The sequence below is a fragment of the Winogradskyella sp. PG-2 genome (assembly GCF_000828715.1).
GTDB lineage: Bacteria > Bacteroidota > Bacteroidia > Flavobacteriales > Flavobacteriaceae > Winogradskyella.
In genome coordinates, this window is sequence record NZ_AP014583.1 from 2,121,788 (window position 1) to 2,179,458 (window position 57,671).

The 57,671-nt window shown below is 32.4% G+C and carries 51 protein-coding genes and 1 tRNA gene (2 of these 52 running past the window's edge); 40 read left to right on the forward strand and 12 right to left on the reverse strand.

The annotated features are described in order from the left end of the window. Positions 1–1,542 carry the 3' portion of a peptide MFS transporter gene (locus tag WPG_RS09365; protein ID WP_045471711.1) on the forward strand. It extends 48 nt beyond the left edge of the window, so the window shows 1,542 of its 1,590 coding nt (coding positions 49–1,590); its start codon lies beyond the left edge, outside the window; its stop codon occupies positions 1,540–1,542. 148 nt (positions 1,543–1,690) lie between these two features. Continuing rightward, a complete protein-coding gene (locus tag WPG_RS09370; RefSeq protein WP_231850163.1) occupies positions 1,691–2,197 on the forward strand; it encodes a thioredoxin family protein in 507 nt (168 codons plus the stop codon). A 5-nt stretch (positions 2,198–2,202) separates the two neighbouring features. On the opposite strand, the gene WPG_RS09375 is transcribed toward WPG_RS09370, so the two are convergent. Genes WPG_RS09375 through surE form a run of 5 tightly spaced genes read right to left on the reverse strand, consistent with a single transcriptional unit; the run spans position 2,203 to position 6,936 of the window. Next, a complete protein-coding gene (locus WPG_RS09375) occupies positions 2,203–4,233 on the reverse strand; it encodes a ComEC/Rec2 family competence protein (RefSeq protein ID WP_045471718.1) in 2,031 nt (676 codons plus the stop codon). A gap of 29 nt (positions 4,234–4,262) precedes the next feature. Further along, positions 4,263–4,772, reverse strand: coding sequence for a C40 family peptidase (locus tag WPG_RS09380; protein ID WP_045475396.1), 510 nt, complete (start codon positions 4,770–4,772; stop codon positions 4,263–4,265). Position 4,773: 1 nt separating this feature from the next. Next, positions 4,774–5,883 (reverse strand): lipid-A-disaccharide synthase, encoded by a 1,110-nt coding sequence (gene lpxB, locus WPG_RS09385; RefSeq protein ID WP_045471720.1) that lies wholly within the window; start codon positions 5,881–5,883, stop codon positions 4,774–4,776. After that, positions 5,883–6,170, reverse strand: a complete 288-nt coding sequence (locus WPG_RS09390; protein ID WP_045471723.1) for a hypothetical protein — start codon at positions 6,168–6,170, stop codon at positions 5,883–5,885. The genes lpxB and WPG_RS09390 overlap by 1 nt, the downstream gene beginning before the upstream one ends. Next, complete coding sequence (surE, locus tag WPG_RS09395; protein WP_045471726.1) at positions 6,163–6,936, reverse strand: 5'/3'-nucleotidase SurE; 774 nt, start codon at positions 6,934–6,936, stop codon at positions 6,163–6,165. Before surE ends, WPG_RS09390 begins: the two co-directional genes overlap by 8 nt. Before the next feature lie 169 nt (positions 6,937–7,105). Between surE and WPG_RS09400 the strand changes: the two genes are divergently transcribed. Together WPG_RS09400 and WPG_RS09405 are read left to right on the forward strand one after the other, a co-directional pair. Then, positions 7,106–9,280 (forward strand): carboxy terminal-processing peptidase, encoded by a 2,175-nt coding sequence (locus tag WPG_RS09400; protein ID WP_045471729.1) that lies wholly within the window; start codon positions 7,106–7,108, stop codon positions 9,278–9,280. Between the two features lie 8 nt (positions 9,281–9,288). After that, the gene (locus WPG_RS09405) at positions 9,289–10,383 is read left to right on the forward strand and encodes an ABC transporter permease (RefSeq protein WP_045471732.1); all 1,095 of its coding nucleotides are present in this window, start codon (positions 9,289–9,291) and stop codon (positions 10,381–10,383) included. 5 nt (positions 10,384–10,388) lie between these two features. On the opposite strand, the gene yihA is transcribed toward WPG_RS09405, so the two are convergent. After that, a complete protein-coding gene (gene yihA, locus WPG_RS09410; protein ID WP_045471735.1) occupies positions 10,389–11,003 on the reverse strand; it encodes a ribosome biogenesis GTP-binding protein YihA/YsxC in 615 nt (204 codons plus the stop codon). Positions 11,004–11,074: 71 nt separating this feature from the next. After that, on the reverse strand, positions 11,075–11,839 hold the full coding sequence (locus WPG_RS09415; RefSeq protein ID WP_045471738.1) for an alpha/beta fold hydrolase: 765 nt from the start codon (positions 11,837–11,839) through the stop codon (positions 11,075–11,077). A 281-nt stretch (positions 11,840–12,120) separates the two neighbouring features. On the opposite strand from WPG_RS09415, the gene mraZ reads away from it, so the two are divergent. The 16 genes from mraZ (at position 12,121) to WPG_RS09495 (ending at position 29,297) form a co-directional block, all read left to right on the forward strand. Next, positions 12,121–12,591: a division/cell wall cluster transcriptional repressor MraZ gene (gene mraZ / locus WPG_RS09420; protein WP_045471740.1), complete on the forward strand. Its 471-nt coding sequence runs from the start codon at positions 12,121–12,123 to the stop codon at positions 12,589–12,591. Further along, on the forward strand, positions 12,578–13,474 hold the full coding sequence (gene rsmH, locus WPG_RS09425; protein ID WP_045475398.1) for a 16S rRNA (cytosine(1402)-N(4))-methyltransferase RsmH: 897 nt from the start codon (positions 12,578–12,580) through the stop codon (positions 13,472–13,474). The genes mraZ and rsmH overlap by 14 nt, the downstream gene beginning before the upstream one ends. After that, a complete protein-coding gene (locus WPG_RS09430) occupies positions 13,471–13,794 on the forward strand; it encodes an FtsL-like putative cell division protein (protein ID WP_045471742.1) in 324 nt (107 codons plus the stop codon). The genes rsmH and WPG_RS09430 overlap by 4 nt, the downstream gene beginning before the upstream one ends. 137 nt (positions 13,795–13,931) lie before the next feature. Beyond that, positions 13,932–15,890, forward strand: a complete 1,959-nt coding sequence (locus WPG_RS09435) for a penicillin-binding protein (protein ID WP_045471744.1) — start codon at positions 13,932–13,934, stop codon at positions 15,888–15,890. Then, positions 15,887–17,350 carry a UDP-N-acetylmuramoyl-L-alanyl-D-glutamate--2,6-diaminopimelate ligase gene (locus tag WPG_RS09440; RefSeq protein ID WP_045471747.1) on the forward strand — a complete coding sequence of 488 codons (1,464 nt, stop codon included), beginning with the start codon at positions 15,887–15,889 and terminating at the stop codon, positions 17,348–17,350. Before WPG_RS09435 ends, WPG_RS09440 begins: the two co-directional genes overlap by 4 nt. Continuing rightward, positions 17,351–18,592 carry a phospho-N-acetylmuramoyl-pentapeptide-transferase gene (gene mraY / locus WPG_RS09445; protein ID WP_045471750.1) on the forward strand — a complete coding sequence of 414 codons (1,242 nt, stop codon included), beginning with the start codon at positions 17,351–17,353 and terminating at the stop codon, positions 18,590–18,592. It begins immediately after the preceding gene. Then, complete coding sequence (gene murD, locus WPG_RS09450; RefSeq protein ID WP_045471753.1) at positions 18,592–19,923, forward strand: UDP-N-acetylmuramoyl-L-alanine--D-glutamate ligase; 1,332 nt, start codon at positions 18,592–18,594, stop codon at positions 19,921–19,923. Before mraY ends, murD begins: the two co-directional genes overlap by 1 nt. 55 nt (positions 19,924–19,978) lie before the next feature. Beyond that, positions 19,979–21,175, forward strand: coding sequence for an FtsW/RodA/SpoVE family cell cycle protein (locus WPG_RS09455; protein WP_045471755.1), 1,197 nt, complete (start codon positions 19,979–19,981; stop codon positions 21,173–21,175). Continuing rightward, positions 21,175–22,269 carry an undecaprenyldiphospho-muramoylpentapeptide beta-N-acetylglucosaminyltransferase gene (murG, locus tag WPG_RS09460; RefSeq protein ID WP_045471757.1) on the forward strand — a complete coding sequence of 365 codons (1,095 nt, stop codon included), beginning with the start codon at positions 21,175–21,177 and terminating at the stop codon, positions 22,267–22,269. Before WPG_RS09455 ends, murG begins: the two co-directional genes overlap by 1 nt. Then, positions 22,270–23,622: a UDP-N-acetylmuramate--L-alanine ligase gene (murC, locus tag WPG_RS09465; protein WP_045471759.1), complete on the forward strand. Its 1,353-nt coding sequence runs from the start codon at positions 22,270–22,272 to the stop codon at positions 23,620–23,622. It begins immediately after the preceding gene. A 37-nt stretch (positions 23,623–23,659) separates the two neighbouring features. Next, positions 23,660–24,331, forward strand: coding sequence for a cell division protein FtsQ/DivIB (locus tag WPG_RS09470; RefSeq protein ID WP_316929933.1), 672 nt, complete (start codon positions 23,660–23,662; stop codon positions 24,329–24,331). A 3-nt stretch (positions 24,332–24,334) separates the two neighbouring features. Continuing rightward, on the forward strand, positions 24,335–25,666 hold the full coding sequence (ftsA, locus tag WPG_RS09475) for a cell division protein FtsA (RefSeq protein WP_045471764.1): 1,332 nt from the start codon (positions 24,335–24,337) through the stop codon (positions 25,664–25,666). Between the two features lie 46 nt (positions 25,667–25,712). Beyond that, positions 25,713–27,656 carry a cell division protein FtsZ gene (ftsZ, locus tag WPG_RS09480; RefSeq protein ID WP_045471767.1) on the forward strand — a complete coding sequence of 648 codons (1,944 nt, stop codon included), beginning with the start codon at positions 25,713–25,715 and terminating at the stop codon, positions 27,654–27,656. 166 nt (positions 27,657–27,822) lie between these two features. Beyond that, positions 27,823–28,272, forward strand: a complete 450-nt coding sequence (locus WPG_RS09485; protein WP_045471771.1) for a GatB/YqeY domain-containing protein — start codon at positions 27,823–27,825, stop codon at positions 28,270–28,272. Positions 28,273–28,301: 29 nt separating this feature from the next. Next, positions 28,302–28,375: transfer RNA gene (locus WPG_RS09490), tRNA-Arg, on the forward strand. A gap of 55 nt (positions 28,376–28,430) precedes the next feature. Next, positions 28,431–29,297, forward strand: coding sequence for a zinc-dependent peptidase (locus WPG_RS09495; protein WP_231850164.1), 867 nt, complete (start codon positions 28,431–28,433; stop codon positions 29,295–29,297). Positions 29,298–29,357: 60 nt separating this feature from the next. Here the strand turns inward: WPG_RS09495 and WPG_RS09500 are convergent, their stop codons facing one another. From WPG_RS09500 to WPG_RS09515, 5 genes are all read right to left on the reverse strand, one after another. Next, positions 29,358–29,945, reverse strand: coding sequence for a hypothetical protein (locus WPG_RS09500; protein ID WP_045471774.1), 588 nt, complete (start codon positions 29,943–29,945; stop codon positions 29,358–29,360). A 68-nt stretch (positions 29,946–30,013) separates the two neighbouring features. After that, positions 30,014–31,048 (reverse strand): nucleotidyltransferase family protein, encoded by a 1,035-nt coding sequence (locus WPG_RS09505; protein WP_045471776.1) that lies wholly within the window; start codon positions 31,046–31,048, stop codon positions 30,014–30,016. 31 nt (positions 31,049–31,079) lie between these two features. Then, a complete protein-coding gene (locus WPG_RS17425) occupies positions 31,080–32,213 on the reverse strand; it encodes a hypothetical protein (RefSeq protein ID WP_052471206.1) in 1,134 nt (377 codons plus the stop codon). Between the two features lie 18 nt (positions 32,214–32,231). Beyond that, entirely contained in the window at positions 32,232–32,390 is a 159-nt protein-coding gene (locus WPG_RS18205) for a hypothetical protein (RefSeq protein ID WP_171817169.1), read from the reverse strand. A 286-nt stretch (positions 32,391–32,676) separates the two neighbouring features. Beyond that, positions 32,677–37,875, reverse strand: a complete 5,199-nt coding sequence (locus WPG_RS09515) for a T9SS-dependent choice-of-anchor J family protein (RefSeq protein WP_045471778.1) — start codon at positions 37,873–37,875, stop codon at positions 32,677–32,679. A 355-nt stretch (positions 37,876–38,230) separates the two neighbouring features. Here WPG_RS09515 and gmd point away from each other — a divergent pair, with 355 nt between their 5' ends. The 20 genes from gmd to WPG_RS09615 form a co-directional block, all read left to right on the forward strand. After that, on the forward strand, positions 38,231–39,346 hold the full coding sequence (gene gmd / locus WPG_RS09520; protein WP_045471781.1) for a GDP-mannose 4,6-dehydratase: 1,116 nt from the start codon (positions 38,231–38,233) through the stop codon (positions 39,344–39,346). A 1-nt stretch (position 39,347) separates the two neighbouring features. After that, positions 39,348–40,298 carry a GDP-L-fucose synthase family protein gene (locus tag WPG_RS09525; RefSeq protein ID WP_084221640.1) on the forward strand — a complete coding sequence of 317 codons (951 nt, stop codon included), beginning with the start codon at positions 39,348–39,350 and terminating at the stop codon, positions 40,296–40,298. Positions 40,299–40,361: 63 nt separating this feature from the next. Then, on the forward strand, positions 40,362–40,802 hold the full coding sequence (locus WPG_RS09530) for a DUF2061 domain-containing protein (protein WP_045471783.1): 441 nt from the start codon (positions 40,362–40,364) through the stop codon (positions 40,800–40,802). Then, a complete protein-coding gene (cysC, locus tag WPG_RS09535) occupies positions 40,799–41,389 on the forward strand; it encodes an adenylyl-sulfate kinase (protein WP_045471785.1) in 591 nt (196 codons plus the stop codon). The genes WPG_RS09530 and cysC overlap by 4 nt, the downstream gene beginning before the upstream one ends. A gap of 5 nt (positions 41,390–41,394) precedes the next feature. Continuing rightward, a complete protein-coding gene (gene cysD / locus WPG_RS09540; RefSeq protein WP_045471788.1) occupies positions 41,395–42,300 on the forward strand; it encodes a sulfate adenylyltransferase subunit CysD in 906 nt (301 codons plus the stop codon). Positions 42,301–42,315: 15 nt separating this feature from the next. Beyond that, a complete protein-coding gene (locus tag WPG_RS09545) occupies positions 42,316–43,572 on the forward strand; it encodes a sulfate adenylyltransferase subunit 1 (RefSeq protein ID WP_045471791.1) in 1,257 nt (418 codons plus the stop codon). Between the two features lie 9 nt (positions 43,573–43,581). Beyond that, complete coding sequence (cysQ, locus tag WPG_RS09550) at positions 43,582–44,373, forward strand: 3'(2'),5'-bisphosphate nucleotidase CysQ (protein WP_045471793.1); 792 nt, start codon at positions 43,582–43,584, stop codon at positions 44,371–44,373. A gap of 80 nt (positions 44,374–44,453) precedes the next feature. Beyond that, a complete protein-coding gene (locus WPG_RS17430) occupies positions 44,454–46,184 on the forward strand; it encodes an ABC transporter ATP-binding protein (RefSeq protein WP_052471207.1) in 1,731 nt (576 codons plus the stop codon). An 18-nt stretch (positions 46,185–46,202) separates the two neighbouring features. After that, on the forward strand, positions 46,203–46,946 hold the full coding sequence (locus WPG_RS17435; RefSeq protein ID WP_052471208.1) for a sulfotransferase family 2 domain-containing protein: 744 nt from the start codon (positions 46,203–46,205) through the stop codon (positions 46,944–46,946). A 64-nt stretch (positions 46,947–47,010) separates the two neighbouring features. After that, on the forward strand, positions 47,011–48,039 hold the full coding sequence (locus WPG_RS09565; protein WP_045471796.1) for a polysaccharide pyruvyl transferase family protein: 1,029 nt from the start codon (positions 47,011–47,013) through the stop codon (positions 48,037–48,039). Further along, positions 48,033–49,277 (forward strand): glycosyltransferase, encoded by a 1,245-nt coding sequence (locus WPG_RS09570; protein ID WP_045471799.1) that lies wholly within the window; start codon positions 48,033–48,035, stop codon positions 49,275–49,277. Before WPG_RS09565 ends, WPG_RS09570 begins: the two co-directional genes overlap by 7 nt. Continuing rightward, positions 49,267–50,142 carry a glycosyltransferase family 2 protein gene (locus WPG_RS17440; RefSeq protein ID WP_052471209.1) on the forward strand — a complete coding sequence of 292 codons (876 nt, stop codon included), beginning with the start codon at positions 49,267–49,269 and terminating at the stop codon, positions 50,140–50,142. The genes WPG_RS09570 and WPG_RS17440 overlap by 11 nt, the downstream gene beginning before the upstream one ends. A gap of 76 nt (positions 50,143–50,218) precedes the next feature. Next, positions 50,219–50,890: an acyltransferase gene (locus tag WPG_RS17445; RefSeq protein WP_052471210.1), complete on the forward strand. Its 672-nt coding sequence runs from the start codon at positions 50,219–50,221 to the stop codon at positions 50,888–50,890. Between the two features lie 59 nt (positions 50,891–50,949). Beyond that, positions 50,950–51,759: a sulfotransferase domain-containing protein gene (locus tag WPG_RS09585; RefSeq protein ID WP_045471802.1), complete on the forward strand. Its 810-nt coding sequence runs from the start codon at positions 50,950–50,952 to the stop codon at positions 51,757–51,759. 12 nt (positions 51,760–51,771) lie between these two features. After that, positions 51,772–52,740, forward strand: a complete 969-nt coding sequence (locus WPG_RS09590) for a glycosyltransferase family 2 protein (protein WP_052471211.1) — start codon at positions 51,772–51,774, stop codon at positions 52,738–52,740. 10 nt (positions 52,741–52,750) lie between these two features. After that, positions 52,751–53,674: a sulfotransferase domain-containing protein gene (locus WPG_RS09595; RefSeq protein ID WP_045471804.1), complete on the forward strand. Its 924-nt coding sequence runs from the start codon at positions 52,751–52,753 to the stop codon at positions 53,672–53,674. Positions 53,675–53,844: 170 nt separating this feature from the next. Next, positions 53,845–54,705 (forward strand): sulfotransferase domain-containing protein, encoded by an 861-nt coding sequence (locus tag WPG_RS09600; protein WP_045471806.1) that lies wholly within the window; start codon positions 53,845–53,847, stop codon positions 54,703–54,705. A 35-nt stretch (positions 54,706–54,740) separates the two neighbouring features. Next, positions 54,741–55,931, forward strand: coding sequence for a hypothetical protein (locus WPG_RS09605; RefSeq protein WP_045471808.1), 1,191 nt, complete (start codon positions 54,741–54,743; stop codon positions 55,929–55,931). Further along, complete coding sequence (locus tag WPG_RS09610; protein ID WP_045471810.1) at positions 55,928–57,175, forward strand: hypothetical protein; 1,248 nt, start codon at positions 55,928–55,930, stop codon at positions 57,173–57,175. The genes WPG_RS09605 and WPG_RS09610 overlap by 4 nt, the downstream gene beginning before the upstream one ends. A 17-nt stretch (positions 57,176–57,192) precedes the next feature. Then, a protein-coding gene (locus WPG_RS09615; RefSeq protein WP_045471812.1) for a glycosyltransferase family 4 protein crosses the window boundary here: on the forward strand, positions 57,193–57,671 show its 5' end (the start). It continues 685 nt past the right edge of the window; the window shows 479 of its 1,164 coding nt (coding positions 1–479); its start codon is at positions 57,193–57,195; the stop codon falls past the right edge of the window.

The following is a 57,671-nucleotide window of genomic DNA, read 5'->3' on the forward strand; positions in this document are numbered from 1 at the left end:
GGACATCCTTCTGGTCTATTTGTACTTTTCTTTACAGAGATGTGGGAGCGTTTTTCTTATTATGGAATGCGAGCTTTACTTGTTTTATTTCTCGTATCAACTGTACTTGATGGTGGTTGGGAATGGACTAGAGCTGACGCATTAGTGCTTTATGGATGGTATACAGGTTTAGTTTATATCACACCAATCATAGGTGGTTTCATTGCAGATAAATTTATGGGTTATCGAAGAGCAGTAGTAGTCGGTGCTTTTATTATGACGTTAGGACATGCGGCTATGGCCTTAGAAGGAATGACTTCGATTTTCTTTTATGCAGGACTTTCATTTTTGATTATTGGAAACGGATTCTTTAAACCGAACATCTCTTCTATGGTTGGTCAATTATATAAATCACAAGGAAAAGAAAAGGATGCAGGTTATACCATTTTTTATATGGGTATTAATGCTGGAGCCTTTTTGGGTATTCTTTTATGTGGTTATGTAGGAGAAAAAGTAGGTTGGCATTATGGTTTTGGACTTGCTGGAATTTTTATGTTTTTAGGAATGCTGCAGTTTTATTTTACTCAAAGTATTTTCGGGAAAATAGGATTGTCACCAAAACAAACTGAAGATTTTGATGATGTCATTGAAGATAGTATTGAGAAAATTGAAGACAACGTTGAAGATGTAATTGAAGAAGCTGAGAGTTCTAAGGTGGTAAGAGATAGATTATTCGTTATAGGTATATTCTCTCTTTTCGTAGTCTTCTTTTGGTGGGCATTTGAGCAAGCAGGTGGTTCTATGACAATTTTTGCGGCTGATTATACAGATAGAGCTTTAGAAGGTGGTGCAGCTACAACTTTTAAAATTGTAAATACAGTAATAACGATAGTGCCAATGATAGTTATAACATGGGTGTTGGCAATGTTATTTAAACAAACGTTTAAAAAGTATGCTTTAGCAAATATATTGTTGGCTTCTAGTTTTGTAATTATATGGGGAATCGTAATTTGGATGTTGAACAGAGAGTTTCAATCAGATACGACTGAAGTTCCTGCATCATGGTTTTCAGTTTTAAACTCATTATTTATTATTCTGTTTGCGCCATTATTTTCTAAAATATGGGAAAGCAAGCTCAACCCTTCAGGACCTATTAAATTTGCGATAGGCTTACTATTAGTTGGTTTAGGGTTTGCTGCACTTGCTTATGGATCTGCCGGCATTCCAGATGGAGCCAAGACAGCTTCCGTAAGTTTAATGTATTTAGTAGTTGCATATTTCTTACATACTATGGGCGAGCTTTGTGTATCTCCTGTTGGTTTATCTTATGTAAGTAAATTAGCTCCAGTGAAATTAGTAAGTATGATGTTTGGTATTTGGTTTACAGCCAATTTCTTCGCTAACTTACTAGGTGGATTTACAGGTAGTTATATGGATCCAATAATGGAAGAACATGGTTTATCCACATTCTTTTTAATATTTACTATTATTCCAATTGTTGCGGCTATAATAATGTTTTTATTAAACCCAATGTTAAAACGCAAAATGCACGGAATAAACTAAATAGAAGAGCGGTTAAACCGTTAAAATAACTTAAAATGCTCTTTAAAAGGAGCATTTTTTGTAAGTTCGAGATAATTTTTGCAACAAATCAGTCATGAGGAAATTAGGATATTTATTGTTAATAGTGTTGTTGGCTTCATTTAAACCAATGACAAAAGAAGTAGAAGGAAAAATTAATTGGTTGACTTTAGAAGAGGCTATAGAGCTTCAAAAAACAGCGCCTAAAAAAATTATGATGGATGTTTATACCAATTGGTGTGGGCCATGCAAAATGCTAGATAAAAATACCTTTCAGAACGAAGATGTAGCAAATTATGTCAACGAGCATTTCTATGCGGTTAAGTTTAATGGTGAAGGAAACCAATCAGTGACCTATAAGGATAAAACTTTTGCGAATCCAAATTACGATGCTACCAAAGCAAATCGTAGAAATAGTGCTCATGAGTTTACAAGAGTTCTTAAAATAAGAGCGTACCCAACTATGGCGTTTTTTGATGAAGAAGCAAATTTTATTACTCCAGTGACCGGGTATTTAAAACCACAACAACTAGAGTTGTATTTAAAATTGTTTAAAAGCGATAAATACAAAGAAATGACTACGCCAGAGCAATTCAACGAATACTACAAATCCTTTAAAGGTACATTTAAAGAATAAAGATTTTAATCTATAATAAAGGCTCCCTTTTCATAAGTATAATGAAAAGGGATTTTTTTATGCTCGCAAGTGGCTTTCCAACGTTTTACATAAGATTTATAATTACTTGCATCTGCTATAATAAGTTCTGGCTTTAGGCTGTCAATAACTCTATTGATGTTTAGCCTTGGGGAATTTCTCAGTAGAATATAGTTGGGCTGAAACGAAAGCCCTTTATAAACACCTAAACTATCAATAATTAAAATGTTTTTATTGTTAAACTGATAAATGGATTGTAGACTGTCTATTTCAATATTCTCAATAGATTCACCAACCTTATAATTAGTTATAACATTATCTGTATTTTGCCTTAGCGAATCTAGATTATGATGTATTTGTAACCCTTCATTATGCTTTTGCCCAATCATTGAGTACTTACTTTTATTAAAAACAACAAATGCATCACCTTGAACATTGTGTGCATTATAAAAAGTGATGCCTTGAAAACAAATAATTCCAATTAAACTCAAAGCAACCCATTTGAAGTTTTTGAATTTATAGACTTGTACCAAAGCAACAATTATAAAGTAAGAACATATCACTTGTAGTACCGTAAAAGGAATATCTCGAAATAGAAAACCTTCAAATTGCGCAACCCAAGCTATAAATGCATTTAGGCTTTCAATAATAAAACTGTATGCTGTAACTATAAAATCCGGAAGCATATTCGTAAGTGCTAATGCAATTACCAATAAACCAAAACCTAGGATTAGACCTAAAAAAGGAATTACAACAATATTAGAGATAAAGAATAATCCTGGAAACTGATGAAAATAAAACAAACTGATTGGAACAACTCCAGCTTGAGCAGCCAAAGTCACTGAAAAGATTTGCCATAATTTATCTGTGACAAGATATTTTGGTTTCCAGAGTTTATAAATAATAGGTTGAACACTAACGATACCTAAGACTGCCAAATAACTCATCTGAAAACCAACTTCGAATAGAAAAGTAGGTTTAAATAATAGAATTCCAAATGCAGAAATAATTAGAGTATTGTAAATATTTGTAGGACGTTTTAAGTGCATCGCAATGCTGATAATGCTAAACATAGCTACAGCTCTAGTCACAGAAGGAGATAAACCTGCAATTACGGCAAAAGACCAAAGAATAACAACTAAAATTAATGGTCTTAAATAATTTCCATACTTAAGACGGAGTAGTGGTTTAAATAGAAAGTTGAGAATCCAGAGTAGTATTCCGACATGCAACCCTGAAACTGCTAGAATATGAATCGTACCAGAATTCACATAATTATTATAAATCGTTTTATCTATGCTTTGTCGTTGACCAAGTAATAATGCATTCATAATACTAAGTACATCATTTTTAAAACCTGCAGTAATTAGTCCTTTGTTGATAGTTGTTCTTAATTGGTCAGCATAGCCATAAATTGTTTTTTTTGAATTTGATAATAGAAGTAAATCACTCTGTTTTAAATACAATTGATGATAAACTTGTTTCAATTCTAAATACTTTGAGTAATCAAACTGATGTGGATTTAAAGGTTTCTGAATGACCTGTAATTTAGAAGACACAAATAGTAAGTCATCTACAGCTAAAGGTTTATTCAAACTATCCTTATTGATGTTAATTAACAATCTACCAGAAGCTTCTTGGTCATTATATGAGCTTATAGAAACAATATATTTATCATTATAGTTATCTGGTTTTAGTCGCTCTTTAATTTTAAAAGTTATTGCATTATAAACATCATATGTATTGAGATTAGTATAATGATTTGTTTGCAACTTTTTATTCTGAATATTATATGAAGTCATTCCGACTCCAATCACACATAGATAAGTTAAGAGTCCAAATAAGGGTAGTCGATATATTTTATTTCGCAGATATATCCAATAAATGCCTAGTAAAATGGATGTACAAATTGTAGTGTATAAAACTGTTTTAAAATCAAGATTAGTATAGTGAGCTAATATGATTCCGATAACCAAACAAATGGTAAGTTTTATGATGGTAAAGTTTAGTAACTTCATGATTATGAGTCACTAATATAAGAAAAAGATTACAAAATACGTCTCGCCTGTACAAAAGCATAATACCAATAACGCTCAGCTAAAGAAGACACCATAACACCACGACTACTTGAGGCATGTATAAATTCAACATTGCCAGTCCCAATATTAGTAACTATACCTACATGATTCACTTTTCTACTATTTTTCTTAGTAGCAAAAAATACTAAGTCACCAACATTTACTTCTTTAATATCTATCCAAGAACCAGCACTTTTTAAATCGGCTGTTGTTCTTGGTACATTGATATTATGTTTGTTGAAGCTTGTGTAAATCAATCCAGAGCAATCCATACCACGTTTAGAAGTGCCACCATATTTATAGCGTGTACCATCGAAAGTTTTAGCATATTTTACTATGCTTTGTGCTTCTTTAGATGGTTTAGCTTTAGTGTTAACTTTTACTGTTTGAGTTTGCCTCTTTTTGCTTGAATACGCTTTTTTTGATTTACAACTACTTACAATTATCAGTAAAACAAGTATAGGTATAATTCGCTTCATATTATTTAATAGCATTGTAAATTAGCTTAGCAGTATTTTCACTAGCACCTCTACCACCAAGTTGTTGTTCTAATTCGTAATAGTCTAAAAAGAGCTGCTCACGTTTTTCAGTATCTAAAATAACTGTCAATTCTTTTTTTAGACGTTTTTTATTTAAATCTCCTTGGATTAATTCTGTCACCACCTCGCGATTCATTATTAAATTTACAAGCGAAATATATTTTAAAGTGATAATGCGTTTTGCAATCATATAAGAAATTGCATTAGCTTTATAGCAAACGACCTGTGGAACTTTAAATAGGGCAGTTTCTAATGTTGCCGTTCCAGAAGTCACCAAAGCTGCAGCAGAGATGCTCAGCAAATCATAGGTTTTATTTGAGATAAAACTTACATGATCTTGTTTTATAAAACTTTGGTAAAAACTAAAATCCTGACTAGGTGCTCCAGCAATTACAAACTGATAATCCTTAAAATCATTAACCAAGCTTAACATAACGCTAAGCATTTTTGTAATCTCCTGTTTCCGACTGCCTGGTAATAATGCAATAATGGGTTTATCAGATAGGTGATGTTCTTTTCTAAATATATGTTCTTCAACTTGTGGTCGATCAGCGATAGCATCAATTAATGGATGGCCAACAAAATGGACATCGTAATCATATGTTTTGTAGAAGTCCTTTTCAAAGGGAAGGATAACATACATAGCATCAACAACTTGCTTAATTTTTTCAACACGACCAGCTCTCGATGCCCAAACTTGTGGTGATATGTAATAATGTGTTCTAAAGTTTTTGGCTTTTGCCCATTTAGCTATACGAAGATTAAAACCAGAGTTGTCTATAAAAATAATGACATCTGGTTGAAAATTTTCAATATCAGATTTACAAAATTTTATATGTTTGGTGATTTTTCTAAGATTAAAAATCACTTCAGCAAAACCCATAAACTGACGCTCCTTGTAATGCATTACTAATTTACCACCAATAGTTTGCATTAAGTCTCCTCCCCAAAATCTAATATCAGCTTTGTTATCTTCTTTAATCAAGGCTTTCATTAGGTTAGAACCATGCAAATCTCCAGAGGCTTCGCCAGCAATGATATAGTACTTCATTAATTCATGAATTTGATAATCATCGTTGTTATAAACACAAGTATTGTAGCAATAAGCACACCTTTAGCTCTATTATCTTTATTTTTCTTTAGAAATAAGAAAAAGGCACCAAGATTTAATAAAGCTCCAATACTCATTAGTTTTGTTAAAAACCCTTGAGAAACAGCATTATTAATAACTTCAGCCCAATCATCAGATTTTCCAAAGATTTGAATCGCAAAAACTAATCCAAAAACTGTAGCAATGAGACCTACGGCAAATCCAATTAAAATATCTTTTTTATTCATTCAACTTCCAAGTATTTAAATTTTGTATGGCATGGTGTGCTGTTAGATCAAATTGTACAGGTACAACAGAGACATAACCGTTTTCTAAAGCCCATTCATCTGTGTCTTCCCCATTATCCATATTAACAAACTTACCAGTTAACCAATAATAATCACGTCCCATAGGATTGGTACGTTTATCAAACTCTTCTTTCCAATTAGCACGTGCTTGTCTACATATTTTTATGCCTTTTATAGCTTTCTTTTCAAGATTTGGAAGATTCACATTTAAGACAACTCCATCATGTAATCCGTGTTCTAAAACTTGTCTTGTAATAGTTTCTATAAAAGGTTTGCAGTGTTCAAAATTTGCGTTCCAGTTATAGTCTAATAGTGAAAATCCAACAGCAGGAATTCCTTCTATACCAGCTTCGAGTGCAGCACTCATGGTACCTGAGTAAATCACATTAATAGAAGAATTTGAACCATGGTTAATACCAGATACACAAATATCTGGTCTTCTTTCTAAAATTTCATTAACTGCTAATTTTACACAATCAGCTGGTGTGCCAGAGCAACTGTATTCGGGTTGATTACCATCTATGGTTACTTTTTCAATATGTAAAGTGGAGTTAATGGTAATAGCATGACCCATAGCACTTTGTGGGCTGTCAGGAGCAACTACGACAACATCTCCAATGGTATTCATTACCGAAATTAAGGTTCTTATACCTGGTGCTGTAATACCATCATCATTGGTAACTAAAATTAAAGGACGTTTAGACATTTAAAAAAATAGGTTTAAAAGTGATGTAAAAGTACTAAAAAGCTTACGATTTAGAGGTAATAACACCTTTAACATAAAATTAGTAGCTATGATTTTTTGTGGCACGGTTTTTTCTTCTATTTTAGTGAAATATTGAAAACCTACTTAATAAGAATTAAATATAAAGAATATGAGAGGGAATTATAAGTTCTTACTACTTGCATTGTTAATAGCATTTGCCTCATGTAGTTTTACAAATAAAACATTTGAAGATCCAGATAAAGATAAGCTTCTAATACAGCTAATTACTTATGTTTTGGATCAAGGTCATTATAATCCGCAAGATTTAAATGATGACTTTTCTGCTAATGTTTTCGAAGATTATTTAAATCAGTTAGATCCATTTAAACGTTATTTTTATGCTTCTGATATTAAGGAGTTTGAAGCCTATAAAAGTCAGTTAGATGATCAAATTAAGGCGTATGACTTAACGTTTTTCAATATAACGCATCAGCGTCTTTTAGAAAGAATAGCTGAATCAAAGAAGATTTACTCTGATATTTTAGAAAAGTCTTTCGATTTTTCTAAGGCTGAAAATTATTCTTCTGATTATGAAAAATTAACTTACGTGAAGAGTAAACGTGAAATGAGAGAGCGTTGGAGACAACAGCTTAAGTTTTCAACGATTGCTAATTATGATGATGCTTTAGCGCAACGCGATTCTGATTTAGAAGCAAATATTCTACCAGAAAGTGTATTTTCAGCTGAAAACGAAAAGCCAGTTGGTAATGTTAAAAAGTCTGTTAAGGAAGTTGAAAAAGAATCTAGAGAAGCAACTAAACGCTCATTAGACGAGCTTTATGATTTCATTGATGATAGACAACGCAAAGATTGGTTTGCTGTATATATTAATGCTATTGTAGAAGAGTTTGATCCACATACATTTTATTTCGCACCAGAAGATAAAGATAGGTTTGATGTAGCAATGTCTGGTAACTTTGAAGGTATTGGAGCAAGGTTACAAAAGAAAATGGATGCCATAATGGTTAACGAAATTATTAGTGGCGGACCAGCTTGGAGACAAAATAAATTAGAAGTTGGTGATCAAATTCTCAAGGTAAGACAAGAGAATGAAGAAGAAGGGGTTAATGTTGTTGGCATGCGTTTAGATGACGCTATTAAATTTATAAAAGGACCTAAGGGTACTATAGTTACATTAACGCTTAAGAAAGTTGATGGAACTGTTCAGGATATTAGTATTACACGTGATATTGTTGAATTAGAAGAAACTTATGCTAAATCATCAACGGTTATAAAAGATGATAAGAAATACGGTATTATTAATTTGCCTAAATTTTATATCAATTTTGAAGACTACAAGAAGCGAAATGCAGCTTCAGATATTAAGCAAGAAATTATTCGTTTGAAAGAAGCTGGTATGGAAGGTCTAGTCCTAGACTTAAGAAATAATGGAGGAGGGTCTTTACAAACTGTTGTAGATATTGCTGGATTATTTATCGAGGAAGGACCTGTAGTGCAAGTGAAAACAACAGGTGAGCCTAAAGAAGTGTTAAAAGATAAAGACAAATCAATTGTTTGGGATGGTCCATTAGTGATTATGGTGAATGAATTATCTGCTTCTGCTTCTGAAATTTTAGCTGCTGCAATGCAAGATTATAAACGAGCTATTGTTATTGGAAGTCAACAAACTTATGGTAAAGGGACAGTACAGAATGTATTAGATTTAAATCGTATGGTTCGTAATAATTCTAATGGAGATATGGGAGCGTTAAAATTTACTACTCAGAAATTCTATAGAATTAATGGTGGCTCTACGCAATTAGAAGGAGTAAAAAGTGATGTTGTAGTTCCGGACCGTTATAGCTACATCGATATTGGTGAGAAAGATCAAGAAAATCCATTGCCATGGGACAAGATAGATGCTGTAGATTATGAGCTTTGGGGAAATTATTTTGACTATGATGCTACTATCAGTAAGAGTAAAGCACGTATGGCAGCTAATGAGCAACTTAAACTCATCGACGCTAATGCTAAATGGATAAAAAAGATTAGAGACCGTGAGATTTATTCATTAAACTATGATGAATATAAAAAGGGAATGGAGCTTAATGAAGAAGAGGCAAAGCGTTTTGAGAAATTATCTGAATATAAAACTAATCTAACGTTTAATTCTTTGCAGTATGAGTTGGATTTAATGAAAAAAGATTCAGTACTTAAAGAAAAACGTAAACGTTGGCATATCGCTTTAGCAAAAGATGTATACATTGAAGAGGCATTAAATGTACTTAATGATTTAAAGATGACTTATGCTGTTAAAAATAAATTAGCCAACGTGAAGAATTAAAACATTTCATGGGAAACCAAAATAATTCACTAACAAGTTTAGCGCTTCAAAAGTTTAAAAAGAACTTTTGGGGCGTTTTAAGTTTAGGAATTATTGCTTGTATTGGTCTCATTTCAATTTTCGCGTACCTATTTGCTCCAGATGCTTCTAAAAATGCAAATCAAATGCATTTATCTATACATTCTAAATCACCAGGATTTGAAGTAAAAATGCTAACCATTCCATCTGATATAGAGTCTAATCAAAACTTTTTTTCAAAATTATTCTTTGGAAAAGAAAATACTGACACTGAAATTCCGATAGAGTCCTTCAGCGTAAAAGACAATATTTTTCATTATGTTGAATATGCTTCTGATGGATTAAAAGGTCTTGAGAAGCAGATTAATTTATCACAATTTCCTGATTTAGACTATAAGTCTTACATAGATAATAGAAGCTTTATTTTCGGAACAGATAAATATGGAAGAGATTATTTAAGTCGAATTTTAATAGGCTCTCGTATTTCATTTTTCATTGGTTTTGTTGCTGTTTTTATTTCGTTAATCGTAGGTTTACTTATGGGAAGTCTAGCTGGTTATTATGGTGGAAAAATAGACGCATTTATTATGTGGATTATAAATATGACATGGTCAATCCCAACACTACTATTGGTAATAGCAATTACATTAGCATTAGGAAAGGGATTTTGGCAAGTGTTTATTGCTGTAGGTCTAACAATGTGGGTGGAAGTGGCAAGAGTGGTTCGTGGACAGATTATAAGTGCCAAAGAAATGCAATATATTACTGCTGCAAGAGCTTTAGGTTATAATGATTACAGAATTGTTACTAAACATATTTTACCTAATATTTTTGGACCACTCATTGTAATTTCGGCAGCTAATTTTGCAGCTGCAATTTTAATAGAAAGTGGATTAAGTTTCTTAGGTATTGGTGCGCAACCACCTATGGCAAGTTGGGGAGCAATGATTAAAGATCATTACAATTATATTATATTAGGAAAACCATATTTAGCCTTAATTCCGGGACTTTGTATTATGCTTTTGGTAATGGCTTTTATGCTGGTGGGAAATGCATTGAGAGATGCTTTAGATGTAAAAACTTAAAGCATCTATTCAGCTTTAAGTTGTTCAATTTCTTTGTTTGTATCTTCTATAAAATTTAAAACATCTTCTTGTCCGATTTTCTTACTAGAAGATGTTACAAAATAAGGCGGTAGTTCTTCCCAAAACTTCAATAATTCTTGGCAATAATTTTCAACTTGTCTATCTATAGCTTGTGGTTTTAATTTATCAGCTTTAGTAAAAATAATTCCAAAAGGGATTCCGCTTTCACCCAAATACTGCATAAACTCTATATCTATGGGTTGCGGCTTATGTCTAATATCTACTAAAACAAATGCAGAAACCAGTTGTCGACGCTGTTCAAAATAGTTAGTTATAAATTTCTGAAATTTCTTTTTTGAGGACTTAGAAACTCTTGCGTAACCGTAACCAGGTAAATCTACTAGGTACCAACTGTCATTTATGATAAAGTGATTTATAAGTTGAGTTTTTCCTGGTCTTCCAGAAGTTTTTGCTAAACTTTTACGGTCAGTTAGCATGTTTATTAATGAAGATTTTCCAACATTACTTCTCCCTATAAAGGCGTATTCGGGTAAGTCTTTTTTAGGGCATTTAGCCACTTCAGAATTACTAATAACAAATTCAGCAGATTTTATTTTCATGTCACCTCCTGCGAAAGCAAGAATCTTATTAAGTTAAACGTATGTAATATTTGTATTGAGCTTTAAGAAAACTAGAATTCTCTTTTTTCTAACCAAGCATTTAAAATCTTATTAAATTCTTCTGGATGTTCCATCATAGCAGCATGTCCACATTTGTCAATCCAATACAAATCAGAATCTGGTAAAAGTTCGTGAAATTCAGTTGCTACTTCTGGTGGTGTGACATTATCATTTTTTCCCCAAATGATACAAGTTGGAGTATGCATTTTAGGTAAGTCTTTTGCCATATTATGCCTAATGGCACTTTTTGCAATAGCTAAGGTTTTTATTAGTTTATTACGGTCATTTACAGTCTCGTAAACTTCGTCTACAATTTCTTTTGTAGCGACTTCAGGGTCGTAAAAAACATCTTGCGCTTTCTTTTTTATAACCTCATAATCACTACGCTTAGTATAACCACCTCCCATAGCGCTTTCATATAATCCTGAGCTACCTGTAATAATTAAACCTTTAACCTTTTCGGGATATAATTTTGTGTGATATAAGCCTATGTGACCACCTAAAGAGTTTCCTAATAAAATAACATCATCTAAACCTTTAAATTCAATAAAAGCTTTCAGGTAATTAGCGAAACTTTTAACGTTAGTTTTAATTAATGACATGGTGTAAATAGGTAGCTCTGGTATGATAACCTTATATCCATTTGAGCTAAAAAAGTAAGTAACAGCATCAAAATTACTTAATCCACCCATAAGACCATGAAGTACAATGATTGGTGTGCCTTCTCCTACTTCAATATATCTGTAATCCTTTTCTTTTTTTAAAAGGTGTGCCATCTACAAGTTAATGCTTTTGTGTTAAAAACAAATATAACTAAATCCTTTTGAAAAAAAATATATCAATCAGTTTTCAAGAGATAAAAATTGATAATATAAAAATAGCTTTTGTTAATAATTACCACTTAGAAATTTCACTATTCACATTGATTTTATTGATGTTTTTAACAATATAAAAAATTGAAATTCAAAACTTATTAACAAAAGTGGGATTCTGTGGTAAAATGTGGTAAAATTTTCAATATATTTGAATCTTAATCGTTTAAGTGGGAAACCAATACGTGAATTCATTTATAGGAACATACGAGTGTAAAGCAGATGCCAAAGGAAGGCTGATGATTCCTGCTGTCTTAAAAAAGCAGTTATCGGCAGCATTGCAAGATGGTTTTGTTCTTAAACGTGCTGTTTTTCAGCCGTGTTTAGAGCTGTATCCAATGGCTGAGTGGAATACGTTAATGGCTAAAGTGAATACTTTAAATCGTTTCAAGAAAAAGAATAATGACTTCATAAGACGTTTCACGGCAGGTGTAAAAGTAGTAGAAGTTGATAATGCAGGACGATTATTAATTCCAAAGGATTTGATTGGTTTTTCAGGAATTACTAAAGCCGTGGTTTTGGCTTCTGCAGTAAATATTATTGAGATCTGGGATAAGACTAAATACGAGAAAGCGATTGATGATGCAGCTTCAGATTTTGCAGATCTGGCAGAAGAGGTAATGGGACAAGAGGATGATAATCATGGAATATCATAATGCAGTTTTACTCAAAGAAACAGTCGGTGGTTTAGATATAAAACCAGACGGTGTTTATGTAGATGTCACTTTTGGTGGTGGAGGTCATAGCCGAGAGATTTTATCGAGGCTAGGTCCAAATGGTAAACTATATGCTTTTGACCAGGATAAAGACGCTTTAGAAAATAAAATTGACGATGATCGTTTTGTTCTCATTAATGAGAATTTCAGATATATAAAAAGGTTCTTAAGATTTTATGGAGTAAAGGAAGTTGATGGTGTTTTAGCTGACTTTGGGGTATCGTCTCATCAATTTGATGTTGCGGAACGTGGTTTTTCAACACGTTTTGAAGCAAACTTGGACATGAGAATGAATCAAGATAGTGCGTTATCTGCATATGAGGTTATAAATAATTATGACGAAGAGCAATTAAGAGCCGTTTTTTATCAATATGGAGAATTGCGACAAGCACCAGCAATGGCGAGAGTAATAGTTGCTGAAAGATCCAAAGTTGAAATAAAAACAAGTGAGCAATTAAAAACAGTTTTAAAGCAGTTTTTAAATCATAAGAAAGAAAATAAGGTGTTAGCTCAAATTTATCAAGCTATTCGGATTGAGGTAAATCAGGAGATTGAAGTATTGAAAGAGTTGTTACAGCAAATGCCAGAAATTCTTAAAGTAAAAGGGCGATTGAGTTTTATCTCATACCACTCATTAGAGGATAGATTAGTAAAGCGATTTATAAGAAACGGATTATTTGAAGGTGAGCCAGAGCGTGATGTCTTTGGAAATTTTGAAGTTCCACTAAAAAAAGTAGGTGGACTTATAATACCATCTCAAGAAGAAATAAAAGTAAATAATAGAGCCCGAAGTGCTAAACTTCGAATTGCTGAAAAAATATGAAGAAAAGTATCTACAGCATATTACGTGGAAAGTTTCTAATCAGTGATGATTCATTCAAAAACTGGCGCATTATCCTTTTTATTTCTGGATTAGCTATTGTTATGATTGCTAGTTCTCATAGTGCTGATAAAAAAGTACATGAAATAGCACAACTGACTAATGAAGTTAAGGAGTTGAGGTCAGCATTTGTAGATGGTCGTTCAAAATTAATGCGATTAAAAATGGAGTCATCTATTATAAATAAAGTGGCGGAAAAGGATATTAAAATCTCTGAAATTCCGCCAACTAAAATTCGAGTAGTTAGCTCAGAAGACAAATAAAACTTTTTAAGAAAGGAAATTGAGTTAAAAAAATAGAAATAAGTAATCTCGATTATCGAGTGAAATTACATCAAGAGTAAGTTTTGGCAACAACAGAAACCAATATATTAAACAGATTGTACTTCGTGGCAGGTTGCATGTTTGTCTTTGCTTTAGCTGTAGTTTTTAAGTTGTGTAGTATTCAATTTATTCAAGGAGATGAATATAGGGAGCTTGCTGAAAAACGTACCGTAAAAGATTTTGATATTGAGCCAAATCGCGGAAATGTTTATTCTGCTGATGGTAGTTTGTTGGCGACATCTATTCCTAAGTATGATATTAGAATTGATGCTGTCCAGGCTAGTAATGTTGTTTTTAATGAGTATATCGGTGCATTGTCAGATTCGTTGTCAGCTTATAAAGGAAAATCAGCCTATTATTATAAGGATATAATTAGAAAGGCACGTAATAATAAAAATAGATATTTTCTTTTAGCAAGAAACATTAGTTATTCCGATTATTTAAGGATGCGAAATTTCCCTTTACTAAAACTAGGTGCTATAAAAGGTGGACTAATAGTGGAGCAAACAACACGTCGTGAGCATCCTATGGGAGAAATAGCTTCTCGTTCTATTGGTTATGAGCGTATTGATGAAAATAATTATGCAACAAGAGTTGGTATTGATGGTGCATTTGGGCAAAAGTATTTGCAAGGAAAAAAAGGAAAACGTTTAAAGCAAAAAATTGGGAATGGGCAATGGAAGCCCATTGCTGATTTTGATCAGGTTGAACCGCAAGACGGTTTAGATTTATACACTACAATAGATGTTAATATACAGGATATTGCACACCATTCACTTTTAGGGCAGCTTGAAAAGTATAAAGCAGAGCACGGTTGTGTTGTGGTTATGGATGTTAAAACAGGTGAAATTAAAGCGATAGCCAATTTGGCAAAAACATCGAAAGGTACATATTATGAGAAACTAAATTACGCTGTTGGTGAAAGCCATGAACCTGGTTCTACATTTAAGGTAATGGCAATGATGGCTGCTTTAGAAGATAAAGTTATAGATACATCTACAGTAATTGATGCCAAAAACGGTAGAAAAATGTTTTATGGTCGTCCAATAAATGATTCTGGTCAAGGACATGGAAAAATTTCTGCAGCAAGAGCTTTAGAAGTATCATCAAATATTGGGTTAGCGACTATTGTTGATGATCATTATTCAAAAAAACCTGAGAAATTTTTAGAAAGACTTAGTAAATGGAAATTGGATCGGCCTTTGGGTGTTTCAATTATTGGTGAAGGTAAGCCAGATATTCCACGTCCAGGTGCTTCAAATTGGAGTAGGAATGCATTACCATCAATGGCATATGGATATAACCTAACGATGACACCACTTCAGACGTTAGCTTTTTATAATGCTATTGCTAATGATGGTGAGTTAATTAAACCAAGGTTTATAAGAGCTGTAAAATCATTTGATAAAAATATTGAGGTTTTTGAAAAGGAGGTTTTAGTTGATGAAATATGTTCTGATAAAACCTTAGCTGAGATTAGAGATATTCTTAAAAATGTCGTGATTCGTGGCACCGGAAAGCGTATGTATTCCAAAACCTTTTCCATGGCAGGGAAAACAGGAACAGCACGTACAAACTATGCTGATTTTGAAGAATGGAAAAAGAAAAAAGAGTACATCTCCTCATTTGCGGGCTATTTTCCATCTGAGAAACCTAAATATTCATGTATTGTGGTTATTCATAAACCAATTGTAGAAGTTGGGTATTATGGTGTTGATGTGGCTGGCCCTGTTTTTAAGCGGATTGCTCAAAAAATCTATACAGATACTCCAATTATAGATGAGGTTAAGACTTTAGATTTTGACAACAGTCTAGTTAATCAAGATTTTGAAAGCTATTACGAAAATGCTCGTAAATACAAAGCGTTAATGCCAAGCGTAGTTGGTATGCCAGCAATGGATGCTATTGCTTTGCTTGAAAACCTTCAGGTTAATGTAAAAGTGAAGTTAAATGGTAATGGTATTATAAAAAAGCAATCTGTAGGTAGACATCAAAAATTACAACCAAACCAAACCATAGTCTTAGAGGCATCATGATGATACTAAAAGACATATTGTATAAGGTTACTATTAATGCTGTGGTTGGTAGCACGAGTGTTGCTATTAATAAGATGGAATTTGATTCTCGTAAGATTGGGTCTGATGATGTATTTGTGGCTATTTCAGGAACTATAACTGATGGTCATGAATATATAGCAAAGGTTATTGAAGCTGGTGCAACTGCTGTTGTGTGCGAAACACTTCCAGAGATTCTTAAGGATGGAATTGCCTATATAGAAGTTGCTAATTCTAATCAGGCGTTGGCTTATATGGCTGCTAATTATTTTGAGCATCCTTCAGAAAACTTAAAGCTTATTGGAGTTACTGGAACCAATGGAAAGACAACAGTAACAAGTTTGTTATATCAACTATTTAAGAAAGCAGGTTATAAAGTTGGATTGTTATCTACTGTGAAAATCATGGTAGATAATACAACTTATAAGGCTACACATACTACACCAGATTCTTTGACTATCAACGCTTATTTAAAACAAATGAACGATGAAGGAATTGAATTTTGTTTTATGGAGGTGAGTTCTCATGGTATTCATCAGAGTAGAACAGAAGGCTTGAAGTTTGCAGGCGGCATCTTTACAAATCTATCACATGATCATTTAGATTACCATGAAACCTTTGCGGAATATAGAGATGTCAAAAAAACATTCTTTGATCAGTTGTCAAAAGATGCGTTTACCCTTTCTAATATAGATGACAAGAATGGTTTAGTAATGCTTCAGAATACGAAGGCAAAAAAATATACTTATGCTTTAAAGAATTATGCAGATTATAGAGCGCAAATTTTAGAGAATGAGTTTAGCGGATTGCTATTAAAAGTTAATGATAGTGAATTATGGACACGCTTAATAGGAAGTTTTAATGCCTATAATATTTTGGCGATCTATGGAGCGGCAGAATTATTAGGATTAGAAAAAGATGAGGTCTTAAGGCTTATCAGTGAACTTGAAAATGTTTCAGGGAGATTTCAATATTTCATTTCAGATGAAAAAATCACAGCTATTGTAGACTACGCACACACACCTGATGCTTTAAAGAATGTCTTAGAAACCATCAACAGTATTCGCACTAAAAACGAAGAGTTAATTACGGTTGTAGGTTGTGGTGGAGATAGAGACAAAACCAAGCGCCCTAAAATGGCGCATATCGCTTCTGCCCTTAGTAGCAAGGTGATTTTTACTAGTGATAATCCGCGAAGTGAAGTGCCAGAAACCATAATAGAAGATATGGAAAAAGGTGTTGAGCCTCAGAATTTCAAAAAAACCTTATCAATTACAGATAGAAAGCAAGCGATTAAAACAGCTTGTCAAATGGCGGTCGGAAAAGATATTATTCTAATTGCAGGAAAAGGTCATGAGACTTATCAGGAGATTAAAGGAGAACGCTTTGATTTTGATGATTATAAAACAGTACAAGAATTTTTAAAACAATTACAAAAGTAGATGCTGTATTATTTATTTGAATATTTAGAACAACAGTTCCAGTTTCCAGGAGCATCACTCTTTGGTTTCTTAACCTTTAGAGCAGCTGTAGCTATTATTTTGTCGTTGTTGATTTCTACAATTTTTGGTAAACGTATTATCCGATTCTTACAAAAGCAACAAGTAGGAGAAACTATTAGAGATTTAGGTTTAGAAGGCCAAGTTGAGAAAGCAGGAACTCCAACAATGGGTGGAATAATAATCATTTTAGCCACACTTATTCCGGTATTGCTTTTAGCCAAGCTAGAAAACATATACATCATATTACTGATTATTACTACGCTTTGGATGGGAACTATCGGATTTATTGATGATTACATTAAAAAATTCAAAAATGATAAGGAGGGTCTAAAAGGGAAATTTAAAGTTCTTGGACAAGTTGGTCTTGGTCTTATTGTTGGGCTAACTCTTTACTTTCATGAAGATGTAACCATTAAAGAAGAATTACCAATTCAGGAACAGCGCGTTTTATTAGATGAAAATCCAAATTTACCAGAAGCACAACTATTCGATGTTGCTAAGAAATCTACTAAAACAACAATTCCTTTTGTGAAGAATAATGAGTTTGATTATTCAGATTTAATCACTTGGATCAGTCCGGATTTAGAAAAATATGCATGGATGATTTTCATCCTAGTAACCATAATTATTGTAACAGCGGTTTCAAATGGTGCAAACCTTACTGATGGAATAGATGGCTTAGCTGCTGGAACATCAGCTATTGTCGTCTTGACTTTAGGAATTTTTGCTTGGGTGTCTGGTAACATCATCTTCTCTCAATATCTAGATATAATGTATATCCCTCAAGTTGAAGAAATCACCATTTATATCGCTGCATTTGTTGGTGCTTTAATAGGATTCCTTTGGTACAATGCGTATCCAGCTCAAGTTTTTATGGGTGATACTGGAAGTTTAACCATCGGAGGAATAATAGCTGTAATAGCAATTGCAGTAAGGAAAGAATGGTTGATACCAATTTTATGTGGGATTTTCTTAGCAGAGAATCTATCGGTAATGATGCAGGTCAGCTATTTCAAATACACAAGAAAAAAATATGGTGAAGGTCGACGCATTTTTAAAATGTCGCCGTTACATCATCATTATCAGAAATCAGGATATCACGAGAGTAAAATTGTAACACGATTTTGGATTGTTGGAATACTTCTAGCAATTATATCGATTGTGACATTGAAGATTAGATAATGAAACGATTAGTCATTCTTGGTGGTGGAGAAAGTGGAGTTGGAACTGCACTTTTAGGAAATGCAAAGGGATACCAAGTGTTTGTTTCTGATAAAGGAAAGATCAAAGAAAAGTATAAAAACGTTCTTTTAAATAATGAGATTGAATTTGAAGATGAACAGCATACGGAATCAAAAATTCTGAATGCTGACATCATCATGAAAAGTCCTGGCATTCCTGATAGAGGGGCTTTGGTAAAACAAATTCGTGATTTAGGAATCAAAGTAGTTTCTGAGATTGAATTTGCTTCAAACTATACAGATGCAACTTTAGTTGCAATAACTGGTAGTAATGGTAAAACAACAACTGCAACTTTGACACATCATTTGCTTAAACGAGAATTGGATGTAGGATTAGCGGGTAATATAGGTGACAGTTTTGCAAAACAAATCCTTGAAGAAAATCATGATAACTATGTTCTTGAAGTGAGCAGTTTTCAGCTAGATGATATTTTAGATTTTCAACCAAAAATTGCAATCCTGACAAATATCACACCAGATCATTTAGATCGCTATGACTATAAGTTTGAAAACTATATTGCTTCAAAATTTAGAGTTGTAGAAAATCAAACAGAAGATGACTATTTCATCTACGATGCTGATGACGAAGTGATTTTAGAATGGCTTCAAAATCATAAAATTCAATCTAAACAACTGCCTTTTTCTTTGACTAAAGTCATTGAAGAAGGAGCCTATTTAGACAATAATAATATAATAATAACAATAGATAATAATCAAATAATTATGCCAACAGAAAACATAACATTAGAAGGTAAACATAACATTAAGAATGCAATGGCAGCCTCTACTGTGGCGCATTTACTCAAAATTAGAAAGCAAACTATACGTGAGAGCTTAGAGAATTTTCAAGGGGTTGAACATCGACTTGAGCATGTGTTGAAAATTAATAAAGTTCAGTACATTAATGATTCTAAAGCAACAAATGTTAATGCTACATATTTTGCTTTAGAGAGTATGGATGCACCAACGGTTTGGATTGTTGGTGGAGTGGATAAAGGAAATGATTACAAAGAGTTATTTCCATTTGTAAATGAAAAAGTAAAAGCAATAATCTGTCTTGGTGTTGATAATCATAAGTTGTTTGAGGCTTTCGGAAATATGGTAGATGTTATTATTGAAACTGAATTTATGAGCGAAGCTGTAAAAATTGCTTACAAAGTTGCTGATGGTGGTGATAATGTACTATTATCACCAGCTTGTGCGAGTTTCGATTTATTCGAAAACTATGAAGATCGTGGACGTCAATTTAAAAATGCAGTACGTAATTTATAGTACAGAAGTAATAATGATGAATTAGGGACTCATCTATAATAATGTAAGGTTAAGCATGCAGAACATATTTAAACAAATAAAAGGCGATAGAGCCATTTGGGCTATTGCTACGCTTTTGGCAATTTTTTCCTTTTTACCTGTTTATAGTGCAGCTAGTAATCTTGCTTATGTTGGCGGTATTGGTAACACATTTTCCTTTTTTCTAAAGCATTTTATGCATTTAGCACTCGGATTTGCTATTATGTTTGGGGTACATAAAGTACCATATAAATATTTCCGTGGACTATCTATGGTAATGGTTCCAATTGTATTTGTATTGTTATTGGTAACAATGCTCCAAGGCACAACTATAGAAGGTGCTAATGCAAGTCGTTGGATACAAATTCCTATTGTAAATATGTCATTTCAAACATCAACTTTAGCAGCTGTGGTGTTAATGGTTTATGTAGCCAGATATTTATCTAAAATAAGAGATAAGAGAATAAGCTTTAAGGATACTATACTGCCGCTTTGGGCACCAGTGTTCTTAATATTAGTACTTATTCTTCCTGCCAATTTCTCTACTACGGCTATCATTTTCACAATGATTATGATGTTGGCTTTTATTGGAGGTTATCCCATAAAATATCTTTTGATTGTTATTGGTACTGGTCTGGCTGCACTTACGATGTTCATTCTGGTGGCTAAAGCATTTCCTGAACAAATGCCAAACCGTGTAGATACATGGATTAGTCGTATTGAAAACTTTGCAAATGGGGAAGATACTGAAGCAGATTACCAAATAGAGAAAGCTAAAATAGCTATTGCTTCAGGCGGAATTCAAGGAGTTGGACCAGGAAAGAGTGTGCAAAAGAATTTTTTACCACAATCATCTTCAGATTTTATCTTCGCTATAATTATTGAAGAATACGGTTTAATTGGAGGATTGTTTTTATTGGTTTTATACTCATGGTTACTCTTTAGAATAGTGATCGTTTCACAAAAATCGGATACCATATTTGGAAAACTTTTAGTGTTAGGTGTTGGACTTCCTATTGTATTCCAGGCTTTAATTAATATGGCTGTTGCTGTAGAATTATTTCCTGTTACAGGACAAACTTTACCATTAATTAGTAGTGGAGGAACCTCAATTTGGATGACATGTTTAGCAGTAGGAATTATATTAAGTGTTAGTGCAAGAAGGGAAGAAATAAAAGATAAAGAAATTTTTGAAGGTGACAACCCTTTAGATATACTGAGTGAAACAATTTAATGAGTAACTATAAATTTATATTATCAGGAGGTGGTACAGGAGGACATATTTATCCAGCTGTTGCTATAGCTGACGAGTTAAAGTCGCGCTATCCAGATGCTGAATTTTTATTTGTTGGTGCTTCTGATCGAATGGAAATGGACAAAGTGCCACAGGCTGGTTATAAGATTGAAGGTTTATGGATTTCAGGTATTCAAAGAAAATTGACTTTAAAAAATTTGATGTTTCCATTTAAACTTATCACAAGTTTATTGCGTTCAAGAAAAATTATTGAAACCTTTTCTCCAAATGCTGTAATCGGCACTGGAGGTTTTGCAAGTGGGCCTTTACTAAAAGTGGCAACATCTAAAAAGATACCTAGCCTCATCCAAGAGCAAAACTCTTATCCAGGCATCACTAATAAGTTACTTAGTAAAAAAGTGAATACAATTTGTGTGGCCTATGAAGGTTTAGAGAAGTTCTTTCCAAAAGCGAAATTAAGGTTAACAGGGAATCCTATTCGCAAGGATTTATTAGAAGTAAAGAGTAAACATATTGAGGGTAAAGATGCGTTCACTTTAATTCATAGCAAACACACATTACTAGTATTAGGAGGAAGTTTAGGTGCGAGAAGAATCAATCAGTTGGTTGAGTCAAATTTAGAATATTTTGAAGCGAAGAATGTTCAATTAATATGGCAATGTGGTAAGTTGTATTATGACCAATATAAAAGCTATAACACACGGAAATATGTTCAAGTTCATGCATTTTTAAATAATATGGATATGGCCTATGCAGCAGCAGATATTATTATATCTAGAGCTGGTGCAATCTCTGTTTCTGAGTTATGTATTGTAGGTAAGCCAACAATTTTTATTCCGTCACCTAACGTTGCTGAAGATCATCAAACTAAAAACGCAAAAGCAATTGCAGATAAAAATGCGGCACTTTTAATTAAAGAAAAAGAATTAGAGTCTGAATTTCGAAATCAGTTTTCTGATTTGATTTCTGACGAGAATAGAAGAGTAGAATTAAGTAAAAATATCGAAGCATTAGCCTTGGTAAATGCAACCAATGATATTGTTGATGAAGTTGAAAAGCTTTTAAAAAATTAAATGAATTTACAAACTATAAATAACGTCTATTTTATTGGTATTGGTGGTATTGGTATGAGTGCACTTGCGCGTTATTTTGTTGCAAATGGAAAACAGGTTGCAGGTTATGATAGAACACCTTCTGAGATTACAAAAGCATTACAGAATTTAGGTGTGCCTATTCATTTCGATGATGATATAGAACATGTTAACAGCACGTTTTTAAATTCAGAAAATACGCTTATAGTTTATACACCCGCAATACCAGATTCGCATTCAGAGTTAAGATATTTTAAAGCACATAATTTTAAAGTTTTAAAACGCTCTATGATTCTTGGAGAAATCACTAGACAAACTAAGTGTCTTGCAGTTGCGGGTACTCATGGTAAAACTACGACCACTAGTATTCTTGGTCACTTATTAAATGAATGCGACATTCCAGTAACTGCTTTTTTAGGTGGTATAAGTGAGAATTATAATTCTAATTTGATACTTAACGGAACAGATGTAACCGTAGTTGAAGCTGATGAGTTTGATCGCTCATTCCTAACCTTATCTCCAGATTTGGCTTGTATAACTTCAATGGACGCAGATCATTTAGATATTTATGGTGATGCTTTTGAATTGATAAAATCATTCAAAGACTTTACAAATTGTATAAAACCAAGCGGAAAGTTATTTATTAGAAATGGTTTGCCTTTAGATGGCATTACCTATGGTATTGAAGACGATTCCAATTACAGTGCTCAAAATGTAAACATAGAAAGTGGTATTTATGTGTTTGATTTTCAAACACCTAGTGGATTACATAAAGATTTCAAATTTAACCTACCTGGTAGACATAATCTTTCGAATGCAATAATAGCCTTGGCGATGGCTGTTGATTTTGGTTGCCCTTACAACCAGCTCGCCAAGGGTTTAGCATCTTACAAAGGTGTAAAACGCAGATTTACATATCAGATTAAAACTGAAGATTTTGTTTTTATTGATGATTATGCTCATCATCCAGAAGAGATTAATGCAGTTCATCAAGCTGTGAGAGAAATGTATTCAGATAAAAATATTTTGGCAATTTTTCAGCCACATCTTTACACGAGGACCAGAGATTTTATAGATGGTTTTGCTGAGAGTCTTTCAAAATTTGATGAAATATTGTTGTTAGATATCTATCCAGCAAGAGAATTACCAATAGAAGGAGTGACTTCAAAATGGTTATTAAGTAAAATTGAAAATCCAAATAAAAACTTGATTCAAAAATCAGAATTGATTGATGAAATTAAAAAATCTAATGCACAAGTAGTATTGACTATTGGAGCAGGAGATATTGGAGAAGAAGTAAAATATATAAAAGAAGTATTAAGCGTTGCGAATTAATTATAACTACATAAAAATCATTGGTTTACTGTTTTTGGTGGGTTTTTTATTTGCGTTTTCTAAGCATAGAAATAAAAACAGAAAAGTGGTAGAACCTAGTATAGAATTCTTAGGAGAAAACAAATTATTTGTTACAGATGCGACTGTTAGTAAATTGTTAATACAAAATCAACAGACCGTTACGGGGCAGTCCAAAGAAATTATAGATTTGAACGAGTTAGAAGCTGCCCTAAATTCTAACCCAATGATAAAGAAAGCAGAAGTGTTTATGTCAGTAAATGGTGAGCTTTCCGCTGAAATTGAGCAAAAACGACCAATAGCAAGAGTCAGTACAAATGCATCGTATTATATCGATGATGAAGGTTCATATATGCCTTTATCTTCTAATTATTCTGCAAGAGTTCCGCTCGTAACAGGAAATATTAAAAAAAGTAAGCTCAAAACAGTCTTTCAATTTGCAAAAACTGTTGATGAAGATGATTTTTTAAAAAAATATGTCATAGAGATTCGTCAAAATGATGATTTAACTATAGATTTTAAAATTAGGATGAGCGATTTTACGGTTCATATAGGATCGTTAAAAAATTTAGAAAAAAAGATAAATAATTTCAAGGCTTTCTATCAAAAAGCAATGAAAGATAAAATTTTGGATAGCTATAAATTAGTGAATTTAAAGTTTGATAAACAAGTAATATGCACCAAAAAGTAAACTATGGAAAACAATAATATTTCGGTAGGTTTAGATATAGGCACTACAAAAATTGTGGCTATGATTGGCCGCAAAAATGAGTATGATAAAGTTGAGATTCTTGGTGTAGGTAAATCCAAAAGTATGGGTGTGCATCGTGGTGTAGTAAATAATATTACTCAAACGATTCAATCTATACAACAGGCTGTGCAAGAGGCTGAAGCAGCAGCTTCTGAGAAAATTGAAGAAGTGACAGTTGGTATTGCTGGTCAGCACATTCGTAGTTTACAGCATAGTGATTATATAACAAGAGCTAATTCTGAATTAGTTATTGATGAAGAAGATATTGATCGATTAATCAATCAAGTGCATAAGTTAGTAATGTTACCTGGTGAGGAAATTATACATGTACTACCACAAGAATTCAAAGTGGATGGTCAGGCTGAAATAAAAGAGCCTATTGGTATGTATGGAGGACGACTTGAAGCTAATTTTCATGTTGTAGTGGGTCAGGTGTCTTCAATTAGAAATATTGGGCGTTGTGTTAAAAGTGCTGGCTTAGAATTAGAGGGTATTACTTTAGAACCTTTAGCATCAGCTAATGCTGTATTAAGTCAAGAAGAAAAGGAAGCGGGTGTTGCTTTAATTGATATAGGAGGTGGAACAACTGATTTAGCTGTTTTTAAAGATGGCATCATTCGCCATACTGCTGTAATTCCATTCGGTGGTAATGTGATTACTGAAGATATAAAGGAAGGTTGTTCAATCATAGAAAAGCAGGCTGAATTATTAAAAATGAAATTCGGATCTGCTTGGCCAGGTGAGAATAAGGATAATGAAATTGTGTCTATTCCTGGATTACGAGGAAGAGAGCCTAAAGAAATAACCTTAAAAAACTTGTCTAAAATAATCCATGCAAGAGTAGTGGAAATTGTAGAGCAAGTCTATGTAGAAATAAAAAATTACGGTCATGAGGAGCAAAAGAAAAAATTGATTGCTGGTATTGTATTAACAGGTGGAGGAAGTCAGCTGAAACATTTAAAGCAACTAGTTGAATATATTACAGGAATGGATACCAGAATTGGCTATCCAAACGAACATTTGGCTGGTGATAGTGATGACGATATTGCAAGTCCATTATTTGCTACAGCTGTTGGTTTAGTTATGGATGGTTTAAAACGTCAGGATAGAAAGAAAGCTGAAGAAGTAGAGGAAGAAATAATAAATGCAGCAGAAGCAGAACATGTTGAAGCATCTGAATCAGAAATAGTAGTTGAAGAAACTGTGAAAGAACGTCGTTCTTTTTTAGATAAATTAACAGAGCGTGTTAAAGAATTTTTGGATAACGCAGAGTAGTGAAATTAATTAATCAATATATATAAAATCCCATAATCTCAAAAATATGAGTAATAGCAACGAATTTGGAAACATTTCATTTGATTTGCCTAAACACCAATCAAACGTCATTAAGGTTATTGGTGTTGGTGGTGGTGGTAGCAATGCCATTAATCACATGTTTCAGCAAGGTATCAAAGGTGTTGACTTTGTAATTTGTAATACAGATGCACAAGCACTTCAAAATAGCGGTGTTCCAAACAAAATTCAACTAGGCGTTAATTTAACGGAAGGGTTAGGAGCGGGAGCCAATCCTGATGTAGGTGAAGAAGCAGCTGTTGAGAGTTTAGAAGATATTCGCAGAATGTTAGATACCAATACTAAAATGGTATTTATAACTGCCGGAATGGGTGGTGGTACAGGAACTGGTGCTGCACCAATTATTGCTAAGATGGCAAGAGAGCTCGACATACTTACTGTCGGGATCGTTACCATGCCATTTCAGTTTGAAGGTAAAATGCGTAACGAACAAGCACAGCGTGGTATTGAGAAATTACGTGCGCATGTTGATTCTCTGGTGGTAATTAACAATAATAAACTAAGAGAAGTTTACGGTAATTTAGGATTTAAAGCAGGATTCTCTAAAGCCGACGAAGTCTTATCTACAGCTTCAAGAGGAATTGCAGAAGTTATTACACATCACTACACTCAAAATATTGATTTACGTGATGCAAAAACAGTTTTAAGTAATAGTGGAACGGCTATTATGGGTTCGGCTACGGCATCTGGTCAAACTAGAGCTCAAGAAGCTATTATGAAAGCTTTAGATTCGCCATTATTAAACGATAATAAAATTACTGGAGCTAAAAACGTATTGTTGCTAATCGTTTCTGGTTCTCAGGAAATTACTATAGATGAAATAGGTGAGATTAATGATCATATTCAAACAGAAGCCGGCTATGGGGCCAACATTATTATGGGTGTTGGTGAAGATGAGTCTTTACAAGAGTCTATTGCGGTAACAATAATTGCCACAGGTTTTGATATAGATCAGCAAAATGAAATTTCAAATACGGAGACTAAAAAAGTAATTCACGCTTTAGAAGAAGCAATCGAGGAAGTGAGTACTCAAGAAAAAGAGCCAGCGATTATTACGCCAGATATTGTTTTAGAAGAAGAAAAGGAAACGCCAATTGTACGCTATACTTTAATTGATGAGGATGAAGTTGAAACTGAAGCTAAGGTTGACGTAACAGGCACTGGAATGGATATAATTCCAACGACAGATTTGTTAAGAAGTATGAATGTGGTTTATAATGAAGTTCTAGATACGAAGTCTGAAACTGAATTAGAAGAAGAGTTCATAATTACTCCAATTGAAAACAAAGCTGAGGTTATCGAAAATATTGAATCGGAAGAAGAACAAATTACGTTGACTTTTGATTTACCTATTTCAAACAAGGAATCAGAGAAGCTTGCAGAACCTGAAACTGGTGATGAAAAGATGTTTTTTAGCTTAGATGATGAGGTTAGAGATATCAACGTTAATGAGCCAATTGAAATAATTTCTGTTACAGAAGTTAATGAGGAAGGTGAAAAGCGCTATGCTTTAGAAGATGACTTTGAAACTTTTGAATCTTCTATGAATACCAAAACTGAAGGAACAGAAGTAAAAGAAGAAATTGTTTTTGAAAAGAAAGTACTTCAAGTTGAGGAAACAGAAGAAATAGTGCAAGAAGAGATTGATCCAATGAATAGTCCAATCTCAGAATTATTAATAGCACGCGCTGATGAGCGTAGAAGAAAAATGAAAGATTTTAACTATAAGTTCAATACAGCGAAAATAGATGAAATTGAAAAAGAACCTGCTTACAAAAGACAAGGTGTTAATTTAGAAGATGCTCAGCATTCTTCGGAAACCAATGCTTCGAGAATGTCTGTCGGCACTGACGACAATGATGATATTCAATTACGAAGTAACAATTCATTTTTACACGATAACGTAGATTAATAGCAAGTTTAAGTTTTGTGTTAATTACACTGAAGTCAAAAGCCCAAAAAGCACCTCAAGTTTTTTGGGCTTTTTGTATCTATTAATTTGATGTTGTCTAATAAATTCATTTATAGTTCTCGGTAAAAGTTTTAGTATCTTCGCAATCCATTTAAATAAGATAATTATGAGTTTACAAGATGATGTAATGACTGCCATGAAAACGGCAATGAAGGAAAAAGATCAAACAGCTTTAGCTGCATTAAGAGCTGTAAAAGCAGAAATATTATTGGCTAGGACAGCTTCAGGTTCTTCTGAAGAGTTAACGGAAGATCAAGAAATTAAAATCTTATCTAAAATGGTAAAGCAACGTAAAGATAGTGCTGCAATTTTTCTAGAGCAAGATCGTAAAGATTTAGCATTGCCTGAGATTGACCAAGCAGAAGTGATTAGTCAGTTTTTACCGGAAGCATTAAGTGAAGAAGAAATTGAGAAGGTTGTAATCATCACTATTGATCAAATTGGAGCAGAAGGGATGAAAGATATGGGAAAGGTTATGGGAATTGTCTCTAAGGAATTGGCTGGCCAGGCAGATGGTAAAACAATTTCAACCATTATAAAGGCTAAATTATCATAAAAATGATATTCCTAAATGCATAGGAACTTGGCCTCGTAGTTCAACTGGATAGAATATCAGATTTCGGCTCTGAGGGTTGGAGGTTCGAATCCTCTCGAGGTCACAAATAAAACCATGCTGTCTAAAGTATGGTTTTTATTTTCTACCTATCTTTAACCATGATCTTAATCTACCTTCAAGAAACTGAAGTCCAACCAATGAACCCGACACTTAAATTGATTTTTTTAATCATTTTTTTTGGAGGTATGGCTGCTGTAGTTTTTAGTCGCTTTTATCTGTTTTTTGAACAACAATATGCACTAAAGTATAAAAAACCATTTTTTTTGAATGCTATTATTTTACCAAATAAGCTTCCAGATAGGCAATTAAACCTTTTGAAAACAAAGTTTCCATTTTATGATAGACTCAATCAAAAGGAGCAAAGTGTATTTTTGCATAGAGTTGGAGGGTTTATTAATTCTAAAGCATTCGTTGGAAGAGAAGGGGTTGAAGTTACAGATGAAATGAAAACTTTAATTTCTTCAACAGCAGTAATGCTCACTTTTGGTTTTAGAAATTATCTTATAGATATCATTGAAACAATAATTATATATCCTAAGGCTTACTATTCTCAAATCAATGAAACTTACCATAAGGGGGAAATTAATCCACATTTAAAAACAATTGTATTCTCATGGGAAGACTTTAAGCATGGTTATAAAATTGGTGATGATAATCTTAATTTAGGAATTCATGAATTTGGTCATGCTATACATTTAAATGCATTTAGGAATGATGATGTAAGTAGCTTAATATTTAACCAAGGATTTGAGGACTTAACTACCTATTTACAAAATCATGAGGCGGTGAGGAAAGATTTGATAGCATCTAAGTATTTTAGAACTTATGCTTATACTAACCATTTTGAATTTTTTGCTGTATTATTAGAGAATTTTATTGAAACTCCTCTAGAATTCAAATCTCAGTTTCCTGATTTATATAATTATATTAAGTTGATGTTAAATTTTAGTTTCGCAGAGTATTAGCAATAAAAAAGTCCTCCAAAATAAGAAGACTTTATTATTGTAAATATGTGTGTAAGATTATTATAATCTAAACAAGGCCTGTAAACTATATTGAAAGTGATTATTTGGGTAAACTTCTCCTTTATTGCTATGATTCAAAGCAAATTTCCCAAGGCCTTGAAGTTTTATTCCAAAAGTTTGATTTCTGGTAAGCCAAAATATTGCACCACCACCAAAATTGACGGAAGTATTCCCGTCATCTAAACTAAAAAAACCAAGTCCTCCGCTTGCATAAAAATCAAGCCATCTAGCATCTGGAAATAATGCTTCACCAAAATAATATTTTAAGGCTGTGTCTATAGAAAAGTAAGATATGTCTTCAGAAGGTGGTCCTGAAGCATCTAAAGATTGCCCTGAATTAAAACCATTTAAGCTAAACGCTAATTCTATAGTAAATAATTTATTCCATCTTGTCTCAACGCCAGCTATTAAAGGGTATTTAACGGCCCAATCTCCTGGATCAGCCAAAGGATTTTTTGTTCCAAGAGAATTTATAGTATTTAATCCAACGGATACAAGCCATTCATCTTGTTCAAGTGACCTTTCACCTTGAGATGAGACTGAAAGTGTAAAGCAAGATATTAATAAAGCAACAAAATATTTTTTCATTTGATATTGAAATATAAATTCAAAAAAACATAACAGAGTCAAAAATAGTATTTTATCCTTAAAATACGTTAAATCTTTTGTAGAAATATTTTTTTTATTAAATGCTGTCTATAATATTTATTGTTAATTATAAGTTGATATCTGGTGGAAAAAAAATATTGACTTTTTTTAATTGGAACTAGTACATTTTTATAAAACCAATTGTCTAAATAATTGATATGTTGTTTCTTAAATGATTTACTCTTTTTAGTTATCGGAATGTTTTTAAATTCTGTAAAATACATTTGTGCTATTTGTAAATAGAATTCTCCATATTTATTTGTTGTTAAATCTTGTAATAAATCTTGATTAGAATCTAGATTTAATTTAATACTATCATAATAATGTTTTAAGTGTATGGCTTTATAGTAATATCCTGAATCATTAATTTGCCATGCATAGACATTGTGTTTAGATAAATAATGATTGCTAGGTATATAAATATCAAAAACTTTGCTTTTAGATTTTAAAACTTTATCTATATCTATGAGGTATCGATAGTTCTTTTTTAGAAGATTTGAGTGAAGTTCTATTGCAGCTAATTCTGTGTTCGATATTAATCGATCTAGATGTCGATAATCTATTGTTTTGTATGCATAGCCATAATTGAAGTTATAACCATTGTTTTTTATTATTTGAGATGCACTTTTAATTTGTGTTTCAGCAACCAAAATATCAATATCTCCTACCATACGTTCTGCATTATCCTCGTAACAACCAAGGGCTAATAGGGCTGCGCCTTTTAAGAAAACATAATCTATTTTATTTTCATTTAAAAGGTTTGATATTTTATGAATTTGCTTTAAGATGGTTTTATTTCTATTTCTATTAATAGCTGTAATTTCTTCTAAATAACTTTCTAACTCTTTGGGTAGCGTATGTAATAGTTTTTTTGATTTTAATCTACAGAAAATTGCTGGTAAAACAAGATGTCTGCTACCTTCAATAACAATACTATCCCAATCAAAATTTGATTTTTTTAAGGTCTTCTCTAATTTAGAGTTAGAAGATGTAAAACTAAGGATATCTGCAATATGTTGATATGTAATGGCTAGATTACCCATTGATGAAATAATTGAATACTAATATAAACTATTATTGGCTTTTGTAATGTTGAAATAGTTGAGAGATTTCATTTGTTACGTTTTGAGTATCACTATAGGTTAACTGATATAAATTTATAGTCTCTAGCCAATCAATAAATTCTTTTGCATGAATTGGGTTAGGTGATATCCAAGAATCTGGAATTAACGTTTCCATGAGCACTTTTATAGATACTTCTTCTAATACAGTTTTTGATTTTGCTTTGTAATTTACAATAATAATTGAGCGAGAAGCATAAGCATTTTTATTAGGTTTTTCACAAGGTAAATACTTTATTAATCCTTTATGTTTGTTAAATTCGATTTCTGGTAAATCTTTAAAAGTTTTAATATAAGGTTCAAGTATACCAAAAGCACCAGCTTTTATAGAGATAGCTGAAGGGTTAAAATGGATATGTTTCGTGTTTGAAAGCATTGGTGAGACATCATCAGCAAGTAATTTCAATCCATTTTGAGCTAATAATGCACATAAAGTGCTCTTCCCTTTTCCAGATTTGCCAATAAATAGAATTGAATTATTTTCATCAGTAATTGTTGAGCCATGAAAAGTTCCAATCCAATCTTTTTCTGATTTATTGTGTATAAAACATAATAATTGCATCATAAACTTACCCTGAATAAGATGGTAATCTCGCTTAGGAAAATAGTCAACTAATTCTTCATTTTTATATAAATATAATTTTTCATCTTTAATGTAAAGATCAAAACTAATTTGTGAGTCATCAATAGGTTTTGTAGAGTAATGTGCTAATGCTGGATGTATAGTTTTTAAAACCAATTCACAATCGTAGTGAATTTCAATGGTTATATCATTAATTGAGTAATACTTTGAAATAGAACGTTTTGTTTTATCTATATTTACTATATCATTTATTGGATTTTCAACTGATTTATTACAGTCTTTGAGATAATTTTCAATAGAGTTTAATACACCTATAGAATCATATTTACTGAATTTACTAGCTAATTTGTTAAAAAAAATATTTTTAGTTTCTGCCTGAATATATAAATCCAATAGATTTTTAAATTCAGAAGTTACTATACTATAGCTATTTGAGATTTCATACCAAAATACCCAATATTCACCAATTAGTCGTTGGTAAGTAGGTTGTAAGCTATGATTCAAAACGAAATATTATAGTTATTAATCGAAAGGGTTTCCTCCTGGATCTGGTGGAGAAGACGATTGCGCTTTAAGAGGATTTAAAATCACAAATGTACCAACAGCTGTAAGTGTTGCATATTTCCCCATTTTTTTTATGGCATCTTTACGTGTGATTTTATCTAAGTTGTTTTCTTTCATGGCGTTGGCCCTAAATTTAGTTCAAAAATAGTAAAATTATTTATTTATAATAACAAAATATCAAAAGGTTTATTCAGTATTTTAAATTTCCTTTTATTTTTATTTAAAACAGTTTTACTTATGTAATATATTAATAGTTAATATCTATTTATACGCAACGGTATATGTTTTAGTTTTATTCAATTATAACTATATGAGTTATGACACGAGGTTATTAATTTTGTCACAGTAAAAATATAAACGTATCTCATATAATGATACGTTTATATTCTTCATATAATCAGAGTTATCTAATAATTAATTTTTTGGATATGTCTTGCATGTTATTATTCAATTGGACTATATATATACCAGTGCTCAAATAATCGGCGTTAATTGATTGTATAGTTTTGGACGTATCTAACTTATTTGAGCTAACTAAACGACCTTGTAAATCGTATATATTAGCAACTGTAGACTGAATTAACTGACCAGAAATAATAATAGTTTTATCACTAGCATTGTTATAGATACTTAAATTACTTAACGAATTCTCGGTTACGGACAAAGAAGTATCAGTAAAGCGCAAATAGAATCGTCCTATACCATTTAAATTTACGCTAGGATTTAAGACATAATTACTTGAGTTCAGTAATGTAGATACATTTGCAACAATATCATCTATATATACCTCTACAGCACTAGGCAAAGTATTTATACTTATACTAAACGTTAGTTGTTCTCCTTGATTTGCATTAACTCCTAATGGAACAGTTACATTTTCATAATCAGTTTCACCTAAAGCTTGTACAGCAAATGGAACGCCAGCATCGTCTTGTACTAATTGAGAGTATAAAGAGAAAGAAGGCGCAGCACCACCTAGGAGACTTGCATCATATCCTGGATCTAATCCTAAACTCGAAAATTCTGTAAAGAAAATATCTGTTATAAAATTACTAGTAGAATTACTTAAATTTAACTTTAGGTTAGTAATTACGGCAGAGTCCCTTCCTGAAATAAAGTCATCACCACCACCTAGTAAACGCATGTCAGGACTTGTTGTCTTAAATTCTACATTACCACCAGCAACATCAGAATCAACAAAAAATGCTTGACCAGGTGCAATATTTAAGGTGTTATTTAGCAATGCACTTATAATAGTATAATCACCTGCAGAAGTACCATCAGTACTATCATTGTATCCATAAATAACTTGTGCACTTGGGTTAAGTAAACTAGAATTTTCTGATAAAAATAATTGCGCGTCTAAATAAGAAGGGAAAGGGTTTCCTACTAAATTAAGAGTACTGGCAGATCCTTGACTAATAGGTGTTTGTACCAGACTAGCATTTACGGTTCCTTCAAAAGTAACAAGGTTAGAACCTGCACCTGTTGTAATACCAGTACGATAACCTTTACCAGCTTCTAATGGAGTTGTATCTGTTTCAATCCAAAGTTCAAAAGGGTTAGCCCCATCATTACTATCAAAACCACCAAATAAAACCTCTGGTCCACTTGGATTAGTTAATATATTGGTATTGTTAGCGATAAAAACGTTAAAAGCTTGACCCGTTACAGGTGCACTAATAAGATCATTACCATTAACTGGCGCATTAGAATTAACATAGCGATTGTAAGTTGCATTTCCTGTAGCAGTCCCAACTACTATTAAGCTTGAATAATCATCTGAAACAGAGTTTAAGCTTAAGTTACCATCCGAATTGTTAAAATCACCTCCCACTGTTAAACTCTCGTTTGAGTCTATTATTATATTTCCAACAGTTAATAAAGTAAGATTAGAACCTACTGTAAAGTCTTCAAAAGTAGCTTGAGCACCATTGGTAAGGTCTAAAGTAGCATTTTCAATAATAACATTATCCGGAACACCGGCACCAAGAGTAGCACCATTACTCCATTCATTGAAACGATTGTATGCTGCTACAATGTTTCTATATTCTAAAGTTGAACCAGCACCGTAAGTAGGCTCAATATCTGTAAAACCACCTTCAGTAATTATAATTTTTCCATTAATATTAATACTTCCTGTTCCAGAAATACCTCCAGTCATTGCAAGAGTACTACCGGCATCAACAGTGAATATATTCGCTCCAGTAACTTCAATAGCTCCGGCTGTATAATCCGTATCAAGGTTTATAGCATTATTAATTGTAATCTCATCTCCGTTTAATGGTGCGTTACCATTAGTCCAAGATGCACCGTCAGACCATAAACCGTCAGCAGTAGAAGGTGCAATACCCCCTTGTAATCCACTATTAGATTGATAGTAAGTGTCCATTCCTACAGGATTAGCGCCCGGATTACCAACAGTATTCATTCTGCCAATTGCTTCATTAGAACGGAAAGCACCATCAGGATTAAGGTAGGTTGCTAATACTTTTAGGCTTTCTGCACCAATTGAAGTATTAATATTTGTAAAATCAATATTAAATGTATAAGTGGCTGCTGTTGGTGTAGCTGTAGGACTTAATGTTGCGTCTTGAATAAAAGTGTGTGAGCCAGATTCAACGATTTCAAATAAACCAGCAAAATTGTTATCTAATGCTATTGCAAAATCTGGTTCAAAACCTGTTGGGAAATCTAAAGTTGATCTACTACTTCCATCAAAACCTGAAATTGCTTGTCTTCCTGGGTCTCCTGTATCTGTTAAGTTAGCGGTATCTGTAATACCACCAGATTGACTATCTATATAAATAACCATGTAGTCGTCGTTGTTGAAGTTTCCTGAGCCTTTGGTAAATGTAAAGTCAATAGTTGTACCTGAGATAGCACAAACCTCAAGACTACCAGTACCTAGAACATCACCAAAACCTGTTAATCCATTTCCTGCGAAGGTATTACATGTTGGAGTTGATATTGAAGTTGAGGTTATTGTAAAGTTATCTAATTCGAGCACGTCATCTTCTCCATTGAGTGTGCCAGTAAGAACTAATCCAACAGTATTATTACCGTCAGGAATATCAACAGAAATAGTCCCGTTTACACCTGGCGATGTATCCGGGTCATTGAAATATTCTACACTACCTTGGCCAACACCATCTATAAATATTTCGTATTCTCCTATTTCAGCATTTGCAAATGCGTGGTAATCAAAACTTACATTAACTGAAGTTAATCCTGTTATAGTAACAGGATCAAAAGTGAATGTGTAAGGTGATAATGAAGGTTCACCACTTTCCCCTTCTAAATCCCTACCAAAAGCAGTATTACCTGAGAAATTAAGATTGTTTGTTGATGCTGCTTGAATAAATAAGCCTTCACTTGGTGAAGATGGATCTACGAAAGTTTGGCTAGATATATCATTTGTCCAGTTAGGTGTTGAACTATCAAAATCTTCAATAGCAACAATAGTAGTTGTTAGAACCACTGCTTCCGTAACATCAAATGCGGCACTAGTATCAGTCGTTAAAGCTCCAGAGCTTGCCGTTAAAGTATATCCTGTACCTGTAGTATCGAAAATTAAGTTATCAAAGGTGGCAGTACCAGATGTTGTAGAATCTACAAAAGAAGCCGTAACATCAAAAATGCCAGCTACTGAAGGTGTTAATGTTACAGTTACAACATCCAAATCTGTATTTGCTTCTGCGTCAACAGCAGTTACTGTAAGCGAAGGAGACATTATTGTGTTCACTTCTACATTTGAGGTATCAGTACCGATAATTAAATCGGTAGCAGTAACTTCAATTCTATTATCATCACCGTTAATAGTGGTTTGCGCACCACCAGCATTGGCATTAGCAAATACCGAACCTGAGTTGTCTGCCGTTGCAGCACTAATGGTTAATTGTATTTGGTCATTATCAGTAATGTTAGCATTATCAAACGTTACATAAACACTAAATATTTTGCTTCCATCATCATCTGCTTGGATGCTTAACCCTGAGAATGTTGTAGTTGCTGTTACTGTTGATGTTTCAGCAAGGTTTACAACAACAGGTTCTGTATCGTCTATTAATGCAATTGCAGCAATATTGGCAAAGCCAGTAATATCGAAAGATATATCTGTAAGCGTTGTAGTTAGCGCATCAATATCTGCAGGTGCACCACCAGCATCTTGAATAGAAAATTCTCCAATTTTTATAGCGTTAGTATCATCTAAAGCACTTGTTACATCATCAAATAAGGTATAATCAATATTGTCTTGTTCATCAAAGCCAGTTTCTATAATATTTGCATCTTTAGATGTTCCTTCTTTTACTTCAATATCATCTATATACCAACTATCTCCATTATCTTGAGACATAACAAAAGCTATATACACGATTTGACCATCATAAGCAGATAAGTCAACGATTTCATTTGTATAAGTATCGCCGTACGAAGTATTTGTATTTATAGTAGTAAACGAAGCTTGATCTGTTTGTGATAATGTAGAAACTCTAACAGAGTAATCACTAGCATCAACAAAATCTTCATCTCTGGTAAAGAAAGACAATTCTGTATTTGTAAGTGAACTTAAATCTAATGCTGGTGTTACCAACCAATCTTCAGCATTACCACCAGATACATCTTCATACCTTACAAAAGCGGCATTAGTACCTGAGTTTACATCTGTTGTTTCTAATTGCCAATCTTGTGCAGTACCTAGACCGTTACTTCCTCTATAGGATGCCCAGCAACTTGGTGGTACTCCAGCTTCAAAACCTTCTTGAAAAGGACTTAATGCAGTTACAGCAATTGCATTACAAGGTGTAGTCTCATTTGCGCTTAAACCTGTAGAGTAATCAACACCATCGTATGAATAGGCCATATAGTAATAGGTAGTATTCTCAGTTAAACTTGTATGGTTGTATGTTCCAGAACCCGAACCATTAAATAAAATAGTGCCACCAGCTAATGCGCTACCCACAGTGCCAGGAGCTCCTGTAGGTGCAGTAAAGGTGTCATCAGTGTCGAAAACAATAACAACGTTGTCTCCAGCTGTATTATCATCATAAATTAAATCTATTTGTGAAGAAGATAATATAGATGCTGAAAATGCATCTGGATTATCTGGACCTGAAGGTAATGCAGTAACAACTAAATCATCAATAATTAGATGTCCAGATTGATCATCATTAAGGATTCTAATAGTTAAATTTGAACTCGAGTCATTTATGTTGAATGTGAATTGTGTAAATGTTGTTCCTGAGAAGGATTGAGATGTCAAAGTAGTATAGTTTGTTCCATCAGTTGATGTTTGTATTTCAAAAGTACCACCTCCACTATTTAATTCACGATACCAAAAACTTAAAGTACCAGCACCATTTAGAGATGGTGTTGTTAAATGGGCTCCGTTTACATCATCATTGATACGAGCAGCAAACCCAGATCTCGAATTACCTGTGTTTTCTTGTACTACAGCTTGCATAGACCAAGAACCACTGGTGAGAGTTCTGTTACCAGTAAAATAAGAAGTGGATAATCCAGTATTAAAATCCTCAGCTATCTGCCCAAAAGCCAAACTGCTTATTAGAAGTGTAACAAAAAGTGTGTAAAAATTTTTCATAATGTAAATAAGTTGTTATTCGATAAAAATAATGGTCAATTAAGACAACCAATGGTAAGGGAAAACAAATATAATAAAACTAATAATTTTATTTACAATAAGATATAAACAAATCGTTAATTATATTCTTTAAATATGAGTTGCATTAAAATAAAGCCTAGAGATCATTTTTAAAATAGTTTTACAATACATTATATATTTGTTAGGCCTCTTTTAAAGTTTGAGTTGCTCATTATTTGCAAGAATTTTATATGTTTTTGAAAATGTAGAAATACTATAATTTGGTTTTAATTTGTTTAGATTTGTAAAAAATTAGTAAAATTAGCTCGCTATAGCTGAGTGTAGTATTTTTTATATGAGTAAAGTTGCATTTATTACCGGAGTTACTGGCCAAGATGGTGCCTATCTTAGTGAATTTTTATTAAAGAAGGGTTATGAGGTTCATGGTTTAAAGCGCCGTTCGTCTTTGTTTAATACAGACAGGATTGATCACCTTTATCAAGATCCACATGTAGATCATAAAAATTTCTACTTGCATTACGGTGATATGACTGATAGTACTAACCTTACGCGATTGATTAAAGAAATTCAACCTGATGAGATTTATAATCTTGCTGCAATGAGTCATGTTGCAGTATCCTTTGAAATACCGGAATATACAGGTAATGCAGATGGCTTAGGAACTTTACGTATTTTAGATGCTGTCCGCCTATTAGGTTTAGAAAAAAAGACACGAATATACCAGGCATCTACGTCTGAGTTGTATGGTAAAGTACAAGAAGTTCCACAATCAGAAACCACTCCTTTCTACCCAAGGTCTCCATATGCTGTAGCAAAAATGTACGCCTATTGGATTACCGTGAATTACCGTGAAGCTTATGACATGTATGCTTGTAATGGTATTTTATTTAACCACGAATCACCTATTAGAGGAGAGACTTTTGTAACGCGTAAAATTACAAGAGCAGTTTCTAGAATAGTTTTAGGTTTACAAGATAAATTCTATTTAGGTAATTTAGATGCTCAACGAGATTGGGGACATGCTAAAGATTATGTTCGTATGATGTGGATGATTCTTCAAGCTGACGAAGCTGAAGATTGGGTGATTGCAACAGGTAAAACAACAAGAATACGCGATTTTGTTCGTATGAGTTTTGCTGAAGTAGGTATAGAATTAGAATTTAAAGGTGAAGGTGAGGAAGAAAAAGCCTATGTAGTAAAAAGCGATAATCCCGAATATCAGTTAGAAATAGGTAAGGAAGTCCTAGCTGTTGATCCGCGCTATTTTAGACCAACAGAAGTTGAATTACTTATTGGGGATGCTACTAAAGCTAAGGAGAAATTGGGTTGGGAATGTAAATATGACTTAGATGATTTAGTAAAGGATATGATGAAGAGTGATTTAAAGCTCATGAAACAGCAGCAGTATCTTGAAGATGGTGGTTATAAAACATTGAATTATTTTGAGTAAAATAAATAAAAACTCTAAGATTTATATAGCAGGTCATAGAGGTATGGTCGGTTCTGCAGTTTGGAGAGCGCTAGAGGCTAGAGGTTATAGTAATCTTATTGGAAAAACTAGTAGTGAACTCGATTTGCGCAATCAGCAGTCTGTCAAGGATTTTATGAATACTGAACGTCCAGACTTAATTATAGATGCGGCCGCACGTGTAGGTGGCATTTTAGCAAATAATGAGAATCCTTATCCATTCTTAATGGAGAATCTACAGATTCAAAACAATCTCATAGATGCAGCTCATAAAACTGATGTAAAAAAGTTTATCTTTTTAGGAAGCTCATGTATTTATCCTAAGTATGCCCCACAACCTTTAAAAGAAGAATATTTACTCACGGATAGTTTGGAGCCAACAAACGAATGGTATGCTATAGCAAAAATAGCAGGCGTAAAAGCTTGCCAAGCCATTAGAAAGCAGTATGGTAAAGATTTTGTGAGCTTAATGCCAACTAATTTATATGGGCCAAATGATAATTTTGATTTACAAAGTTCTCATGTATTACCAGCCATGCTACGTAAATTTCATGAGGCAAAAGAAAATGAAAATACAGCTGTAGAATTATGGGGAAGTGGCACGCCAATGCGCGAATTTTTACATGTAGATGATATGGCACAAGCCGTTTTGTTTGCGGTTGAAAATGTATTACCAGAATACTTATATAATGTTGGTACAGGTACAGATGTTACTATTAAAGAATTAGCAGAAACGATTCAAGGGATTGTTGGTCATAAAGGTGAAATTATATGGGATAGCTCTAAACCAGACGGAACTCCACGTAAATTGATGGACAGTTCACGGTTACAAAATTTAGGATGGAAACCTGCATTTGATTTAAAATCGGGGATTGAAAATACTTATAATTGGTTTAAAGCACATCAAGAAAATTATAAGAAGATAAAAATGTAAATGTCAATTATTTTATATGAAACAAAAATTAGTGTAAAATAATTAAATGATTAACTTAAGTTTGTGAAATTCAGTAAACGGCATTTAGCCAAGACCATTACTTGGCGTATATTAGGTACGTTAGATACGTTCTTATTATCTTGGTTTATATCAAATGATATCTCTGTTGGCGTTCAAATAGGTGTTTTTGAACTAGTGACTAAGATGATTTTATATTATGTGCATGAAAGATTATGGTTTAAATCAACGATAAAATCATCAAATAGACGGCATATTTTAAAAACGTTTTCATGGCGTGGTATAGGGACTTTAGATACTGTTATACTGAGCTGGATAATTACTGGAAACCCATTAACGGGATTAAAGATAGGTGGCTCTGAAGTTATTACAAAAATGATACTATACTATGGGCACGAAAAAGTATGGTATCGTATTAACTATGGTTTAGATCAACGTCAACGAAAAAAACGATTAGAAAAGTTAAAAAAAACTAGAGAATTATGAGTCTAAATACAGTTAGACAAGACTATAAAATAACAAAAGCTGATCGAGAGAAACTTAATGGTCATCAATCTTTTTTATTATGGTTTACAGGATTGTCAGGTTCTGGTAAGTCTACTTTAGCAAATTTAGTAGAGGTGAAACTTAATGAAAAAGGTATATCTACTTTTAGCTTAGATGGTGATAATATTAGACAAGGTATTAATAAAGATCTTAGTTTTGCTCCGGAAGATCGGACTGAGAACATAAGACGAATAGCCGAAATAGCTAACCTAATGGTTGACGCAGGTGTGGTTACATTGGCAGCTTTTGTATCACCTTATATTAAAGATAGAGAAAATATAAAAACAATAGTTGGTCACGAAAGTTTCATTGAAATTTATATTAATACCTCTATTGAGGAATGCGAGCGTAGAGATGTAAAAGGGTTGTACAAGAAAGCTCGTGCAGGAGAAATTAAAAATATGACAGGGATTTCAGCTCCTTATGAAGCACCAGTTAATCCTGATTTAGAAATTGTAACAGATAACCAATCTATAGAAACATCTGTTCAAACCATTTTAGATTTTATTATTCAAAAATTAAATTAGAAGATATGAGTAATTACGTGATTAATCACTTAAAAGAATTAGAATCGGAAGCTATTTTCGTCATCCGAGAAATTGCAGCACAATTTGAAAATCCGGTATTATTGTTTTCTGGCGGCAAGGATTCTATATTATTGACGCATTTGGCTAAAAAAGCCTTCTTTCCTGCGAAAATACCATTTCCTTTAATTCATATTGATACAGGTCATAATTTTCCTGAAACTATTGCTTTTCGTGATGCTCTTGTAGAGAAACTGGGTGTTAAACTGATAGTAGGATCAGTACAAGAGTCTATAGATAAAGGTCGGGCTAAAGAAGAAACGGGAGCTGATGCTTCTCGTAATGCACTTCAAATTGTATCGCTTTTAGATACGCTTGAAGACCATAAAGTAGATGCAGCAATGGGTGGAGCAAGAAGAGACGAAGAAAAAGCACGAGCAAAAGAGCGTTTCTTTTCGCATCGCGATGAATTTGGACAATGGGATCCAAAAAACCAAAGACCAGAATTATGGAATCTCTTTAATGGTAGAAAAAATTACGGAGAACATTTTAGAGTATTTCCTATTTCTAACTGGACAGAAATGGACGTTTGGGAATATATAAAATTAGAAAACATTGATTTACCTTCGTTATATTTTTCTCATCAACGCGATTGTGTGGTTAGAGATGGTGTAATTTTGGCAAATTCAGAGTTTATTAAGCTAAAGGAAGGCGAAAAAGTTGAAAATATGACTATTCGTTACCGTACATGCGGTGATATGCCAATTACAGGTGCAGTAGAATCTGAAGCTGATAACTTAGAGAAAATTATTGAAGAAATTGCAACAACTCGTACAACAGAAAGAGGCGGGCGTGCTGATGATAAGCGTGCTGAAACTGCAATGGAAGATCGTAAAAAACAAGGTTACTTTTAAAATTTATAGAATATAATGGATTATCAAGATATAGAATTATTACGTTTTACAACAGCAGGTAGTGTAGATGATGGCAAAAGTACATTGATTGGACGTTTGTTGTATGATAGTAAATCAATTTTTCAAGATCAATTAGATGCTGTAGAGGAATCTAGTAAATCAAAGGGCTTTGATTATGTTGATTTGTCTTTACTTACAGACGGTCTAAAGTCAGAGCGTGAGCAAGGCATCACGATAGATGTCGCTTATCGCTACTTTGCGACACCACGGCGTAAATTTATTATTGCAGATACGCCAGGTCATATACAATATACTCGTAATATGGTTACTGGAGCTTCTACTGCTAATTTAGCAATTATCCTTATCGATGCTCGTAAAGGGATGCTAGAACAAACGCATCGTCATGCTTTTATAGCCTCTTTGCTGCGTATTCCACATGCTATTGTTTGTGTTAATAAAATGGATTTAGTAGATTATAGTGAAGACGTTTATGATGGTATAGTTTCAGATTTTAAAGCCTTTTCTTCTAAGCTTGGTATTAATGATATTCAGTTTATTCCTATTTCGGCCTTAAATGGTGATAACGTTGTTAACCGTTCTGAAAACATGGATTGGTATCAAGGGAGTACATTAATGTATCATTTAGAAACTGTTCATATATCTAGCGATCATAATCTTATAGATTGCCGTTTCCCTATCCAGTCTGTGATTCGTCCTCATACATTAGATAATCAAGATTATAGAGGTTTTGCAGGTCGTATAGATGGTGGAATATTTAAACCAGGAGATAAGGTTAAGTCGTTGCCTTCAGGTTTTGTTTCTACTATTAAGACTATTGAGCTATACGGTGAGCAAATATCTGAAGCATTTGCTCCTATGTCAGTTACTATGACTTTAGAAGATGAAATTGATAACAGTCGTGGAGATATGATAGTACGTGAAAATAATGTTCCAGAAATCGGTCAAGATTTGGAAGTTTTAGTCACTTGGATGAGCACTAAGCCTATACATGCACGTACTAAGGTGGTTATAAAACATACTACAAACGAATGTGTTGGAATGGTAAAGGAATTAAAGTACAAAATAGATATCAATACGTTACATCGTATTGAAGGTATTGATAAGGTTGAAATGAATGACATAGTACGTCTGTCTATTAGAACTGCTAAACCAGTATTCTATGATGTTTATAAGAAAAATCGTCAAACAGGAAGTATTATTATAATTGATGAACAAACCAATGAAACTATTGGTGCAGGTATGATTATTTAAATCTTTTACATGAACAAAAATTTAAAAACGGCTATAATAGCTGCCTTAGAAGCTGGTAAAAAAATCTTAGAGATATATCATTCTGATGACTTCGAAGTTGAACTTAAAGGAGATAATTCGCCTTTAACTAAAGCAGATTTAGTATCTCATGACGTAATTATGTCTTATTTGAAAGAGACTAACATTCCTGTACTTTCTGAAGAGGGTAAGTCAATACCATACAATCAGCGTAAAGATTGGAATCAATTATGGATTGTTGATCCTATAGATGGTACAAAGGAATTTATTAAGCGTAATGATGAGTTCACAGTAAATATAGCTTTAATGGAAAATCAAAAGACAGTACTCGGAGTAATTTTTGTACCGGCTTTGGGTGATCTTTATTTCTCAACAAATGAAATGGGCTCATATAAAGTGTCTGTTGATCAAAAAGATTATAATATTGATAGTCTACTGCAAGAAGGTGATAAGCTACCTCTTAAGCGTGAAGATAATACCTTTACCATTGTTGCTAGTCGTTCACATATGTCTGCAGAAACAGAAGATTATGTTAAAGAAATGCGTGAAAAACATGGAGAAGTAAATTTGATATCTAAAGGGAGTTCCTTAAAATTATGTATGGTAGCAGAAGGACTAGCAGACTGTTACCCTAGATTTGCACCAACTATGGAGTGGGATACTGCGGCTGGGCAAGCGATATGTGAACATTCTGGCTGTAAAGTGATCGATTGGGATACAAAAGAGCCTATGCTTTACAACCGAAAAAAATTATTAAATAATTGGTTCTTGGTAGTAAAATAGGAAGAAGAGAATGCTATTTGTGTTAATCAGCTTTATTGCGCTGAAATTCCAATAATCCTTAACTAGGCATATAAATTAATATGAAAATTGTAGTAAAGACCGTTAAGTTTATTCTAAAGACCTTACAAAAGAAGCATCGTGCTAAATTAATATTAGTTTCGCTTTTGTTACTGATTAGTTCGGTATTAGAACTCATCGGACTTGGTGCTATATTACCTGTTTTTTCAGTGCTCTTAGAAGATAATGTGGTCGAAAAGTATACGTGGGCAAGTTTTCTTTATACTAATTTTAGTCTTACAAATGAAAAACAATTAATTGTTTTGCTTGCCATAGGATTATTTCTTGTTATTGTTATAAAAAATCTATTAAGCCTTTGGATTAATAAGTTTAACACCACCTTTGCGTTGGGACTTTCTAAGGAGTTTTCTTTAAAATTACATCAGTTATATTACAAAAAAGGATTTTCATATTTTAAGGCTGTAAACTCTAACGTTGTGGTTAGAAACCTTAGAATGGCCACAAAGCAATTCGCAAAAATGCAAGTTTTAGGAGTTCTTAATTTACTCAATGAATTTATAGTGCTGATTTTAATTATTGTATTCATTGCTATCTATAATTTTAAAATACTATTGTTGTTGGCGTTTACAGTAATTCCTGTATTTCTCATTTTTTACTTTTGGGTTAGAAAAAAGTCAGTGGAGCTAGGCCATATTACAAACGAAATCACTCCAATTTTAGGGAAAAACATGTTTCAAAGCATTTACGGCTATGTAGATGTTACAATTATGGGAGCCGAGAAGCAATTCCGAAAAAAAATAAAAAATAATTTAGATGCTCTAGTAGATGTTGATGTAAAAACGGTGATTTATAATATCGCTCCTACAAAAGTGATTGAAAGTGCTTTAATGCTCGCTATTTGTGTTATTATATCTTTTGGTATTTATTACCTTCCATCTAAAACAGATATGGTAAAATTACTTGGATTATTTGCAGTTGCTGGATACCGCATAATGCCTTCAATTAATAGAATTATGATTGCAATAAACGGATTAAATCGCTGCCATTGGGTCTTTGATGTTTTTAAACCATTACATGATGAATCGGATAAGCTAATTACAGTTAAACAAAAGCCATTAGAATTTAAAAAACACCTTTCTTTAAAAAATATCACATTTTATTACCCAGATTCTGAAAAACCTTTGTTTAAAGATTACAATTTTAAAATAGAAAAGGGTGAAGTTGTAGGTTTGGTAGGACCATCTGGTTCGGGTAAAACAACGTTAATGAATATTTTATTAGGATTCTTAAAGCCTAATCAAGGAACGTACTATATTGATGAAACACCATTAAGTGAAGCTAATAAGAACTCCTTCTATAAAAAAGTAGGTTATGTACAACAACAAGTATACCTCATTGATGGTACAATTGCAGAAAATGTAGCGTTTGGATGTCCGAAAGATGACATAGATTACAAAAAGCTAAAAATTGTATTACAACGGGCCAATTTATGGGATATGGTAAATGACTTGCCAAATAATGTTGAAGAAATGATTGGTGAAAACGGTACTAAATTATCTGGTGGGCAACGTCAGCGTGTTGGTATTGCTAGAGCTTTGTATTTTGATTCTGAAATTTTATTCTTTGATGAAGCCACATCATCTTTAGACGAAGAAACTGAAAAAGAAATTACAACTGCTATTAATAATTTATCGGATGGAAAATTAACCATCATAATTATTGCTCACAGATTAACAACCCTTGAGCACTGTGATAGAATTATTGAAATCAACAACTTTAAGTCAAATACTTAGACTTTAGATGTAACAATTATGATAAAAAAAATTATTAAAGATATTACACCACCAATAATCTGGACTCAGATTAATAACTCGAGATTAAAAAACTCTGAGAAATCACGGGTGATTAAAGAACCTTTTCAGCCCTTAGATAAATGGTCAAAAGAAGACCTTCCTAATAAAATATATGTTCATATACATAAATGTGCCGGTACAAGCATGTGGAATACACTAAACACATATCCAAATTTCTTGTGTTATATTGCGCGACCAGGAAGATTTTCACATGGTTTGGGATTCGATGAGATTCCGGATCATATTTGGGATAAGGCTTTTAAATTTACCATTGTGAGAAATCCTTATGATAGAGTAGTATCAGCTTATAAAATGTTTAAAGGCAAGCAGTGGTCAAATGTTTTTAATAATTTTTCAGAATTTGTAGAATTTATTCAATGGTGTGATGTCGATAATCATAATATTCCAAAATTTATTCCTACCAATACGTATGTTAAACTTGTAGATAATATTATTCATCATTGTAGCTCGTTTCATAATCCGAAATATCGAATCAATGATATGGATTATATAGGTAAGCTCGAAAATTTAAACGAGTCTCTTAATTATATAGCACCATATTTTGATGTAGAGGAAATTAATTTACCGCAATTAAACGCCACAAAAAAAGACACTTACAGAACATATTATACAGATAGAACTAGAAGTATTATAGAGGAAAAATATAAAGCTGATATAGAGAGATTTGATTATGAGTTTTAATATTTTAAATTAAAAACAACAAAAAAATCTACAATTAGTAGTTGTCAATTAGTCTTAAATATCCATGAAAATAGCTATTCTAGGTTGGTATTACCAAAATAATGCAGGCGACGACCGTATTTTAGAATGTCTAAAACGAAAAGTTTTATCTCATGGTATTACAGAAGTCGAAGTTTTTGTGGCTTGGGATGACCTAAGCAACAAGTTAAGTGTAATTAATAGTTGTGATTTTCTATTAGTAGGTGGAGGAGGATTAATACTACGTAATACCAATAGAATAGCAGAGCAATTAAAAAAAATAACAATTCCTTGGGCTTTTATAGGTGTGAGTATAGATAGTGTTGGAGACGATAACATTAAGTTTATTACTTATATCGCCAAAAATGCGAAATTCATTTTAGTTAGAGATAAGTTTAGTTTTACAACGTTTAAAACATATCGTAGTAAAGATCTTTTTCTTTCACCAGATTTAACCTTTCTATATCCTTATAAGCCAAATAACACTACAGAAAGTTATAAAGCCACAGCGTTGTCATTACGACCATGGAAGCCTAATCTCTTTAAACAGTACACCAAGAATTATCATCGTTTTAATAAACTAGCACATAAGTTTCCTTTTATAATAGATGTATTAGGACTATGGAATATTAAGCGTTTTTCTAAACGTGTTAAGACTTATGTTAAGAATTCGATTAATTTTTTACCATTACATATTCATACTGTCAATGGTGATGATGCATTAATAAAACACCATTTTAACATACATAAAGATGTAAGCTTTGATATCAATAAACTTAAAGAAAGTAATTATCTAATAGGTATGCGTTTGCATTCACTTATTTTTGCAACACAGTTAGGAGTACCATTTATAGCTGTGAGTTATGCTTCTAAAATAAATCATTATTTAGAAGATATAGGGCTAGCAGAATATATTGTAGATGTTAATAATTATAAATCGCTCTTTAAAAAAATAAAATTACTAGAGCAACGCAGAGACGATTTGTCTAAACACTTATTGCAAATTAGTAATAGTTATACAGTTGAAGTAAATAGTATAGTAGATACTATTTTTAAAGACTATATATTATGTTAAAGGAACCTATGCTATTTGTAACTAACCTACATTTTTCAAAAAATGGAAATGGTGGGCAACAGCGCACGTATCATTTAATAAAAGAGCTTTCAGCGTATTGTGATTTAGTTGTACTATCACCTTATAATAAAACAGATACTGAGGTAAGCTCTATTTCTGCTACTTTCATAGGTAATCAAGGAGTGCAACACCTTAAATATTACAGAAAAACATTTTTTCTAAGACAAATTTTTAAAGTTGTAAATGCTTTTTTAAGGACCATTGGCACTAAGCATACTAACACTATACATATGGCACCAAGTGCCTCATATGTTTTGTCAAAACAAATCCAAAAATTAAAACAACTTAAAAAATATAGAGCTTTAGAAACTATAGTTTTCGATACCTTAAATACCGTAGTTTATTTAAAAAAGGAGTTATTTTCAAATTCAATATTAAATGCGCATAATTTTGATTACGAACTTGTTTTACAACAGTATAATTCCTTAAAAGAAAGTAAAGCTAAAGATTATAAAGCAAAGCTAAATACTACATTAAAACAGTTGAATCAGTTAAAAGCATTAGAGTATAATATTGATAATTATTTTAACGAAATATGGGTATGCAGTACAGAAGATAAAAAGAAATTTAAAAATGCTAACCCAAGCACATCGGTTACCTTTTACAACTTGCCTAACGGCTCAGATACAGATAAGAGAACTTTTCAGACCGCACAGCATAACTATAAACAATTTCTTTTTGTAGGATCTTTAAATTATGCGCCCAATTATAAAGGATTACAGTGGTTTGTAGAAACCATTTTTAAGTATTTACCAAAGCACTTTCAGCTTAATATTGTGGGCAAATCACCAGATCAAATAAATTTTAAGTACGTAAAAGATTATGATAATATTAATCTTATTGGTGAGGTTAAAGATATTAGTGCTGCGTATGCAAACCACGATATACTTTTAGTACCCTTGTTAGAAGGCAGTGGCACACGACTAAAAATTTTAGAAGCCATGTCTTATGGTAAATTGGTGCTAAGCACAGCCAAAGGGATAGAAGGTATTAATGCTTTTAATGGGCAGCATTATTTAGAGTTTAATACCTTAGCAGAGTTTAATGCTTTAATACCTAAATTTAGCAATACAAGTCAGTTAAATGAGATGCGACAACATGCTAGGCATTTAGTTGAGGAATCTTACAGTTGGAAAGGTATTGTAGAAAAATACATAAAGGATAAATATGGAAAATAAACCTTTGGTATCCGTTTTAATGACGGTTTATAATAGAGAAAAGTATATAGCCGAAGCCATAGAAAGTGTTATGGCATCGACCTATAAAAATTGGGAGCTCATTATTGTAGACGATAGATCCAAGGATCAATCTGTTACCATAGCAAAGGCATACCAAGAGCAAGATAAAAGAATAAAAGTTTATATAAACGAAGAAAATCTAGGGGATTATCCTAACCGAAACAAAGCCGCATCTTACGCTAAGGGTAAATATTTAAAATATGTAGATGCTGATGATATGATATATCCTTATGGTTTACAGCAGTTAGTGTTTTACATGGAACAATTTCCAGAGGCAGGTTATGGTTTATGTTCGTTATCACAAGATAAACACCAAAAGTTTCCCTTTCAATTGAATCCGACAGAAGCTTATCAAAGACAATATTTTAAAGAAAAATTATTTCATAAAGCACCATTATCTGCAATTATAAATAAATCAATTTTTGAAAAAGCAGGAGGTTTTACCGGAAAGCGTATGTTAGGCGATTTTGAAATGTGGCATATACTTTCGCAAGAGTTCTCTGTGGTTTTAATGCCTCAAGGTATTGTATGGTATAGAGAACATGATGAGCAAGAAATGGCCGATCATAGAAGCGATCCTATGCAACCTTACAAATATGTATTATTAGCAGAAAACTTGATAAACTCGCCAAAGTGTCCTTTAAATGAAGGAGAAAAGGCTAAAGCTTTAAAGAAAATAGACTACACTAAATCTAGATCAATACTCTCGGCTACCAAGCATTACTCTTTGAGTAAAGCTTTAGAATTAAAAAGGCAAAGTAAGTTGTCCTACATTCAGATATTTTTAAACTTATTTTCAAAATAATATGAATATTTTTTTTAACTACATAAGTTATTCAATTAATAGACGTTTTCGCAAACTTTATTGGTTGTATAATTTGATGATAGCAGATTTTGGAAAAAATAAAAATTTAAGCTTTCCAATTCAAGTAGAAGGAAAAGGAGATTTAATTTTTGGAGACAATTGTAAAATAGCTAAAAATGTAAATCTTGGAATTGCGCAAAAATCTGTTTTAAAAATTGATAATGATGCTGTTTTACAAGAGAATAGCGAAATTTTATTAGGTAAAAATTCAAGCCTTGAAATTTCTAATGGTTTTAAACTTGGTTCTTATGCCAGAATATATCTACGAAAGCATTGGAAATTTGGACAAGATGTAAAAATAGAAACGTACTGTTCAATATTTGCGAGAGAACCTAACAGTTACGGAGTTTTAACAATTGGTAATGGTTCGCATATTGGTGATTATACTATTATTGATGTAGTAGATGATGTTAGTATAGGTAAAAATGTTGCGATTGGCCCTAATTGTACATTATATACTCATGATCATATATATACAGATAAGAGCTTGCCTTCATGGAAAGGTGGTTTAATTTCTAAACCTATAACAATAGAAGATGGTGCTTGGATTGGTTCAGGTGTAACAATACTTCCTGGTGTTAAAATAGGAGAAAGAGCTATAGTTGCAGCAGGATCTGTGGTTACAAAATCTGTGAATTCAAATGAAATTTATGGTGGATCTCCTGCAAAGTTTATCAAAACTATTTAAATTAGAAATGATTAATTTTTTATTCATATAAAAAATAATTTTATTATAAACCTTTGTCAATGAACGAGGAAAAATACGCAATGATAATTGGTGCTATGAAATCGGGTACTACAACCTTATTTTCTCATCTTTGTAAGCACCCAAAAATATGTAGAAGTATTAAGAAAGAACCTGAGTTTTTTTCAAAAAAAAATGAAACCAATTTTTCGGTAGAAAATTACAACGCGCTTTTTAATTTTGATACTACTATACATCAAGTAAAATTAGAAGCATCTACAGGTTATACAAAATTTCCGTCTCAATTAGATGTACCTAAACGTATATATAATTCTGGTATTAAGCCAAAATTTATTTACATCGTAAGGCATCCCATTGATAGAATAAATTCTGAAATTAACTTTTGGAGAAACCATCCTAATTGGAGCCACCCAAAAGATAATTTAGATTTATTAATTGCTAGAAGTAGTTATAATTTGCAATTATCTAAGTACGAAGAATTCTTTACCAAGGATCAAATATTAATTTTAGATTTTGATACCCTTAAAACCAATCCGCAAGTTGTAGTAGACGAGTGTTGTAAGTTCTTGGGTTTATCTACTTTTGTAATTAAAGATGAAAAAACAATTGCTAATAAAACCGACACAAAAAGTGATATTGAGCTGCGAATTAAAAAAAGATATTCAAAATTATTTAAATGGTTTCCATTTTCAATTCGACAAAAAATTAAGCATATCTTGAGAAGGCATAGTAAGACGTCTAATTGGGCATTAACCAATACGGAAATTAGTATGGTAAAAAGTCAATTAAAAAGTGATATGTATCAATTTAGGGATTCCTATGGCTTTGATATAAAAAAGTGGGATTTTTAAAGTAAATAAAAGATGAATAAGGTTTCCGTAATCATTCCTTTATATAATGCCATGCCCTTTTTTAAAGAGACAATAGATAGTGTTCTAAGACAAACGCAAGATAATTTAGAATTAATAGTTATTGATGATGGATCTACAGATGGTGCTTTAGAGCATCTAGAAGCATTAAATCTACCAAATCTTATCATTACATCTAATAAAGGTAAAGGAGCTTGTGCTGCCAGAAATTATGGATTTCAATTATCAAGTGGCGATTACATTCAGTATTTAGATGCAGATGATTTGTTAAGCGAAACTAAAATTGAAACACAAGTTAATTTGCTAAAAAATAATCCCAAAAGTATAGCCGTTTGTAGTACCAAACATTTTTACAATACTATTGATAATGGTAAGATTACAGACAGACCATTTTTAGAAAGTACTAATAACCCCAAAGAACTCTTATTAAACCTTTTTGGAGCAGATGGCAAAACCCAAAATATGGTGCAGACTAGTGCGTGGTTAACTCCTCGCACACTTATAGAAGAAGCTGGGCCTTGGGATGAGCGTTTAAAAAAAGACCAAGATGGTGAGTTTTTTTGTAGAGTTGTAACAAAAGCAGAAAACGTACTTTACTCTCCTACGGTTTTAAATTATTATAGAAAGCATGTTGGAGGTAGTAATATAGCTAGTCAAAAAAAGAGAATACATTTAGAAAGCCAATTAAAGGCATTAAACTCTAAAGCTAAACAGTTTTCTGGTCTCGAAAAAACACAGGCTTATAATAATGCTATGGCTTTACAATACAAAGTCTTGGCTATTAATGCTTATCCAAAGTTTAAAGATTTTGCGAAAGTTTGTCTAAATAGGTCTTCAGAATATGGAGGATCAAAGTATTTACCAGTTTTAGGTGGTAGGATTATAGAAATAATTAAAACTATATTAGGATGGAAAATAGCGAAATCATTCTCTTATTGGGTACATAAAATAGATTTTCGATAAGCTAACAAAAATGAAACATAAATTTTTAAAATTCTATTTGATTAAAATCAAAGAAGTTTTTAGTTTTTTAACTAGAATTCGATTTGTAAAAATTAAGTCCAATAAAAATATTTTAATATATGGTATCTCAAGAGGTGGTACAACATTATTGGCAGAAACCTTAGTAAAGCTATTAAACGCGCGCTTGGTTTGGGAGCCGCTCTTTCCTCATAATAAATCCAATTTTAGTGCAATAAACCCTTATTCAGTTGAGCAGTATTCTAAATTTCAATTAGGATGGCATCCACATATAGCCTCAGAGAATGATAAAGCGGTTAATTCGTATTTTGATGAGTTCTTTAGTTTAAAGATTAGAAATATTCGTTTTTATAGGTTTACAAACCCTAAGACTTTTAAAAGTAGTAATTACACCATACATAAGTTTTGTTTTGGTAATTTTATGTATTCGTATTTTCAAAAAAGATATAACTTTAAATCAATTATCTTATTGAGACATCCATTTGCAATTGCAGCATCTTCGCTAGGTTTTGGTGATAATTATAATTGGCATAAAGAGAATTTTGATAGCTGGTCGTATACGGATTCTAAAAAAAGTGGTGATTTTTTTAAAGGATATTTAGATAAATACGATTTAATTGTTTCGGGTTTTAGTCTGTTGGTTTTTCAAGCGGTTACACAATTTATTTATGCGCTATCTCATATAGATAAAGATAATAGTATAATAGTATATTATGAGGATTTGGTTCAGTTTCCAGAAGAAGCATTTAAAGCTATTCAGAAGATTAGTGATCAACCTTTAGACTATAATTTATTTTTAAGGATGCTTAGTAGACAAAGTTTTAGTTCACAAAAAAACCATACCAAGAAGAATACTATGGAACAGTTATCTAAATGGAAAACAGTTGCTTCGGATAAAGATTTTACGACGGATTAAAAATTTTTAAAGCATTTGATTTTAATTTGTATAGTGAAGAAGTTTTACCATTAAAAGATAATTATTATAATTAGTCTTAAATGAATAATATAAGTAATATTAGGGTGAAAAATAGCGAAATCATTCTCTTATTGGGTACATAAAATAGATTTTCGCTAAGAAGTAATAATATGAACTTTCCAAATTTTATTGTAGCTGGTGTCGCCAAATGTGGAACATCATCGCTTTGTAATTACTTAAACTTGCATCCAGATGTTTTTATGACCAAACCTAAAGAATTAAATTTTTTTGGTAGAGAAGGAGTAGAGAATAAACTCGAAGCTTATGGTAAGCATTTTGAAGGTAGTGAAGGAAAAATAGCTGGTGAAGGTTCTGTATCGTATATGCTATATTCCAAATTAGCTGCCCAACAAATAAAAACGTATATACCTAATGTAAAACTCATTGTAATGCTAAGGAACCCTTTAGACCGCTTTTACTCAGATTTTTGGTATAATGTTAATAGAGGAGCAGTAGTATATCAAAAAGGATTATTTGAAGGCGTTATAGATAATACTATAAGAGTTAATGACTCTAAAGCACGCAAAATGTCTTATCGCGAAAGTCTTATTTCAAAAGGAGATTATGCAACGCACTTAAAGGATTATTTTAAGCATATTAATAGAGATCAGATTAAAATTATCTTTTTTGAAGATTTTAAAAAAGACAGACAAGCGGTATTAGATTCGGTTTTTGAATTTATAGGTGTTAAAAACGCAAATATTGAAGTGCCAAACAAAATTTATAATAAAACTATGTATCCTGGTAAACTTAATTTTGTTTATACCACTTGGAAAAAAATAAAACCGCTTTTACCTCAAAAATGGATGCTTAAACATAAAAGCACTTTAATAAAGCTAAAAAGCACTTTTTTTTCAGATAAGAAACCAAAGTTTGATAAAAACTCGCGATCAAAACTATTAGCTATTTATAAAGATTCAATCCATGAGCTAGAGCTAATGCTAGATAAGGATTTGTCGCATTGGAAATAATCTATGTTAATAAAATTATAAGCGAACAAATCTAAATGCAAAATTTACTTTTTATAACAACATCTAGCTTAGCTGCAAACCCAAGATTGGTTAAAGAATTTGCATCTTTAAAAGCATATTATAGATGTTACGTTATTTGTTTTAGACATGAAGACTGGAGTTTGCACTTGTCCGATAATATAAAGGCGTTACATACTGATGTACAATTTATAGAAATAGATCGTAAAAAAACGCTATTAAAAACGATCTTGGCTAAAATAAAGCATAAGTTTTCTATAGTAATAAATCCTTTATTTAAAACTAACTATAAGGTATGTGCTTACGCAAGTAATGATAAGGCACCGCAATTGGTATCTTATGTGAATAAACTTAAGCGTAAGCATCAATTTTATAAAGTTATTGCGCATAATTTAGGAGCTTTTTATCCTGCCTTTAAAATAGCTAAGCACCAAAAGATAGGATTACAATTAGATATTGAGGACTTCTATCCAGGCGAAGCCTTGTACTTTAACAAAGCTCTCGAAAAAGATAATAGGCACCTTATTATGCAACAAAGTTTTAACAATGCAATTGCCATTACATATGCTTCAAAAGGTATAGAGAAACAATGCAATACTTTATATAGTATTCAACCAGGCATTAAACAATTAACTGTTATTAACGCTTTTGAAAGTAGAGACTTTAATAAACCACGCGTTCATAAGTCTAAGACTATAAAATGCGTGTGGTTTTCGCAGCATATTGGCCCAAATAGAGGTTTAGAACAAGTTTTTGAAGCGGCTAAAAAGCATCCAGAGTTTCAGTTTCATCTTATAGGCAATCAAAACCAAGACTATTTATCTGGGAAAACTATAAGTTCTAATATTAAGTTTCACGATATTATGCCGCAATCAGAGCTACATAAAATGTTAAGTACTATGGATATAGGTTTAGCTTTAGAGCGTAAAGATGCAGATTTAAATAGAGATATTTGCCTTACCAATAAATTCTTAGCCTACGCGCAAGCAGGTTTATATATTTTAGCGACTAATACTTTTGGTCAACGCGATTTTTTAAAAGCATTAAATTATCTTGCAGGCGAAATAATTATGGATAGTTTATCACAATCTTTAGCACAGCTTAATACTAAACATTTAAGTTATGAAAACAGATTACACAGATGGCAACAAGCTAAATCGTTTTCTTGGCAAAACGAAGAAATAAAGCTTTTAAAATTACTAGAATGAAAACAGTCTTAATTATATATCCGCATTGGGTGCCAGCTAATTTAGCAGGTGTGCAAAGACCAAGGCTTATAGGAAATTACCTTAAGCAATTTGGCTGGAAACCTTTGTTGCTTACTGTAGAGTCTAAATATTATGAAGAAAAGTTAGATCCTTTAATGGAAAAAACAGTTTCTAAAGATATTGAGGTTATTTACACAAAAGCTTACAAAGTCACCAAACCTAGAATTATTGGAGATATAGGTTTGCGCGGATTTCCATTTCTTAAAAAAGAAGCACTCAAAATTTGTAGAGAACGACAAATTGATTTTATATGGATTCCCATTCCATCCTTTTATACTGCCATTTTAGGTCGCATAGTCCATAATAAAACTAACATTCCTTATGGTATTGATTATATAGATCCTTGGGTAAGGGATATTACCAATCAAAATAATGTTAGAGCAAAATTAAGTCAATTGGTGGCTAAAACCTTAGAACCTTATGCCGTAAAAAAAGCAGCGTTGATAACAGGTGTATCTACTCCATATTATCAATCTGTTATGGATAGAAATTTTAAAATAGAACCTACACATGCAGGTATGCCTTATGGATTTGATCCCAATGATCATAAAATAGAATTATCTGATTTAAAATATCCTTGGGATGATAACAAAGGTTGTAAACCATGGATCTATGCAGGCGCATTTTTACCAAACTCACATCTGTTTGTGCAATCGTTTTTTGAAAGTATAGCTCAACTTAAAAATGAAGGGAAATGGGATAATAGCATTAGACTTTACTTTGTTGGAACAGGTTTATATCCGGCAAAACGAATTACAGCTTATGCTAAAGATTATGGATTAGAAGAAATTGTCGTAGAGTATCGTGATCGTTTTCCTTTTTTACACATTCTAAACTTTTTGTCTAAAGCAAATCGTGTCATGCTTTTTGGTAGTACTGAAAAACACTATACTGCTTCTAAAACGTTTCAATGTTTGTTGAGTGAACGACCACTTTTGTCAATGTTGCACAATGAGAGTTCTGCAGTTGAGGTTATTAAGCAGGTAAATGCAAGTGATTTTTTAATGCCTTATAAAGACAATGATTCAAAAGAAAATATAGTCAATAAATTAAAACCTATCATAGAGAAGTTTCAAGAAGAGGTAACTTGGCGTCTAGATTTAGAACCTTTAGATAAATATACCTCTAAGCAATCGGCAAAAGTTTTGGCAGAAGCAATGGACAAAGCTTTACAAACACAATAATCATTTAATACATAGTAATGAAGAAAAAATTGGCTATTGTTTCAACACATCCAATACAATATAATGCTCCTTGGTTTCAATTATTGGCAGGGCGAGGAAATGTGGATTTGAAGGTTTTCTATACATGGTCACAATCTAAAACATCAGTAAAAGATAAAGTTTTTGGAAAAAATATTGAATGGGATATTCCACTTTTAGATGGCTATGAGTATGAATTTGTAGATAATATTTCAAAAAAGCCGGGTTCTCATCATTTCTTTGGTATTGATTGTCCAAGTTTAATAGATAGGCTTAAGCATTTTCAGCCTAATGCCATTTTATTTTTTGGTTGGAATTTTAAAAGCCACTTTAAGGCCATGCGTCACTTTCACGGCAAAGTACCTGTATGGTTTAGAGGGGATTCGACATTATTAGATGAAACAGTAGGTTTAAAGACAAAGGTAAGGAGACAAATACTCACTAAAGTTTATAAATATGTAGACAAAGCTTTTTATGT

Bases quoted from the DNA above. Each gene is read 5' to 3' on its own strand.
- WPG_RS09370 (WP_231850163.1), top strand. From the start codon at position 1,691: ATGACAAAAGAAGTAGAAGGAAAAATTAATTGGTTGACTTTAGAAGAG.
- WPG_RS09375 (WP_045471718.1), bottom strand. From the start codon at position 4,233: ATGAAGTTACTAAACTTTACCATCATAAAACTTACCATTTGTTTGGTT.
- WPG_RS09380 (WP_045475396.1), bottom strand. From the start codon at position 4,772: ATGAAGCGAATTATACCTATACTTGTTTTACTGATAATTGTAAGTAGT.
- lpxB (WP_045471720.1), bottom strand. From the start codon at position 5,883: ATGAAGTACTATATCATTGCTGGCGAAGCCTCTGGAGATTTGCATGGT.
- WPG_RS09390 (WP_045471723.1), bottom strand. From the start codon at position 6,170: ATGAATAAAAAAGATATTTTAATTGGATTTGCCGTAGGTCTCATTGCT.
- surE (WP_045471726.1), bottom strand. From the start codon at position 6,936: ATGTCTAAACGTCCTTTAATTTTAGTTACCAATGATGATGGTATTACA.
- WPG_RS09400 (WP_045471729.1), top strand. From the start codon at position 7,106: ATGAGAGGGAATTATAAGTTCTTACTACTTGCATTGTTAATAGCATTT.
- WPG_RS09405 (WP_045471732.1), top strand. From the start codon at position 9,289: ATGGGAAACCAAAATAATTCACTAACAAGTTTAGCGCTTCAAAAGTTT.
- yihA (WP_045471735.1), bottom strand. From the start codon at position 11,003: ATGAAAATAAAATCTGCTGAATTTGTTATTAGTAATTCTGAAGTGGCT.
- WPG_RS09415 (WP_045471738.1), bottom strand. From the start codon at position 11,839: ATGGCACACCTTTTAAAAAAAGAAAAGGATTACAGATATATTGAAGTA.
- rsmH (WP_045475398.1), top strand. From the start codon at position 12,578: ATGGAATATCATAATGCAGTTTTACTCAAAGAAACAGTCGGTGGTTTA.
- WPG_RS09430 (WP_045471742.1), top strand. From the start codon at position 13,471: ATGAAGAAAAGTATCTACAGCATATTACGTGGAAAGTTTCTAATCAGT.
- WPG_RS09435 (WP_045471744.1), top strand. From the start codon at position 13,932: ATGTTTGTCTTTGCTTTAGCTGTAGTTTTTAAGTTGTGTAGTATTCAA.
- WPG_RS09440 (WP_045471747.1), top strand. From the start codon at position 15,887: ATGATGATACTAAAAGACATATTGTATAAGGTTACTATTAATGCTGTG.
- mraY (WP_045471750.1), top strand. From the start codon at position 17,351: ATGCTGTATTATTTATTTGAATATTTAGAACAACAGTTCCAGTTTCCA.
- murD (WP_045471753.1), top strand. From the start codon at position 18,592: ATGAAACGATTAGTCATTCTTGGTGGTGGAGAAAGTGGAGTTGGAACT.
- WPG_RS09455 (WP_045471755.1), top strand. From the start codon at position 19,979: ATGCAGAACATATTTAAACAAATAAAAGGCGATAGAGCCATTTGGGCT.
- murG (WP_045471757.1), top strand. From the start codon at position 21,175: ATGAGTAACTATAAATTTATATTATCAGGAGGTGGTACAGGAGGACAT.
- murC (WP_045471759.1), top strand. From the start codon at position 22,270: ATGAATTTACAAACTATAAATAACGTCTATTTTATTGGTATTGGTGGT.
- ftsA (WP_045471764.1), top strand. From the start codon at position 24,335: ATGGAAAACAATAATATTTCGGTAGGTTTAGATATAGGCACTACAAAA.
- ftsZ (WP_045471767.1), top strand. From the start codon at position 25,713: ATGAGTAATAGCAACGAATTTGGAAACATTTCATTTGATTTGCCTAAA.
- WPG_RS09485 (WP_045471771.1), top strand. From the start codon at position 27,823: ATGAGTTTACAAGATGATGTAATGACTGCCATGAAAACGGCAATGAAG.
- WPG_RS09495 (WP_231850164.1), top strand. From the start codon at position 28,431: ATGATCTTAATCTACCTTCAAGAAACTGAAGTCCAACCAATGAACCCG.
- WPG_RS09500 (WP_045471774.1), bottom strand. From the start codon at position 29,945: ATGAAAAAATATTTTGTTGCTTTATTAATATCTTGCTTTACACTTTCA.
- WPG_RS09505 (WP_045471776.1), bottom strand. From the start codon at position 31,048: ATGGGTAATCTAGCCATTACATATCAACATATTGCAGATATCCTTAGT.
- WPG_RS18205 (WP_171817169.1), bottom strand. From the start codon at position 32,390: ATGAAAGAAAACAACTTAGATAAAATCACACGTAAAGATGCCATAAAA.
- WPG_RS09515 (WP_045471778.1), bottom strand. From the start codon at position 37,875: ATGAAAAATTTTTACACACTTTTTGTTACACTTCTAATAAGCAGTTTG.
- gmd (WP_045471781.1), top strand. From the start codon at position 38,231: ATGAGTAAAGTTGCATTTATTACCGGAGTTACTGGCCAAGATGGTGCC.
- cysC (WP_045471785.1), top strand. From the start codon at position 40,799: ATGAGTCTAAATACAGTTAGACAAGACTATAAAATAACAAAAGCTGAT.
- cysD (WP_045471788.1), top strand. From the start codon at position 41,395: ATGAGTAATTACGTGATTAATCACTTAAAAGAATTAGAATCGGAAGCT.
- WPG_RS09545 (WP_045471791.1), top strand. From the start codon at position 42,316: ATGGATTATCAAGATATAGAATTATTACGTTTTACAACAGCAGGTAGT.
- cysQ (WP_045471793.1), top strand. From the start codon at position 43,582: ATGAACAAAAATTTAAAAACGGCTATAATAGCTGCCTTAGAAGCTGGT.
- WPG_RS17430 (WP_052471207.1), top strand. From the start codon at position 44,454: ATGAAAATTGTAGTAAAGACCGTTAAGTTTATTCTAAAGACCTTACAA.
- WPG_RS17435 (WP_052471208.1), top strand. From the start codon at position 46,203: ATGATAAAAAAAATTATTAAAGATATTACACCACCAATAATCTGGACT.
- WPG_RS09565 (WP_045471796.1), top strand. From the start codon at position 47,011: ATGAAAATAGCTATTCTAGGTTGGTATTACCAAAATAATGCAGGCGAC.
- WPG_RS09570 (WP_045471799.1), top strand. From the start codon at position 48,033: ATGTTAAAGGAACCTATGCTATTTGTAACTAACCTACATTTTTCAAAA.
- WPG_RS17440 (WP_052471209.1), top strand. From the start codon at position 49,267: ATGGAAAATAAACCTTTGGTATCCGTTTTAATGACGGTTTATAATAGA.
- WPG_RS17445 (WP_052471210.1), top strand. From the start codon at position 50,219: ATGATAGCAGATTTTGGAAAAAATAAAAATTTAAGCTTTCCAATTCAA.
- WPG_RS09585 (WP_045471802.1), top strand. From the start codon at position 50,950: ATGAACGAGGAAAAATACGCAATGATAATTGGTGCTATGAAATCGGGT.
- WPG_RS09590 (WP_052471211.1), top strand. From the start codon at position 51,772: ATGAATAAGGTTTCCGTAATCATTCCTTTATATAATGCCATGCCCTTT.
- WPG_RS09595 (WP_045471804.1), top strand. From the start codon at position 52,751: ATGAAACATAAATTTTTAAAATTCTATTTGATTAAAATCAAAGAAGTT.
- WPG_RS09600 (WP_045471806.1), top strand. From the start codon at position 53,845: ATGAACTTTCCAAATTTTATTGTAGCTGGTGTCGCCAAATGTGGAACA.
- WPG_RS09605 (WP_045471808.1), top strand. From the start codon at position 54,741: ATGCAAAATTTACTTTTTATAACAACATCTAGCTTAGCTGCAAACCCA.
- WPG_RS09610 (WP_045471810.1), top strand. From the start codon at position 55,928: ATGAAAACAGTCTTAATTATATATCCGCATTGGGTGCCAGCTAATTTA.